Raw genomic sequence first — 55111 nt, forward strand, 5'->3', positions numbered from 1 at the left:
TTTTTTTTTTTGTTTTTTTGTCTTTACTAAACCTATTTTTTTCTTTCTATGTCAAACACACCCCACAACCGGACGCCCGGCCGTCAGGAAACCGGCAACAAAAAGGGGCGCCTCCGCCCACTGGAGACGCCCCAACCAGACAAAGCCCTACGGAGCTACTCGCTCCACCTGCCACCCGTCCCGCCCGAGCCGGAACCGCAGCCGGTCGTGCATCCGATCCCGCCGCCCCTGCCAGAACTCGACCTCCTCAGGCCGAATCCGCCACCCACCCCAGTGCGGCGGCACGGGGATCTTCTCGGTGTCCGCGAACTGCCGCTCGATCTTGTGCAGCGCGGAATCCAAAGTAGACCGCCCGGTCACCACGCGGGACTGCGGCGAGGCCCAGGCCCCGATCTGCGAGCCGCGCGGCCGCGAGTTCCAGTACTCGGCGGTCTCCACGGGGCCGACCTTCTCGACGGTCCCGCGCACGTGCGCCTGGCGCTGCATCGCGAACCACGGGAAGGTGGCCGACGCGTACCGCGTGGCCATCAGGTCGTGCGACTTGTTGGACGTGTAGTTGGTGAAGAAGACCAGGCCTCGCTGGTCCAGCCCCTTGGCCAGCACCGTGCGTGAGGACGGGCGGCCCTTGGTGTCGGTGGTCGCGAGCACCATGGCGTTGGGCTCGGGCAGGCCGGCACGGGTCGCTTCGTCCAGCCACAGCTGGAGCTGTTCGTGCCAGGTGGCGGAAAGCTCCGACTCGCTCAGCGAGCCCTGCTCGTACGACACGCGCATCGCGGGCAGTGCGATGTTCGTGGTCTCCGTCATCGGCGAACCTCCAAGCAGCGGCAGAACTCGTGGTCCCTGGACCCGCGACCATACGCACGGCGAACGAATGGCGAAACCGCCTGCGTGGTGATGACCACCACCTGAACGGTGACTGTCCGTACAAAGAACTGTTCTGGATCGAGACCGTGATCGAGTCAGATGGCGTCGAGCACACGTGTGACCGTCACCACGTCATCACCCAGTGCGGTAGCGATGGATCCGCCTGCTGCCAACGGGACGACGTTCCACCACTCACCGCCATCCGACGGGCGGTCCTTCGCGTCCAACATCAACGATGTGCCCACGACCCGTTTTCCGGCCAGTCCGGCGGCAGACGAGTCGACCGCCGGCGAGCCGACCACGAGCTGTTGGTGCAACAACGGCTTGCCGCAACGGGTTGCGCGCGTCGTCGTCGACAACACTCCGGGCGTCTCGCCTGCCCGGCCGAGCACGAGGACCTCGCGCAACGACAACTCTGCGTGACCGTCCAATTCGGCCTCCACCACTGCGGTGTGAAAGGCACGCCGAGTCACCACCGTCGGCTCCGGCAGGTACCGGACTGAGCCCTCCACCGAAAACCGCACAGCAGAAGAAGACGGCAAACCGGTCGGGCCGGGCAGCATCAGGGTCGCGGCCACCCCGCGCAGGTCGAGTGAGGCGCCAGGACCGACTTCGACGGTCAGCTCGAGCGAGTCGCCACCGAGCGGGGACGTCACGGAGCTCACGAGGTGCACCAGGGCCACCGGGCCCACGCGCCGCGCCGGCACCAGTGTCAGGGGCGACTGCGAGCGCAGGACCCGCACGACGCTGTTGCCGTGCGAGTCCAGCGTCACGACCAACCGCGCGGAAGCCTTCACAGCTGCGCCAGCACCCACTTGGCGACCTCGGGCGCCTCCGGCGTCTCCACCAGCGACTGCGCGATGACCGGCAGCTCCCCGCGCATCCGGTGCGCGTCGGAGATCATCACGTCCATGTCGGCGCCGACGAACGGCGCCAGGTCGATCTTGTTGATCACCAGCAGGTCCGCGGTCGTCACGCCGGGGCCTCCCTTGCGCGGCACCTTGTCGCCGCCGGCCACGTCCACGACGAAGATCTGCTTGTCGACGAGGCCGCGGGAGAACACCGCGGTCAGGTTGTCGCCGCCGCTTTCGATGATCACCAGGTCCAGGTCCGGGAACTTGTGCTCCAGGCGCTCGACGGCGTCCAGGTTGGCGGTGATGTCGTCGCGGATCGCGGTGTGCGGGCAGCAACCGGTCTGCACGGCCTCGATGCGCGCCGGGTCGAGCACGCCCGCTCGCCGCAGGAAGTCCGCGTCCTCGGTCGTGTAGATGTCGTTGGTGACCACCCCCAACGACAGCTGCGACCCCAGCGCGCGGCACAAGGCGGCGGTCAGGGCGGTCTTGCCGCTGCCCACCGGGCCGCCGATGCCGATGCGCGGCGCGGTGCCGTGGTGGTGATCGTGCGGGTCTGGCCCGTGGTTAGCTCCCAAAGAGACGCACCCCTTCGCGACGAACATGTGCCTCGGCCAGGAGATCCAAGGCAGGTGAACCGAGTGCGGGCAGCTCGGCGCACGCCCGCGTGGCGACTTCCTCGACACCGAGCGAAGCCACGATCGCGTTGACCCCGAAGGGGTCCAGTCCCAGCAACCGCACAGCGGCCGACGCCGGCCCGCTCACGGCAAGATAAGCGCAGGTCAAAGCCGCTTCGTACGGCTCGCCGACCAGCACGCCGACCACCAGCGGCTGATGTGGAGACGGCGGCAGCGAGACCAGCCGCGCGGACGGCCACGCCCGCCGGGCCGCCCGCAGCATGCCTCGTCCCTGCGCCCGCGACGCCTCGCGCTGAGCGGGCGACGGCGTCCGCGCGTCCAGTTCCGCGTCCAGCACGGCCAGATCCTCACCGCGCGCCGCCGCGGCCGCGAAACCCGCCGCCAGCAACCCGGCGGTGAGCAAACGCCCGTGCAGGAACGACTCCAGCGTCGGCTCGTCCCGCACCAACCCGCGCGCGGCCGCCTCTTCCAGGCCGCCGGAGTGCACGTGGCCGCCGCCGGGGAAGCGGGAGTCGGCGAGGATCAGCGCGGTCAGCATCAGAACAGGAAGTACCGTTGCGCCATCGGCAGTTCCGCCACCGGCGACGGCTCCACCGGCGAACCGTCGACGTGCACGGCGAAGCTGTCCGGGTCGACCCGCACGTCCGGCATCGCGTCGTTCAGCACCATGTCGGCCTTCGTCACCGACCGCGTGGACGACACCGGCAGCACGCGCCGCGCGTACCGATCGGCGATCCCGGCCTCGATCGCCTCGGGCGCGACGAAGAACACCGACGAAGCCGCACCGGCCGTCGCACCGAACATCGGCCGCGCCCACACCGGCTGCGGTGTCGGGATCGAGGCGTTGGCGTCACCCATCGCGCCCCACGCGATGAACCCGCCCTTCAGCACCACCGACGGCCGCACGCCGAAGAACTTGGGTTCCCACAACACCAGATCGGCGAGCTTGCCGACTTCGACCGAACCGACCTCGGACGCGATGCCGTGCGCGATCGCGGGGTTGATCGTGTACTTCGCGACGTACCGCCGCGCCCGCAGGTTCGAGTCCATCGACCTCCGCGACTGCATCACGTGCGCGGTCTGCCAGGTCCGGATGATCACCTCGCCGACGCGGCCCATCGCCTGCGAGTCCGACGAGATCATCGAGATCGCACCCAGGTCGTGCAGCAGGTCCTCGGCGGCGATCGTGGTCGGCCGGATCCGCGACTCCGCGAACGCCAGGTCCTCCGGCACCGACGGGTTGAGGTGGTGGCACACCATCAGCATGTCGAGGTGCTCTTCGAGCGTGTTGACGGTGTGCGGGCGCGTCGGGTTCGTCGACGACGGCAGCACGTTCGGCAGCGAGACCACGCGGATGATGTCCGGCGCGTGCCCGCCGCCCGCGCCCTCCGAGTGGTAGGCGTTGATCGACCGGCCCGCGATTGCGTCCACAGTGGACTCCAGGAACCCGGCCTCGTTCAACGTGTCCGTGTGGATCGCGACCTGGACCCCGGACTCGTCCGCCACCCGCAGGCACGCGTCGATCGCGGCGGGCGTGGTGCCCCAGTCCTCGTGCAGCTTGAACCCGCCGGCGCCGCCGACGAGCTGCTCGCGCAGGCCCTCTTCCGAGACCGTGTTCCCCTTGCCCAGCAACAGCACGTTGATCGGCATGTGGTCCATCGACGTGAGCATCCGGTCGAGGTACCAGGACCCCGGCGTGACCGTGGTGGCCTTCGTGCCCTCCGCCGGGCCGGTGCCACCGCCGACCAGCGTCGTGAGGCCGGACGCCAGCGCCTCGTCGACGATCTGCGGGCAGATGAAGTGCACGTGGCAGTCGATGCCGCCCGCGGTGAGGATCTTCCCGTTGCCGGACAGGATCTCCGTCGACGGCCCGATCACCAGCGCGGGGTGGACGCCGTCCATCGTGTCCGGGTTGCCCGCCTTGCCGATCGCGACGATCCGCCCGTCCCGCACGCCGACGTCGGCCTTGACCACACCCCAGTGGTCGAGGATCACCGCGCCGGTGATGACCAGGTCGGGCGCGCCCTCGGCACGGGTAGCGATCCCCTGCCCCATCGACTCGCGGATCACCTTGCCGCCGCCGAAGATCACCTCGTCACCGGAGCCGGCACCGCGCGAGCGGTCCTCGGTCACCTCGATGAACAGGTCGGTGTCGGCGAGCCGGATCCGGTCGCCCACGGTCGGCCCGAGCAGTTCGGCGTAGCGCTCGCGGTCGATCATCGCTGCAACCCCCGGACAATCCTCAAGCCTGCCAACGGAACCAGCGTGACCTCGCGCTCGACGCCGGGCTCGAACCGCACCGCCGTGCCCGCCGGGATGTCCAGCCGGTAGCCGAACGCGGCTTCCCGGTCGAACTCCAGGCCCGTGTTGACCGACGCGAAGTGGAAGTGCGACCCGACCTGCACGGGCCGGTCGCCGACGTTCACCACGGTCATGGTGATGCGCGGCCGGCCGGGGTTCAGCTCGACGGGTTCGGAGCCGACGACGACCTCACCCGGCGCCGGACCGGCGGACGGTGCGATCGGGTGGTGCACGGTGACGAGCTTGGTGCCGTCCGGGAACGTGCCCTCGACCTGCACCGAGTCGATCATCTCCGGCACCCCGCGCATGACCTGCTCGGGAGCCAGCACGGTGCGTCCGCTCTCCATCAGCTCGCTGACCGTGCGGCCGTCCCGCGCGCCCTCCAGCACGTGGTCGGTGATCAGCGCGACGGCCTCGGGGTAGTTCAGCAGCACCCCGCGTTCCAGCCGGCGGCGGGCCACGTCGGCGGCGACGTGCACGAGGAGCTTGTCGCGTTCATGCGGCGTCAGATGCACCCGATCGTTCTATCACGCGAAAGCCAGATCTCGCAGAGCGGAAACACCGCCGAAACACTTGTGCACGCGGGGAGCTTTCGTTCGCTGTGAGCACACGCGGGGTCCCCGCGTGCGGGTAGAGCGAACGGAAGCTCCCCGCGTGTCCACCGAACGGATGACAGCTGGGGTCGGCGGTGCGGTCGTCCCGCGGGGAGGGGGTCGGAAAGCAGGATTTAGGACATGAACGCGATTCGGGTGAGGGGCCTGACGAAGGCCTACAAGGGCCACCAGGCGGTGGCAGGGGTGGACCTCGACGTCGCACGGGGTGAGGTCTTCGCGGTCCTCGGGCCGAACGGTGCGGGCAAGACCACGACCGTCGAGATCCTGGAGGCGCACCGCAACCGCGACGGCGGTGAGGTGAGCGTGCTCGGCGTCGACCCGGCCAAGGCGGACCGGGCGTGGCGCGCCCGGCTCGGCATCGTGCTGCAGAGCGCGAACGACGCCGCGAACCTCACGGTCAACGAGGCAGTGCGGCACTACGCCAAGTACTACGCCGACCCGCGCGACCCCGACGAGGTGATCGAGCTGGTCGGGCTCGCGGACAAGGCGAAGTCCCGCGCCGGCACGCTCTCCGGCGGTCAGCGGCGCAGGCTCGACGTGGCGCTCGGCATCATCGGCCGCCCCGAGCTCGTGTTCCTCGACGAACCGACCACGGGCTTCGACCCCGAGGCGCGCCGCCAGTTCTGGGGCCTGATCAAGAACCTGGCCGCGGAAGGCACCACGATCCTGCTGACCACGCACTACCTGGACGAGGCCGAGGCGCTCGCCGACCGCGTGGCCGTGCTCGCGGGCGGCCGGATCGTCGCCGAGGGCACGCCGCAGAACCTGGGCGGCCGCGCCCACGCCGAAGCCACCGTCCGCTGGTCCGACGACCGCGGCCGGCGCGAGATCCGCACGCACGAACCCACCAAGGTGATCGCCGAGCTCGCCCGGCACGGCGAACTCGCCGAGCTCACCGTCACCCGCCCGTCGCTGGAAGACGTCTACCTGGAGCTGATCGCATGACCACCGTGACGGCCAGAACGGCTGCACTTCCCGGAACCCTTCGGATCGGTCTCGCGAGGGGTGCGACCGAGCTGCGGGAGTTCTTCCGGCAGAAGGAAAGCCTCATCTTCACGGTGTCACTGCCCGGCATCCTGATGCTCCTGCTCGGCACCGTGTACGTGAAGAGCCCCGCACAGGGCCAGATGTTCGCGGCCAGCATGATCGGCGCGGGCATCATCTCGACGTCGTTCGTCGGTCTCGGCGTCAGCGTCGTGGCCGACCGCGAGGACGGCACGCTCAAGCGCCTGCGCGGCACTCCGATGCCGTTGACGTCCTACTTCCTCGGCAAGGTCGTCCTGGTCTTCGTGTCGAGCCTGTTCGAGGCGGCCCTGCTGCTCGTCGTGGCAATGGTCCGGTTCGACATCGAGCTGCCCGCGACGGCGGACAAGTGGCTGACGTTCGCGTGGGTGTTCCTGCTGGGCGTGGTCTCGTGTTCGCTGCTCGGCGTGGCCATCAGCGCGATCTCCAGCTCGACCCGAAGCGCGTCCGGTGTGCTGAACCTGCCGTACATCGTGCTGCAGTTCCTGTCCGGGGTCTTCATCATGCAGTCGGCGCTGCCGGACTCGCTGCGCACGGTGGGATCGCTCTTCCCGCTCAAGTGGGTGTGTCAGGGTTTCCGTTCGGTGTTCGCACCGGACGACGGCTACGCGGTCATGGAGGCGGCGGGATCATGGGAGCTCGGCAGGATCGCCCTGGTGCTCGCTGCGTGGACGATCGCGGGGCTGATCCTCGTGACGCGCACCTTCCGCTGGACCACAAAAACCAGCTGATCACCTGGTACGTGCTCTTCGCGGTCACCCAGGCCGCCGCACTGGTGATCGTCCTGATCGAAGGCCCCCCGCTGCCCGACCGTCTGTCGGCAGCGGGGCTGCTGGTGCTCAACATGATCTGGTTCTGGACCTACGGCAGACACCTGATCGAGGAGGACCGGGAGGACTGGCGCGGCTTCGTCCACGCCGCCGGGTCGCTGGTGTTGTTCGCCGGAGCGGTGTGGCTCAGCGGCTCGGCGACGTTCGCGTTGTTCGCCCTGGTGTCCCAGGTCTACCTGATGCTGCCGCTGTGGTGGGCGCTCGTCCCGGTGGTGCTGCTCGTGATGACGCCGGAGATCCTCTCCTCCGTGTTCGGGCTGAGGCCGACGCTGCCGCTCGTGGCGGCGTTGCTGATCATCGGGTTCTCCCAGGGGTTCGCGTGGGCGATCACCAGGATCACCCACCAGAACAAACAACGCGGCGTGCTGCTGGACCGGATCGAGGCGCTGACCATCGAGGCCGAGCGGGCCAGGTGGTCGGCCGAGATCCACGACACGCTCGCGCAGGGCTTCACGTCGATCATCACGCTGCTGCAGGGCGCGGAGCCGAACGTGGAGCTGGCGCTGCGGACCGCGCGGGAGAACCTCCGCGAGGCACGGGCACTGGTCGCCTCGAACGCGCCGTCGCCTTTGGACGGTTCCACGCTGGAGGACGCGTTGCGACGGCTGGTGTCCGGGGTTTCGCTGCCGTCGTCGTTCCGGGTGATCGGTGACGCCGTGCCGTTGGCGACCTCCGTCGAGGTGGTGCTGCTGCGCACCGTGCAGGAGGCGTTGACCAACGTGGCGAGGCACTCCGGGGCGTCCCGGGTCGACGTCGTGATGAGGTTCGACGAGGACGGCGTCTCGCTGGAGGTCCGCGACGACGGCCGCGGGTTCGGTGACGCGCCGGAGGGCTTCGGCCTGCGCGGCATGCGGGCCCGGCTGGAACAGGTGGGTGGGACGCTCTCGCTGTCGAGCGACGAGGGGGCGTCGGTGCTGGTGGAGGTACCGCTGTGATCAGGATTCTGCTGGTGGACGACCACCCGGTGGTGCGTCAGGGGTTGAAGGGCATGCTCGTGGCCGACGACCTCGAAGTCGTCGGTGAGGCGGGATCCGGGCAGGAGGCCGTCTCGCAGGCCGCCGCCTTGAAGCCGGACGTCGTGCTGATGGACCTGCGAATGCCCGAAATGGACGGTGTCGCGGCAACCGCGAAGATCGCCGGAACCGGGCCGCGCGTGCTGGTGCTCACCACCTACGAGACCGATTCGGACATCCTGCGCGCGGTCGAGGCCGGCGCGTCCGGGTACCTGCTGAAGGACTCCACCACCGAGGACCTGATCGCGGCGATCCGCGCGGCCTCGCGCGGGGAGACCGTGCTGGCGCCGTCGATGGTCGCGAAGGTCGTCGGGCAGGTGCGCACGCCACCGCTGTCCGCGCGGGAGGCCGAGGTGTTGCGGCTGGTCGCGAAGGGTCTGTCGAACGTCGAGATCGGGCGGACGCTGTTCATCTCGGAGGCGACCGTGAAGACTCACCTGCTGAGGGTGTTCAACAAGCTCGGCGTGTCGGACCGCACCGCCGCGGTCACGACGGCGCTGGATCGAGGCATGCTGCAGTGACGTGGTGACGTGACCCACGACACCCGGCTGTCACCCTGCGGCTACCCGCCTGCAACACTGTGAACTCCGGCAACGGCGCCGGTCAGGTCCCGTTCAGCTCGTTCACCGCCCCGGAGGCGTGACCACATGACCCAGACCGCCGATCCGACCTCGTTGGTGCTGCCCGCCGAGCTCAAGCCGTCCGACGGCCGCTTCGGCTGCGGGCCGTCCAAGGTGCGCCCCGAGGCCGTCGCAGCTCTCGCGTCCGAGGGTGCGGCCCTGCTCGGCACCTCGCACCGGCAGAAGCCCGTCAAGAACCTCGTCGGCCGGGTCCGCTCCGGGCTGCGCGAACTGTTCCAGCTCCCGGACGGCTACGAGGTCGTGCTGGGCAACGGCGGCACGACGGCGTTCTGGGACGCGGCCTCCTTCGGCCTGGTCCGCGAGACCGCCCAGCACTTCACCAACGGTGAGTTCTCCTCCAAGTTCGCGAAGGTCACGCAGACCGCGCCGTTCCTGAAGGACTCGCTGGTCACCAAGGCCGAGCCGGGCACGGCGCCCGAGCTCTTCTACGCCGAGGGCGCCGACCTGGTCGGCTGGGCGCAGAACGAGACCTCGACCGGTGTGGCGATGCCCGTCGCGCGGCCCGAGGGTTCCGGTGACGCGCTGATCGCGATCGACGCGACGTCCGGTGCCGGTGGTCTGCCGGTGAAGGCCGAGGACTTCGACGTCTACTACTTCGCGCCGCAGAAGTCGTTCGCGAGCGACGGCGGCCTGTGGCTCGCGCTGATGTCGCCCGCCGCGCTGGCCCGCGTCGAGGAGCTCAAGGACCGCTGGGTGCCGGAGTTCCTGTCGCTGCCTACCGCGCTCGACAACTCCACCAAGGACCAGACGTACAACACGCCGTCGGTCGCCACGCTGTTCCTGCTGGCGCACCAGATCGACTGGATCAACGGCAACGGCGGCCTCGACTGGGCGGTGAGCCGCACCGAGGACTCCAGCACCCGCCTGTACAGCTGGGCCGAGAAGACCGCGTACACCACGCCGTACGTCGAGAACCCCGAGCACCGCTCGCAGGTCGTCGGCACGATCGACTTCAACGACGACGTGGACGCGGCGACCGTGGCGAAGGTGTTGCGCGCCAACGGGATCGTGGACGTCGAGCCGTACCGCAAGCTCGGCAAGAACCAGCTGCGGGTCGCGATGTTCCCGGCCATCGAGCCGGACGACGTCACGATCCTCACGCAGGCGATCGACTGGGTCGTCGGCCAGCTCTGACGCAGCGCACCTGGGGTGCACCGAACGAGTTCTCGATGCACCCCAGGGCTTTCAGGCGAGTGCTTCCGTGGGCGACTGCCGGGCCGCCCGCACCGCTGGATAAACGCCGGCGATGGCGCCGATGACCACGGCCGCGCCCACTCCCCCGAGCAGGGCGGGCCAGGGCAGTGCCGCCGGCCACTTCTGGCTGATCGAATATCCGGCCGTGACCGCCACTCCGACGATCACGCCGACCAGCCCGCCGAGGCCGGACAGCAACACCGACTCGGTGAGGAACTGCCACCTGATCTGCCGCCGGGTCGCCCCGAGCGCCCGCCGCAGACCGATCTCCCTCCGGCGTTCCAGCACCGAGATCACCATCGTGTTCGCCACGCCGACGCCTCCCACCAACAACGCGACCCCGCCCAGTCCCAGGAACAACGCGTTGTAGGAGCTCTCCACCAGCTGCTGCGCCGCCAGCGCCTCCGACGGCCTGGACACCTTGACCTCGTTGGACTTCTGCGGGTTCAACGTCGGTCCGAGCAGCTTGCGGACGTTCTCGACCTGGTCCTCGGACGTGCGCACGTAGACCGTGTTCGCGTTGCCCTCGAACCCGAACGCCTCCTTCGCCGCCTCCCAGCCGATCAGCGCGGACCTGTCGATCTCCGGTGACAGCGGCAGCGGGCCGAGGATGCCGACCACGGTGAACCACTGACCGTCGATCCACAGCTGCGCGCCGGGCTTGCTGACGCCCAAACGTGAGGCCGCGGTGCCCCCGAGCACCACCGACTTCTCGCCCGGCGAGAGCCACCTGCCCTCGCGGACCTCGGCGTTCAACGCCTTCAGGAGGTCCTGCTCGGCGGCCTGCACCTGCAGCCCGAGCGTGTCGCTCGACGGCACGAGGTCGTTCTTGCGGACGTTCGCGGAGATCTTGCCGGTGGCGCTGGCCGCCGACACCGCGCCGATCCGCTTGGCCATCGGCACCGCCGTCTCCGGCAGCTTCGCGTCCTGGCCGAAGAAGTCCTGGCCGGGCGCGGCGGTCAGGAGGTTCGTGCCCAGTTTGGACATCTTCTCCTGCAACGCCGCCGCGCTGGAGGCCGGGATGCCGACCACGGCGACGACCGCGGCGATGCCGATCGCGATGCCCAGCGCGGAGAGCACCGCGCGGACCGGGCGGGTCCGCATGCCGAAGAACCCGAGGCGCAGCAGGTCGATCACATGATCACCCCGTCGCGAACCTCGACGCGGCGCGGTGCCCACGCCGCGATGTCCCGGTCGTGCGTGATCAGCACGACCGTGGTGCCGTCGGCGTTGAGGCTCTCCAGCAGCTCCAGCACCCCCGCGCCGTTCTGCGTGTCGAGGTTCCCGGTGGGCTCGTCGGCCAGCAGGATGCCGGGCGTGTTCACCACGGCCCGCGCGATCGCGACCCGCTGGCGTTCACCGCCGGAGAGCTCGTGCGGCTTGTGCAGCGAGCGGTGCAGCAGGCCGACTCTGTCCAGAGCGGACATCGCCATCGCCCGCCGCTTCGAGCGCGGCACGCCGGCGTAGACGAGCCCGGAGGCCACGTTCTCGATCGCGGACAGTCCCTCGGTCAGGAAGAACTGCTGGAACACGAACCCGATCGTGCGTGCCCGCAGCGCCGACAAGGCGTTGTCCGACAAGGACGACACGTCGTTGCCGTCGATCTCGACGCGGCCCGTGGTCGGCTTGTCGAGCGTGCCCATCAGGTGCAGCAGGGTCGACTTCCCCGAGCCGGACGGGCCCACGATCGCAAGCATCTCGCCGCCCTCGACGGTCAGGGAGACCTCGCGCAACGCCTGCACGCCACCGGGATACGTGCGGCTCGCGCGGTCGACGGTGATCACTCGGTGGTCACCACCTTCATGCCCTCGCGCAGGCCTTCGCCCTGCACCTCGACCTGCCCCTTGGCGAAGATCCCGACGGTGACCTCCACCGTCCTGCCGTCCTCGGTGACCACGCCGTAGCCACCCCCGGTCAGCGCGAGCAGCGCGCCGACCGGGACCGCCAGCACGTTCTCCTTCTTCGAGACCGTGAAGAGCGCGGTGACGTTGGCGCTGTCGAGGCCCTCGGCGGCTTTGGCGTCGTCGACGGAGATCGTCAGGATGATCTTCGGTTTCTGGCCCTGGTTCGGGTCGCCCGCGGTGCGGGTGATGCCGGTGATCGTGCCGGTCGCGGGCTTGCCGCCGGGGATCGACAGCTCGACCTTCTCGCCCTGCTTGGCGAGCCGCTGCTTGGCCTGGTCGAGCTCGACGGTGACCGCGCGTTCGGTGCCGGTGACCTTCATCAGGTCGCCGCCCGCGGGTGCGCCGAGCTGGCCGGTCACCGACGAGACGCGGATCGCGCCCGGCTGCACGACCACGTCGCCCTGGCCGAGTTTCCCGGTCTGTTCCAGGCCGTTCGCCTTCTGCCACTTCTTCAGCGCGGAGGCGGTGTACGAGGTGAACTTCTCGTCGGGGGTGCCGAAGTCGTTGTACCCCAGGGCGGCGAGGTTCTCCTCGACTTCCTTGACGTCGGGGCCGTTCGACATGCCCGCTTCCAGATCGCGGTAGAGCGGCATCGCGCCGTAGAACAGCGGCACAGGCTTGGCGTCCGCCCAGAACACCGGTTTGCCCTGCTCGATGACGGCACCCTGGTTCGGCAGGCCGGTGACGGTGCCGCTTTTCCGCGACGCCAGGCCTCGTTCCGCGCCGTAGCCGAGCTGGCCGGTCACCGACTGCTGGTCGGCCAGGTTCGTCTTCTTCACCTGAGCTGTCTTCGCCGGGGCGTTCTGCAACGGCGCGGCGTTGGCCTGGTCGGCCGCGATCCTGGTGAGCACCACGACCGAACCGGTGCCGAGCACGACCGCCGCGACCAGTGCGGCGATGAGGACCTTCCTGTTCACCCTGCGTTTCATCCCGCCTGCCTCGCCACGCCGAACCCCTCGAGGCCGCAGTCCTTCATGTCCTGCTTGACCTTGTCGTCGTCCAGGTTCGGCAGTTCCAGGGTCTCGGCCGAACCGCCGCCCTCGAACTTCGGGTCGGGCCAGTTGTAACCCTTGTCCCGCATGCACTTCGCCTGCTGGCGCATCTTGTCCTGCTCATCGGGCGACGGTGGCTTGTACTCACCGCCGTTCTCCATGTACTGCTTGCAGGCCTCGTGCGCGGCCTTCACCTTGTCCATGTCCGCGGGACCGGTGTCGGCGTTGCCGTCGCCCGGCGACGCCTCGATGACGAGGCCGCCGTTGCTGCCCTCCTTCGGGTCCGGCATGTTGATGCCGTGCTCCCGCATGCACTGGGCGAGCTTGATCGGGTCGCCCTTGTTGTCCTTCTTGGCGTCGTTCGGCTGTTCCTTGGCCCCGCAGGCGGTGAGCGCCATGAGCAAGGCCAGCAGCACTGCGATGGTGGATTTCACGGCAACAGGTCTACGGAGCCGCCCATTCGCGGGCGTTAAGCGAAAGCCTTTATCCGGCGCTTATCGGCAACGCGCGGAAAATGGGCGTCATGCGCGTGCTGGTGGTCGAGGACGAACAGCTGCTCGCGGACACGGTCGCCGAGGGACTGCGCAGGTTCTCGATGGCGGTCGACGTCTGCTACGACGGTGAAGCGGCGTTGGAACGGGTGGGGGTGCACGCGTACGACGTCGTTGTGCTGGACCGCGACCTGCCGCTCGTCCACGGTGACGAGGTGTGCAAGGCGGTGCACGCGACCGGTGGCGAGGCACGGGTGCTGATGCTGACGGCGGCGGCCGAGGTGGACGACCGGGTGGCCGGGCTCGGGCTCGGGGCCGACGACTACCTGACCAAGCCGTTCGCGTTCGCCGAGCTGGTGGCGCGCGTGCAGGCGCTGGGCCGCCGGGCTCGTCCCGCGCTGCCACCGGTGCTCGAACGGGCAGGGGTGACGCTGGACCTGCCGCGGCACCAGGCGTCGCGCAACGGCAGGTTCCTGCCGCTCTCGCCGAAGGAGTTCGCCGTGCTGGAGGTGCTGATGCGGGCGGAGGGCAACGTCGTGAGCCCCGAGGAGCTGCTGGAGAAGGCCTGGGACGAGCACGCCGACCCGTTCACCAACGCCGTGCGGGTGGCGGTGATGACGCTGCGCCGCAAGCTGGGCACCCCTCAGGTCATCGAGACGGTGCCCGGTGCCGGCTACCGGTTCGGCCCGTGAAGCTGAGGACCAGGCTGACGGCCTGGTACGCCGGGGTGTTCCTGATCGCGGGCGTCGCGCTGATCGGGCTCAACTACTTCCTGCTCGCCGAGTGGTTCCAGCCGGCCGTCGGCGGGGTCGCCGTGGCGCGCCAGGCGTTGCCCTACCCGACGAGCGAGATGCTGACGGTCACCGAGCTGCCCGCGGACACGATGGTGGTCACCGGCGAGCAGGTCCAGTCGGACGTGCTGAGCAGGCTGCTGTGGCAGTCGGCCATCGCGCTCGTGATCGCGGCGGTCCTCGCCGTCTGGCTCGGCTGGGTCGTGGCCGGACGGGTGCTGGCGCCGCTGCACGAGATCACCACGACCGCGCACCGGCTGGAGGCGACCCGGCTCGACCAGCGGATCGAGCTGGAGGGGCCGCCGGACGAGCTGAAGGAGCTCGCGGACACGTTCGACGGCATGCTCGACCGGCTCGCGTCGTCGTTCGACAGCCAGAAGCGGTTCGTCGCGAACGCCTCGCACGAGCTGCGCACGCCTCTCGCGGTGCAACGAACGTTGATCGAGGTGGCGTTGGCCGCGCCGGACGCGACGGACGACATGCGCCGTCTCGGAGCGCATCTGCTCGACACGAACGAGCGAAGCGAGAAGCTCATCGACGGGTTGTTGCTGCTAGCACGCAGTGATCGCGGTCTCGCCAGCCGAGAGCTGGTGTGGCTGGACGAGGTGATCGACGACGAGGTCGAGTCGTGCGGCTCGTTGGCGGCGGAGAAGGAAGTCACCTTCGACGTGTCGACTCGGCCGTACCTGGTCGAGGGCGATCCCGTGCTGCTGGCGCAGCTCGTCGGCAACCTGCTGCGCAACGCCCTGCTCTACAACGAACCCGGCGGAACCGTGTCGGTCCGTCTCGATCGGGAGCTCGTGGTCTCCAACACAGGACCGGCGGTGCCGGCGGAGGCCGTGCCGGGCCTGTTCGAACCGTTCCGGCGGCTGCGCGACCGCACCGGGACCGCGGGTTCTGGCCTGGGTCTGTCGATCGTGCAGTCCGTCGCGAGGGCTCATCAGGGGTCGGCGAAGGCTCGTCCGAACGGGGGAGGCGGCCTGGTGGTCCAGGTGAACCTTCCGGAAACCGGCGTGCGACAGCCCTCGTGAACTGGCAAGATCACGTAGAGATATCGGCGAGTCTCCCACTCCTGGCTGGCTCGTTGTCCTAACGTTGTCTGCTGGCGAGGTGCGAATTCAGGGAGGCCACGATGCGAGCGCTGCGAGTCATCGGGCTCGACGAGGACGGCAAGTCCGTCATCCTCGAGGACCCCGAAAACCGCGGCGAGCGCTTCACGCTCCCCGCCGACGAGCGCCTTCGGGCGGCACTGCGCGGTGATCTGGCCCGCCTCGGCCAGATGCAGATCGAGTCGGGCGAGGCCCAGATGCGGCCGCGCGAGATCCAGGCCCGCATCCGCGCCGGCGAGTCGATCGAGCAGGTCGCGGCCGCCGCGGGCATGCCGACGCACCGCATCGAGCGCTTCGCCTACCCGGTCCTGCTGGAGCGTTCGCGCACGGCCGAGCTGGCCCAGCGCGCGCACCCGGTCCGCGAGGACGGCCCGGACGTGCAGACGCTCGGCGAGGTCGTCGCGCACTCGTTCGGGCTGCGCGGGCACGACCTCTCCGACACCTCGTGGGACTCGTGGCGCGGTGACGACGGCCGTTGGATCGTGCAGCTGCACTGGAAGACGGGCCGTTCGGACAACCGGGCGCACTGGGCGTTCCACCCCGGTGCGCAGGGCGGCACGGTGACGGCGCTGGACGACGCCGCGGTCGACCTGATGGACCCGAACCCGAACCGGACTCTGCGCACGGTGCGGCCGGTGACGCAGCTGGCGCGGCAGGCCCTGGAGGCGACTCCGGTGCTGCCCGCACCCGTTGCCGAGGAGCCCGTTCCCGTGCCGGCCCAGGCACCGCCTCCGGCCCCCGCTCCCGTGGTGGCCGAGAAGCCGGTTCAGGAGAAGCTGCCCGAACCGGAGCCCGCTCCGGCCCCTGCGCCACCGCCGGTGACGAAGGAGCAGGAGCCCGCCGCGGAGAAGCCGGTGCGCAAGGACCCTCCGCCCAAGCGGGGGAAGAAGAACCACCCCATCGTCCCTTCGTGGGAGGACGTTTTACTGGGCGTGCGGTCGAACCGCTGATTGACGCCCAGTGGGACGCCGTGTCGCGCTGGCTGCCGGAGTGGGTGCACTCCTCGGGCTGGCCTGGTGGGGAGTGTTCGAGCTCATCGCCTCGGGTGCGGTCTGCTCGTTCGAGAACTGGGGCTGTCTCGGCGCCGCCGTGAAGACCATGCCGGTCTTCACGGCGGTCGCCGCGTTTCTGGGGTGGTTCGCCCTGCGTTCGGCGGGTGTGTCGCGGGCAGGCTGGGTGGCCGTGCCCGCGACGTTGATGTCCGTCGTCGCGATGATCTTCTTCGCGCTCGGTCTGCCTTGTCTCGCCTTCCCCGTCTTCGCGGCTTTGTACGCGTTGATCGCCGTGCTCACGCGGTGAAGGTGATGTGGAGAGTTCGTGCAGATCGGCTTCTTCCGCGCGGTGATCAGGTAGTTCTTGGCGCATGTTGTCGCGCACTGTGGTGGGGGCGTGCGCCGGAGCCCTCGCCGCCACCGGATGGGCACTGACCCTCGACGCACTCCCGCGGTACTACTACCTCAAGCCAGGCCGCATCGGATGCGGCCGGTCGTCGGTGCTGCTCTACCCGCTGACCTTCTCGTTCTGGATGCTCGCCGCCGTGCTGGTCACCGCGTGCGCCGCCTACGCGGTGGCCGCAATGGCCGTGGGCCGGCCACGAGCGTGCTGAAGCATGCTCTGCTCGGACTGGTGGCGGGCGTGATCGCCGGGGTCGGGCTGCGACTGACGTGGCGACCGCTGCTACCGGCCGAGTGCGCGACCGCAGACAGTTCGGAGTGCGCGCTGACGATCATCTGGACGCTGCCGATGTTCCTGGTCGTCTGGACGACCGCGGCGGGGCTCGTCCTGCACTGGATGCTGCGAAGGCGGCCGGAGGTGGTGGACGTGGTCAAGGTCAGCGGCGCGCTGTGGGCACTGCTGGCCCTGGCGGCCTGGAACACCGGGGTGCTCGCGCAGGTGGAGGTCGTTCTCCCGGTCGTAACCTTCCCTGTCGCCACCCTCTTGCCGGGCCCCCTCCGCGAGACGAGGCAGACGTGACCTACGAGGCGTTTCCGAAGTGCAAGGTGAAGGGCGAACCGTGCTTCAGCATGGGGTTCGACTTCGACCTGACCACGCCGCTGCACGCCATCGGCTGGGCACTGGTCGCGAGCCTGCTCGTGTACGTGGTGTTCAAGCTGCTCAGGCGAACCGACGCCTGGCCGGCGATGGGACTCGGCTGCCTGTTCTGGGTGCTGTTGTGGATCGTGACCTTCGCGGCCGCGGCGCACACCGGCACCTTCGCCCCGATCTGGGTACCGATCCTCGCCTACGGCATGGCCGCCGCGCTGGTGGGAACCCGTTCAGGCACTTCTACTCATGGCAAGGCCACCGACGAAGAGCCATGATCTCCTCCCATGAGGGCGGCGACGGCGGCATTGGTGGGCGCGTTGTGCGGGGCCGGGTGGTTCTGGTCGTTGGAGCCGTCCAGCGAGCTCGTGTGCCACTTCGACGGGTCGGACAGCGGTCTGGTGTGCATCTTTCCGCTGTTCCTGCTGGTCATGCCGGTGCTGGTGATCGTGTGGGCGGTCGTGGGGTGGGGGCTGCTGCGGCTCGTGCGGTACTCCCCAGCCTGGCCGACCGCCGGCGGCGGGACGACGGGTGCGGCGCTGCTGCTGCTCATCAGCATGTTCATCCTGAAGTTCGTGCGGCTCCAGCTGCCCGAGGACAGCGGGACCTTCGTGGTCGCGCTGGCGGCCGCGGGCGGGTACGCCCTGGCCGCCGAGGTGACCGCTCGTTACGGTGGGCGGCGTGACCGAGCAGAGCACCGCGGGCAGGACGGGTAGGACAGGACGCCGGCTGCTGTTCCGGGTCATCTTGTCGATGGCCGTCGGGGCTGGGCTGGTGCTCGGGTGGACGTGGGCGTACGAGTCGGGCTTCCTGAAGTCGTGGCTCGACAGCACGTCGATGTCGACGTTCCTGCTGCTCGTGCTGATCGGGCTGCCGCTCGCGCTGGTGTCGTCGCTGGTGGTGGCCGGGCCGGTGCTGTGGGTCCTCGGGGTGCGGCCGGTGTGGCCGATCATCCTGCTCGGGCCGGTCGTGCTGGGGCTCGGGCTCTACTTCAAGGTGCACGAGCCCGTCCTCGGGTGGTTCTCGAACCGGCACCACGCCGAGGCGTTGCTCGCCGCCGTCTCCTACGGACTGGTCGGCCTCGTCACGTTCAGGAGGTGACCGGCACCTCGTCCAGCAGGTGCAGGTCCCAGCCCTCGCGTTCGCACCAGTCCTCGGCCTCCTCGCGGGAGACGTACATCGCGTGCCGGGGACGTGGACCGGCCAGGTGGTCCCAGCCGTCGGGGGCCAGCACGTAGTTCGCACCGTCACGCGAGGCGATGAGCCGTCCGTGTGGAAACGCCATCGTCTGCTCGGTTCGCAGAAACCGCGTCATGGTGGTCATCGTGCCCTTGACCTCGACCTAAGTCGAGACAGCAGGCTCCGGTGGGGAGAAAAACCGGATGCTGACCACCGGTTGTTCTTCGTACTTTGGAGACGACCTGGAGGGGGCTCATCGCGTGAGCGATCAACGCAACTCGACAATCCGCACCTTGCGAAGGCTGTGGCCGTACGTGCGGCCGCACCGCGCACGGATGGCTGTCGTGCTCTCGGCGACGCTGCTCGCGATGTTGTGCGGACTCGGCATCCCGCTGGTGACCCAGCGCATCGTCGACGGCCCGATTCAGCAGAAGCAGACCGCGGCGCTGCCGTGGCTCGTCCTCGGCGTCCTGGTGCTCGGCATCGGCGAGGCCACGCTCTTCTACCTCCGCCGCAAGGTGGTCGCGCGACCGGCGGCCGAGGTCGAGGCCCGCATGCGGTTCGACCTCTACCAGCGCCTCCAGCGGCTGCCCGTGGCGTTCCACGACCGGTGGCAGTCCGGTCAGCTGCTGTCGCGCGGCACCAACGACCTCACGACCGTGCGGCGGTTCGTCGCGTTCGGCATGGTCTTCCTGGTGGTGAACAGCCTGGTCGTGCTGATCGGGCTGGGCATCATCGCGACGCTCTCGCCGTGGCTGCTCATCGTGTCGTTGTGCGGTGCGATGCCGTTGATCGTCATCTCGTACCTCTTCGAGGCGAAGTTCAAGGTCGTGGCGCGCAAGGCCCAGGACCAGGAGGGCGACCTCACCACGATCGTCGAGGAGTCGGTGCTCGGCATCCGGGTGCTCAAGGCGTTCGGGCGCGGGCCGGAGCTCACGAACCGGTTCCTGGCGCAGGCACGTGAGCTGCGGGCGACCGAGCTCAACAAGGTCTCGATCCTGGCCGCGCTGTGGTCGGTGCTGATCGTGCTGCCCGAGCTCTCGATCGCGGGCATGCTCGGCGTCGGCGCGATCGGCATCATCAACGGCTCGATCACGGTCGGCACGCTGGTCGCGGCCGTCGCGGTGAGCGCGTACCTGCGCTGGCCGATCGACTCCATCGGCTGGCTGCTGGCGGAGACGAACCAGACCGCCGCCGCGCTGGAACGCTACTGGGAGGTCATCGACTCCCCCGTGACGATCACCAGCCCCGCCTCGCCCGCGCCGCTGCCCACGCCGCTGCGCGGGCACGTTCGTTTCGAGGGTGTGCGGTTCGCGTTCGAGGACGGCCGCGAGGTGCTGTCCGGCATCGACCTCGACCTGCGACCCGGCGAGACCGTGGCGCTGGTCGGCGCGACCGGCTCCGGCAAGACGACGCTCACCGCGCTGGTGCCGCGACTGGCCGACGTGACGGCCGGCCGGATCACCATCGACGGCGTCGACGTGCGGGACCTCTCGCTGGAGGACCTGCGGACGGTGGTCGGCACGGCGTTCGAGGAACCCGTGCTGTTCTCCGCGTCGGTCACCGAGAACGTCGGTCTGGGCGTGCCGGACGTCACCGAGGAGGCGGTGCGCGAGGCGTTGCGGGTCGCCAAGGCCGAGGAGTTCGTGGACGCGCTGCCGTGGGGTCTCGCGACCCGCATCGGCGAGCAGGGCCTGTCGCTGTCCGGTGGTCAGCGGCAACGCCTGGCGCTGGCCCGCGCGGTCGTCGGCAAGCCGGCGGTGCTGGTGCTGGACGACCCGCTGTCCGCGCTGGACGTGCACACCGAGGCCGAGGTGGAAGCCGCCCTGCGCAGGGTGCTGCGCGGCGTGACGGCGCTGGTGGTGGCGCACCGGTCGTCCACGGTGCAGCTCGCCGACCGCGTCGCGATGCTGGTCGACGGCAAGATCGCCGCGATCGGTTCGCACCGGATGTTGTTGGAGACCAACGAGGAGTACCGGCGTCTGCTGTCCAGTTCGGACGCCGACGAGATCGTCGAAGAGGAGGTGGCGTCGTGAGCGACCAGACTGTGGTGCAACACCAGGTCCAGCCGGAGGAGGAGTGGCGCGGCGTCGCCGCCGAGGAGATCAACGAGATCTCGTACTCGACCGGACTGCGCCTGCAGGCCAGGTCCCGCAAGCTCCTGGGTTCGTTGCTGCGGCCACACATCGGCCGTGCGTCGCTCGCGATCGGGGCGGTGTTCGGCGGCAACCTCGCGAACCTCGCGCTGCCGCTGCTGATCGCCGCCGCGATCGACAAGGGCATCCCGGCGGCGATGCGCGGTGACGCGTCGGTGCTGGCGTGGTGCGTGGCCGGCTACGCGGGCTGCGCGGGCGTGACGACGTTCCTGCGCTGGGCGTTCCTGCGGATCTCCGGCCGCGTGGGCCAGGACCTGCTGCTGGACCTGCGCGGGCGGATCTTCCGGCACGCGCAGCGCCTGTCCGTCGGCTTCCACGAGTCCTACACGTCCGGCAAGGTCATCTCGCGCCTGACCAGCGACGTCGACGCGCTGCAGAACCTCATCGAGGAGGGGCTGGACAGCCTGTTCAACGCGGCGCTGTCGGTGGCGGGCATCGCGATCATCCTGCTGTGGCTGGACCCGCCGCTGGCGACCGTCGTGGTGGCGGGCTTCGTGCCGTTGTTCTTCATCTGGCGCTGGTTCCGCCGCCGCTCGGTGGAGGCCTACCGGGGCACCCGCGGCGCCATCGCCAAGATCATCGTCCAGTTCGTGGAGTCCATGAACGGCATCCGCGCGGTGCAGGCGTTCCGCCGCCAGCCCCGCAACGAGACGATCATGAATGCCTTCAACGGCCAGTTCCGCGACGCGAACGTGGACGCGCTGGGCGTCATGGCCACGTTCGTCGCCACGATCCGCATGATCGGCAACGTGTCACTGGCCGTCGTGCTGGCGTGGGGCGCCTACCGGGTCGCGGACGGCACGCTCGCGCTGGGCGTGCTGACCGCGTTCACCGTGTACCTGCGCCGGTTCTACGACCCGTTCGACGAGCTGGCGATGTTCGCGAACTCCTACTCCTCCGCCACGGCCGCCCTGGAGAAGATCTCCGGCGTCCTGGAGGAGGAACCGTCGGTCCCGGAACCGTCCTCGCCGGTGGCGCTGCCGCACGCGCGTGGTGCGATCCGCTTCGCCGACGTGGAGTTCCAGTACCCGAACACGTCACGCCAGGTGCTGCCGCGCTTCACGCTCGACGTGCCGGCGGGCCAGACCGTGGCTCTGGTCGGCGCGACCGGTGCCGGCAAGACCACGCTGGCCAAGCTGGTGTCCCGGTTCTACGACCCGTCGGCGGGCTCGGTGCTGCTGGACGGGGTGGACCTGCGGTCGGTCGCGGACACCGACCTGCGCCGGGCCGTGGTGATGGTGACCCAGGAGAACTTCCTGTTCTCCGGCTCGGTGGCCGACAACATCGCCCTGGGCCGTCCGTCGGCCACGCGCGCCGAGATCGAGTCCGCGGCCGCCGAGGTGGGTGCGCACGAGTTCATCGCGGCACTCCCGGACGGCTACGACACGGACGTCCGCAAGCGGGGCGGTAGGTTGTCGGCGGGCCAGCGCCAGATGGTGGCGTTCGCGCGGGCCTTCCTCGCCGACCCCGCCGTGCTGGTGCTGGACGAGGCCACGTCGTCGCTGGACGTGCCCACCGAACGCGCAGTGCAGGCCGCCCTGGAGACGGTGCTGGCCGACCGCACGGCGTTCATCATCGCCCACCGCCTGTCCACGGTCCTGATCGCGGACCGCGTACTGGTCCTGGATGGTGGCATTGTGGTGGAAGACGGCTCCCCCGAGGAGCTGATCGGTGAGCGCGGGCGGTTCGCCGCCCTGCACACGGCCTGGCGCGACTCGCTCGCCTAGGCCTGTGGTCGCGTTCGCGCCAATGGGGATCTGGCGCGAACGCGACCTCACGCCGCCGGCCGGATGCCCGGCTGGAACCTGAACGAGATCCGCTCGAGCAGCGTGTGGCGCTTCGTGTTCTGGAACGCCGCGATCTTCCACGCCCCGTTCTGCCGCACCAGCGTGAACGTCTGCACCTTCGCGCCCTTGCCGGGCTTCTTCCCCACGTCGCCGCGCGTCGTCAGCACCGCCGTGTCCTCGCCGTAGAACCGCACGTCGACGTCTCCCTCGATGGTCATCTTCGTGTCCTTGAGGAAGGTGTCGAACAGGACCTGGTGTGAACGCCCGATGTCACTGCCCGTGCGGTAGATGGTGCCGAACCAGGCCACGTAGGTGGCGTCGTCGGTGAAGCACTCGCCGTACGCGGCGCCGTCGCCCCGGTTCCACGCCTCGACGAGCTGTGCGAACAACGCGCGGACGCCTGCTTCGTCACTCATGGTTCCCCCTTGCTAAATTCTCTTCGTCGGAGAAGTCTCTTCCTTCAGGAAGTCTCTTCGTTGGGGAAGAGATTAGGAGAGGGGTGGGTGGATGTCAACAGACGCGAGTGAGGTCTACCGGCGTTACGTCGGCGCGATGGTGCTGCACGGCCTGCACGCCGCGCGGTCGTGCGGCCTGGGCGGCACGGACCTGTACGCGCTGAACCTGCTCGACCTCAACGGCCCGATGACCCCCGGCGAGCTGTCCGCGCAGACAGGACTGACCACCGGCCCGACGACGCGCCTGATCGACCGTCTGGAGGCCGCGGGCTTCGTGCGGCGGACACCGTCTCCCGACGACCGGCGCAAGGTGATCGTCGAGCCGTGCGGGGAGCCGATCCAGCTCGCCGAGGCCCTGGCCCCCGCCAGGGAGAAGCTCGGCGCTCTCTTCGCCGGGTACAGCGAGGAGGAGCGGCGGACGCTGTTCGACTACTTCGCACGGGCAACGGAGGCACTACGGCCCTGACGATGTCCGATAGGTTCTCCGACGAGGCTCCGGAAGACCGTAGGAGGGTTCGTGGAGTTGCGAGTCCGGGACGGCCGGGCCGTCCTCGCCGGCAACGACGAGTCCGGTGAGCGCGAGGTCGACCCGCACAGCCTGCCCCTCGGCGCCGAACTGGCCGAGGCGCTGCACGAGTGGGCCAAGGTCGCCGACGCGGTCGTGCGCACGGAGACGCCCGCCGACGGGGTCGCCGGCGCACTGGTGGCACGACGCGGCAAGCAGCTCGCGGGCAGGATCGCGGCGGTCATGAACGCCACGGTCAGCTACACCGACCCGGTGAGCGGTGAGCTGGTCAGCGTCGAGGCACCGGACGAGCCCGCGAAAGCCCCCGTCCAGACCGCCGAGCCGGCCGAGGAGCCGACCCCGTGGGGAACGGGGCTGACGGTCAGCTTCATCACCGCGGCCATCGTCACGGTGACCGTGGTGTCGCTGTCCCTCGGCCTCGGCGAGACCAGCCGCTGGCTCGCGCTCGTGGCGAACGTGCTGGTGGTCGGCGGTCTCGCCCCCAGCGTGTGGCTGGGACGCCGGGTGCCGGTGTGGCGGTGGGTCGCCTACGGCGTGGTCACCGGCGTGCTGGTCGCCTGGCTCGTCCTGATCCTCACGCTCCTCTAGAACTCCACCGCGCCGGCGCTGCCGAGTGCTCGATGAAGGGCGCCTTACTGCACCTCAGGTGGAGGAAGGCGCCCTTCATCGACGTCGGACGCGTGCGGGGCTCGCTCAGAGCAGGGCGTAGAACGCCACCGCGCCGGCGGTGGCGACGTTCAGCGAGTCCACGCCGGACGACATGGGGATCCGCACCGCCACGTCCGCGGCGGCGATGGCCTCCTCGGTGAGCCCCGGCCCCTCGGAGCCCAGCAGCACCGCCACGCGCCGCCCGCGCAGCCCCGCGTCCGCGAGGTGCGGCGCGGAAGCGCGCGGCGTCAGAGCGGCAACTGTGAACCCCTTGTGCCGCAACAGGTTCAGCGCCGCGGGCCACTGATCCGTGGTAGCGAACGGCACGCGCAGCACGTGCCCCATCGACACCCGCACGCTGCGCCGGTACAGCGGATCGCTGCAGCCGGGGCCCAGCACGACGCCGTCCACGCCCAGCGCCGCGGCGTTGCGGAAGATCGAGCCCAAGTTCTCGTGGTCACCCACGCCCTCCAGAACGGCCAGGCGCTGCGAGCGGTCGGCCAGGTCCTCCAGCTCCCGGGCGGGGGCGCGGTCGGCGGCGGCCAGCACACCCCGGTTCAGGTGGAACCCGACGACCGACGCCATCACCTCCGCTGAGGTCACGTAGGCGGGAACGTCCAGGTCAGAGAGGTCGAGCGCCTCGATCCGCCGCCGCACCCCGAGCAGCCCGCGCACCGGGTACGGCGAAGCCAGCAGACGTTCGACCACCACGACACCCTCGGCGATGACGAGGCCGCGTCCTCCCGGCCGGTCGGGCCTGCGATCAGCCGTCGAGAGGTCCCGGAAGTCGTCCAGCCGGGGGTCCGCCGGGTCGTTGATCTCGATCACCTTCGCCACGCCGGAAGTTTCGCATCCGGCCCGGGGTGGAACAGGCGAGGTAGTCCGGAGGGCGGAACCGCACACGCCCGACCAGCGGATGATCGCTGGTTGTTATCTCGACGTGACAGAGAGCACCGATTTGGGCGATGTAAAGGAGGTTTCCGCTGTGTCACGTTTGGCGTTCCGCCTGGCCCGCGCCCACCGGCGCCGAGCGAAGGGGTAGCGGCATGGGAAGCGAAGTGTCCAGCCGCACGTTCACCAGAGACGATCGCCAGCGTTACCGCTCGAAGATGCAGCGCAGCCTGGACGCATTGGCGACGATGCTCGCAGAAGACACATTTTCCTTTCCCCGTCGGCAGATGGGGCTCGAGATCGAGCTGAACCTCGTCGACGACGCCATGCGCCCGGCGATGGCGAACTCGGAGGTGCTCGAGAAGATCGACGATCCCTCCTACACGCTCGAACTGGGACAGCAGAACCTGGAGATCAACGTCCCGCCGCGTGAGCTGGCCGGGGGTGAGATGCTTGGCCTGGAAGAGGAACTGCGCACGTCACTCGACAGCGCGGACGCCAAGGCCAACGACGTCGGCGCCAACCTGGCCATGATCGGCGTGCTGCCCACGTTGCGGGAACGGCACTTCGACCGCAAGTGGCTCTCCGAGAGCCCGCGGTACGCGCTCCTCAACGACACCATCTTCGCCGCGCGCGGCGAGGAGATGGTGCTGCACATGGAAGGCCCGGCGATGCCGGGCAGAGGGCCGGAGAAGCTCCTGACCTACGCGGAGTCGATCCTGCCCGAAGCCGCCTGCACGTCGGTGCAGCTGCACCTGCAGGTCGAGCCGACGCACTTCGCCGCGCACTGGAACGCCGCCCAGTGCCTGGCCGGGGTGCAGGTGGCGATCGCCGCGAACTCGGCCTTCCTGCTGGGCAAGGCGCTCTGGCACGAGACCCGCATCCCGTTGTTCCAGCAGGCCACCGACACCCGCCCGGACGAGCTGAAGAACCAGGGCGTCCGCCCGCGCGTGTGGTTCGGTGAACGGTGGATCACGTCGATCTTCGACCTGTTCGAGGAGAACGTGCGCTACTTCCCCAGCCTGCTGCCCGAAACCGACGACGAGGACCCGTTGGAGACCCTCGAAGCCGGTGGCGCGCCTCGTCTTTCCGAGCTGCGCCTGCACAACGGCACGATCTGGCGCTGGAACCGCCCGGTCTACGACGTGGTCGACGGCGTGCCGCACCTGCGCGTGGAGAACCGCGTCCTGCCCGCGGGCCCCACGGTGCTCGACACGATGGCCAACGCCGCCTTCTTCTACGGCACCCAGCGCGCCCTCGCCGCCCAGGAACGTCCACTGTGGACGCAGATGTCGTTCCAGGCGGCCGAGGAGAACCTCTACACCGGCGCCAGGCACGGCATGAACGCCCAGCTGTACTGGCCGGGCATCGGCTGGATCCCGCCGGACGAGCTCGTGCTGCGCCGCCTCCTGCCGATGGCGCACGAGGGCCTGCGCGACTGCGGCGTCTCCGACGAGGCGCGTGAACGCTACCTCGGCGTGATCGAACAACGCTGCCTCGCGCGCCGCACCGGCTCGTCGTGGCAGCGGGAAACCGTTGCGCTGCTTGAGGAACGCGGCATGTCGAGGGACGCGGCGCTGTCCGGGATGCTCAAGCGGTACATGGAGCTGATGCACGGCGGCGAGCCGGTGCACACGTGGCACGTCGGGTGAGCCTCACGCGGGCAGCTCCTTCAGGAACTCAAGCAGATCAGCCTGGGCAGGCCGGCGTCGACGACGCCGGTCTGCTCCACGTACACCGTGACCGCGAACTCGGGCGTGTAGCCGACCATCCACGGGAAGGCGTCCGGCACGCACGCCGTCCCGTCGCAACCGGGCTTCTCCTTCAGCGAAGCGGTGATCCGGTCCACCCTGTCCGTGGCGTACACGGGTTTGGCGGTGTCGGCGGCCTCGTACAGCAACGAACCGTCCGCCGCGGTCACCGAGGTGACGAAGTGCGGCTCGCGCTGAACACCTCTCGCGGCCAGGGTTGCGTACGCGGCGCTCACGTCGAGCGGCGTCGCTCGTTCCTCGATCGCGTTCGGCGCAACCGCGGCGAACGGCTCGGCGAGGACCGCGGGCAGTTCCTTCCGCACGCCACCTGCCAGATCGTCGACCGAGCTCAGACCGGGGAAGTACACCCGCACCCGACCCGAGCCCGGATCGATCGCCGTCACCGACGCGTCGAGCTCGCGCGGCCGGCCCGTGATCGGCGCCGACGTGTCGATCACCCGGAGCGGGGGGATCAGCCGGCCGACCACCGCGGCGGCGAAGGTCTGCGCCCGCGCGTCGATCGTCGTGCGGACCACGCCGCCGGTCGCCTTGAGCGAGTCGAACGACAGCGCCGCCGGGCCCAGCTCCGCGAACACCCGCTGCACGATCGGCGGCCGCTTCCAGGCATCCGTGCTGCGCCACATCGTGGAGCCGTCCGCGTACTGGAGCACGACATCCTTCGGTGCCAAGGGTTTCGGAACCGGAGCAGCCGGCCGTTGCCACACCACGTATCCGACGACCAGAGCAACCAGAGCGACCAGGACCAGCACGGGGGCCACACGCCGCGTCACGGCGTCAGCTTCTCCTGCATCGCCCGCCACATCTCGTTGGGCAGCCCGGAACCCACGACCGCCCTCCCGTCCTTGTCGACCGCGGGCGCGGCGGCCCGATCGCCGCCCACGAACACGGCCACCGAAGCACGAGGCGTGTAGCCGACCGTCCACGCGTGCGCGACCTGCTCCCGGTCGGACACGCCGGCCCGCCACTCGCCGTTCAGGCACGCGGCGTCCGCTCCGCACGCGCCGCCGTCGCGCAGCGCACCGGTGACCTGGTTCGCGATGTCCTTGCTGCGCGCCGGGTCCTGGTCGAACGCGGGCTTGGCGGGATCCACCGCCCGGTACACCAGGTTGCCGCCGGCGTTGGTGACACGGGTGATGAAGTGCGCCTTGTGCTGCGTGCCTTCCGCGGCGAACGTGGCGTAGGCCGCCGCGAGGTCGAGCGGTCGCATGCGCGCCTCGCTCGCTCCGAGCGACACACCCGCGTTCGGGAGGCCGTCGCCGTCGCCGACGAGGAGCTTGGTCTTCGTGCCGTCGAGGTCCACCGACTCCGGCACACCGGCCTGGTGCGCGGCGGTGACGACCGGCCTGATCCCGGTGTCGTTGGCCACCAGGTCGTACATCACGACGTTGCCCGACTTCCGCAGCGCCTCGCGCACTGTGCAGCGCTCGCCGCAGCCTGCTTCGTCGCTGATCGACACCTGGCCGAAGACGCGCGGCGAACGGCCGTCGTAGGTGCTGTCGAGCGTCTTGCCGCTCTGCAGTGCGGCGACGACGTTGAACGGGAAGAACGCCTGTCCCGGCTCCTTCAGTACGCCGCCCGCGTAGTCGGCGGCGGGATCGGTGCCCGGCGCGTAGGCCGTCACGGCGCCGGTGTTCGGGTCCACGGCGGTGATCGAGTACCGCAACGACGCGGGCTGACCGGCCGACGCCGTGCGGATCACCTCCAGCGCACCGGACTGGGCCTTCGGGTCGATCGTCGTCACGACGGTCGCGCCGCCGACCTCGCGGAGCTGGCCGACCGTCATGCTCGCGCTCGTGGCGAGCTCCTTGGTGACCTGCTTGACCAGCGGCGTCTCCGGTTCGCCCGAGCGCCAGAGCGGTGAGCCGTCCGCGTACTGCAGCACCACGTCACCGGGAGGGGGCAATGGCGCGGCCACCGTGTCCGACCGTTGCCACACCACCACCGCGAGAACCGCGGCAACCAGAACCAGCGCGCCCAGAACGGGCAGCAAACGCTTCATCAAAATCCCCCATGAAGAAACTACCGGGGATCAATGTAGCGATGGCGCCCAGGCGGCCGGTCGGGCTCAGCGGCGGCGGCCCGCCTTCAACGGCGCGACGTCCGCACCGTCGTGGGAGATCCGGCACTCGTCGGGCGTGACGGCCTCGACCGCCAGCGTCAGCTCACCCTTCACACCCGTGTAGATCGACTCGCCGCGCGAGGCCAGCGACGCGTGCACGCGGTTGGAGTCGGTGAAGTCGCGCTCGTCCTTCACGCGCTTCTTGCCGGTCTCCTCCGGCCGCGTCGCGCTGCGGAGGTTGACCTCCAGCCAGGCCGCCACCTCGGCGGGCGAGGTGAGCACTTCTTCGGGGGTGCGCTCAAGCCGGACCTGCCGAGGGGAAGCGTGGTCGAGCGATGTGTGCTCCACATAGGCGTGCCAGTGGGTGTTGCGCATCGACCAGGTCTGTTCGACCGGCCAGTCCTCCTCGGTGCTCATGGCCCATATCTTCCACCCTTGACGGGAGTGGACGTGAGGAGGTCGCGCACGTTGAGCTCACGATCCACCCGCACGGCCGATGCGAGCCGCCGATCGTGGGTGACCAGCAACAACGTTCCGCCGTACGACTCCAGCGCCTGCTCCAGCTGTTCGATCGCCGGCAGATCCAAGTGGTTCGTGGGTTCGTCGAGCACCAAACAGGTCGTGCCGCGGGCTTGCAGCAGCGCCAAGCCCGCGCGGGTGCGTTCCCCCGGCGACAGCTCCCGTGCCGGCCGCAGCACGCTGTCCGCGCCCAGCCGGAACTTCGCGAGCAACGTGCGCACCTCCACGTCCGGCAGGCCCGTCGCATCGGCGACGATCCGCAGCGCCGAGGCGTCGGAGGCGAACTCCGCCCGCAGCTGGTCGACCTCGCCGACCACCACGCCCGGTCCGATCGAGCGGTCACCGGACACCAGCGGGACGCGGCCGAGCAGCGCACCGAGCAACGTCGACTTGCCGCTGCCGTTCGGACCGGTGATCCGCCACCGCTCGCCCGCGCCGATGGTGAGGTCGACCGGTCCGAGCGTCACGTCGCCGCGGCTGACCACCGCCTGCCGCAACGTGAGCGCCACCGAGCTGCCCCGCCCCGCCGACGGCAGGGTGAGCCGCAGCTGCCACGCCTCGCGCGGTTCCTCCACCTCCTCCAGCCGTGCCAGCTGACGGTCCACAACGGACGCTTTCGCCGTCAGGTTCTCCGCGGCGCGCACCCGGCCCGCGCGGAGGTTCTTGTCCGGCTCGTCGTTGCGCGCCTTGGCGCTCGTCGCCCGGCGCACGCCCTTGCGCGACCACTCCTTGACCTGCCGGCTGCGCTGCACCAGAGAGTCGCGCTTCTCCGCGTACGCCTCGTACTCCTCCTGGGCGCGGCGGTCCGCGTTCGCCTTCTCCTCGACGTAGGCGTCCCAGCCTCCGCCGAACACCGCCAGCCGGTGCGTGAACTCGTCGAGCTCCGCGATCGCGGTCGTGGTGCGCGCCAGGAACTCCCGGTCGTGGCTCACCAGCACGATCGCGCCCGGATACCCCCGCACGTGGGACTCCAGCAGGTCGAGCCCGGCCGCGTCGAGGTCGTTCGTCGGCTCGTCGAGCAGCAGCACGTCGGCACGGGTCAGCAGCACCGCGGCCAGCCGGAGCCGTGCCTGCTGGCCGCCGGACAGCTCGTCCGGCGCGCGGCCGTCGAGCAGGTCCGCCGGGAGCCCGAGGCGTTCGCAGACCGCGTCCGCGCGTTCGCCGAAGTCATCGGCACCGATGGCGGTCCAGTGGTCGAGTGCCTCCGGGTAGTCCTCACCGCGGCCTTCACCGAGCGCTTCCGCCGCTCGTTGCAACCACTCCTCGGCCTGCGCGACGCCGGTGCGGCGCGCGAGATGGTCCCGGAGCGACTCACCGGCGACGTGGAGGGTCTCCTGCGTCAGGTGCGCGACCGTCCCGGTGCTTGAGACGGAGCCGGTCTCCGGTCGCAGCTCACCGGCGAGCAGCCGGAGCAACGTCGACTTGCCGGCGCCGTTGGGAGCGCTCAGACCGACGCGGTCACCAGGTGAAACATCGAGATCGACCTCCGAGATCACGGTCCTCGGACCGAACGACAGCGAAATGTTCCTGGCTGTCAGCACGGACACGCTTTCGACGGTACGTCCGGCCGCAACTGGTTTACTCGACCTTGTTGCTAGTAAGTTGCAACTACCAATCAAGTGCAATTGGGGAGATGTCATGGCCCAGTACGTGCTGCCGGATCTCGACTACGACTACGGCGACCTGGAGCCCGCGATCATCGGCGAGATCAACGAGCTGCACCACGGCAAGCACCACGCGGCGTACGTGAAGGGCGCCAACGACACGTTGGAGCAGATCGAGGAAGCCCGCGACAAGGAGAACTTCGGCGGCATCGTCGGCCTGGAGACCACGCTCGCGTTCCACCTGGCCGGCCACGCGCTGCACCAGGTGTGGTGGAAGAACCTCAGCCCGAACGGCGGCGACAAGCCGGTCGGCGAGCTCGCGGCGGCCATCGACGAGCACTTCGGGTCGTTCGACAAGTTCCGCGCCCAGCTCAACGCGGCCGCGTCGTCGATCCAGGGCTCGGGCTGGGGCATCCTCGCGTGGGAGCCGGTCGGCCAGAAGCTGATCACGCAGCAGCTCAAGGACCACCACTCGAACCTGTCGATCGCGACCACGCCGCTGCTCGCGTTCGACATCTGGGAGCACGCGTACTACCTGCAGTACCGCAACCTGAAGGCCGACTACATCTCGGCGCTGTGGAACGTCGTCAACTGGGAGGACGTGTCCGCGCGCTTCGAGGCCGCCCGGGCGGGCCGGCACGGCCTGCGACTCTGACTTCGGCGGTGGGTGCTCCGACAAAGCTTCCCGCGCGCTGAACACGACGAGGCCCCCGCTCTGCCCAGAGCGGGGGCCTCGTCCGTTCCCGAACTGACTGCCGCTCCCACCACGAAGCGACGAGACTTAGGTTAGCCTAACTTCGCCTTGTTGGGAAGTCACCCGATCAGTCCACTCGCGACGGCCGGCTAGACGTCTTCGAGACCCTGCTGCGCAGTTCGTGATCCTCGCCTCGCGGCCCGGCGTTGCCAGTAGAACACTCCGTACCCGATGATCCCGAGCAGACCGCCGGACAAGGTCGTCCAGAGCAGGGTGCTGTTGGCGCGGTCCACCACGAGCACGACCAGAAACCCGAGGAACCACAGCGCGGTACCACCCACCACGACCGGCACGGGATCGGCCAGCCGGTGCGGCAACGACGGCGGATGTGGGGCGGAGTCGCGTTCGGACACATCGTTAGGAGACCAGATGCTGGACGGGTTCTTCAAGATTTCCGAGCGCGGGTCGACCGTGGCGCGGGAACTGCGCGGCGGCGTCGTCACGTTCTTCACGATGGCCTACATCGTGGTGCTCAACCCGCTGATCATCGGCAGCTTCGCGCCGACGGGACCGGGCGCGCACCCGGACGTGCTCGGCAACATCCTCCCGGTCGGCCAGGTCGCGGCGGTGACGGCGCTGGTGGCCGGGGTGATGACCATCCTCTTCGGACTGATCGCCAACTACCCGTTCGCGCTGGCCACCGGGCTCGGCATCAACTCGTTCGTGGCGGTCTCGGTCGCGGCCAAGGTGTCCTGGCCGGAGGCGATGGGCCTCATCCTGGTCAGTGGCCTGATCATCCTCCTGCTGGTCCTCACGGGCGTGCGGACCGCGGTGTTCAGGGCGGTCCCGAACGAGCTCAAGGCCGCGATCGCGGTCGGCATCGGCCTGTTCATCACCTTCATCGGCCTGGTCGACGCCGGGTTCGTCCGCCGGTTGCCGGACGCCGCGAACACCACGGTGCCGGTCGGGCTGGGCATCAACGGGTCGATCGCGAGCTGGCCGACGCTGGTGTTCGTGGTCGGACTCGTGGTCACCGGTGTGCTGTTCGCGCGCAAGGTCAAGGGCGCGATCCTCATCGGCATCATCAGCACGGCGATCTTCGCGATCATCCTCGAAGCCATCGTCAAGGCCGGTCCGTCCGCGGGCGTCAACGCCAAGGGCTGGAACCTCGGCTACCCCGCGCTGCCCGACCAGGTCTTCGGCGTGCCGGACCTGTCGCTGCTGGGTCAGGTGTCGTTCGGCGCCTGGACCCGGCTCCCGGCGCTGGCCGCGGCCCTCATGGTCTTCACGCTGGTGCTCACCGACTTCTTCGACGCGGTCGGCACGATGACCGGCCTCGGCAAGGAAGGCGACCTCCTCGACAAGGACGGCCAGCTGCCCAACGTCGGCAAGGCGCTGCTCGTCGAGGGCCTCGGTGCCGTGGCCGGTGGTGCCGCGTCCAGCTCGTCGAACACCGTCTACATCGAGTCGGCGTCCGGCATCGCGGAGGGCGCGCGGACGGGCCTCGCGAACGTCGTGACCGGCGTGCTGTTCCTGCTGGCGATGTTCTTCACGCCGCTCTACAAGGTCGTGCCGATCGAGGCGGCCGCCCCCGCGTTGGTGATCGTCGGCGCGCTGATGATGATGCAGGTCCGCCAGATCGACTTCAGCGACTTCACCATCGCCCTGCCCGCGTTCCTGACGATCGTGGTCATGCCGTTCACCTACTCGATCGCGAACGGCATCGGCGCGGGCTTCATCAGCTACGTGCTGCTGAGGGTCCTGACCGGCCGGGCGCGCGGCACCCACCCGTTGATGTGGGCCGTGGCGGCGGCGTTCGTCGTCTACTTCGCGATGGCCCCGATCCAGAGCCTGCTCGGCTGACCTTTCGGCAGGAAACTATTTCGTGAGGTATGCTAACTACGTGGCGACCGAACAGCACGGACTGGCGAGCAAGCTCAGGCTTGCCGTGGTCCGCCTCAACCGTCGCCTGCGGGCGCAGCGCACCAACTCGTCGGTGTCGCTGACGCAGGTGTCCGCGCTCTCGACGCTGCACAAGTGCGGACCGCTGACGCCAGGCGAGCTGGCGGCCAAGGAAGGCGTGCAGCCGCCGTCGATGACGCGCGTGATCGCCGCCCTGGAGGAGTTCGGCTTCGCCACGCGGAGCCCGCACCCCACCGACGGCCGTCAAGCCATCGTCGAGCTGACCGGCGAAGGCTTGTCGTACCTGGAAGACGAGATCACCGCGCGCGAGGCGTGGCTGGACAAGCGGCTGGCGGAGCTGGAGCCCGAGGAACGGGCCCTGCTCTCCCAGGCCGCCGAGATCATCGACAGGATGGCGGGGCAGTAACGACGTGGCCGGTTACGCGGGTGGTGGAGCAGACACTTCGCCACCTCGTCGTACCGGAATGTTCGGATCCTTAGCCATCTACAACTATCGCCTCTACGCCAGCGGCCAGATCATCTCGCTGGTGGGCGTGTGGATGCAGCGCGTGGCTCAGGACTGGCTGGTCCTGGAGCTCACCAACGGCTCCTCCCTCGCCCTCGGCGTCGCGGCCTCCCTGCAGTTCCTCCCCGTGCTGCTGCTCTCCATGTGGGGCGGCGTGCTGGCCGACCGCAGCGACAAGCGCAAACTCCTGCTGTGGCTCGAATCCGCGCTGGGCATCTGCGCCCTGGCGCTGGGCCTGCTGGACGTCACCGGCGTCGTGCAGCTCTGGCACGTCTTCGTGCTCTGCTTCCTGCTCGGCTGCTTCTCCGCCGTGGAAACCCCGGTCCGCCAGTCCTTCGTGGTCGAGATGGTCGGCCGCGAGTCGTTGACCAACGCCGTGGCGATCAACTCCATGATGTTCAACCTGGCGCGCATCGTCGGCCCGGCCATCGCAGGCGTGACCGTCGTGGCCATCGGCACCGGCTGGGTCTTCCTGGCCAACGCCATCAGCTTCGTGGGCGTGGTGCTGGGCATCTGGCTGATGCGCACCTCGCAACTGCAGCGCTCCGAACCCGTGCCGCGCGAAAAGGGCCAGCTGCTCTCCGGCCTGAAGTACGTGCGGCACCGCCCCGACCTGCTGACCGTGATGCTGCTGGTCTTCTTCATCGCCACCTTCGGCATGAACTTCTACATGACCCTCGCGATCCTGGCCCGCAACGTCTTCGGCGGCGACGCCGACGCCTACGGCCTTCTCTCCACCCTCATCGCGGTGGGCACCTTCGCGGGCGCGGCCTGGGCGGCCCGCCGCAAAACCCCGCGCCTGTCCGTCTTCATCGGCGCCGGTGTGGTCTTCGGTCTGCTGGAGATCGTCTCCGGGATGATGCCGACGATGCTCCTGAGCGGTCTCATGATGATCCCGGTGGGCATCGCGATGATGACGTTCAACACCACCGCCAACGCCACCATCCAACTGGCCGTGGAACCCGAGATGCGCGGCCGCGTGATGGGCATCTACATGCTCGTGTTCCTGGGCGGCAACCCCGTCGGCGGCCCGCTGATGGGGTGGCTGGGCGAGATCAACGGCCGCGCGCCGATCATCGTCGGCGGCATCGTGTCCGTGCTGGTGACCGCGACCGCGTGGATCATCCTGGTGCGGCGCGGCGACATCGCGAAGCCGCGCCTGCGCAGGCAGACCGAGCTCAGCCCAGCAGAGTTGCAGCCGTCGGATCGGTGATCAGCGCGGCGAACGCGTGCCGGTCCTCCCACCGCTGCGTCACCCAGGCCAGCGCACGCGCGAGGCCCTCAGGCGTGTCCGCGGCGTGCGGCACCCCGTCGGCCATCCACCACTCGACCCGCTGCCCGTCGACCACGAGCTCGTCGTGCACCACGACCACCCCGTCCGGCAGCGCGACCTCCAGCAGCTCGCAAGCCATCCGGACCGCCCCGAGGTCATGCCACCGCACGACCTCGCCAACGTGATCGGGCGACCCGTCGAACTCCTCGGAGGCGAGCGCCAGGTCCAACAGGTCGGCGAGCTCCTCGGACCCGTCAGCGAGCAACACCCGCGAAGCCGGTACCACCCCGAGCAACCAGGGATGGTCGAGCACTACGACGTCATCGGCGACGACGACCTCGCCGGACAGCACCCGAACCCGTTCAGGCGGAGCGAAGTCGCCCTCCGGCAAAGCCGCGTACGCCCGCAGCACCACGGCATCCGCGATGGCCCGGTCCGCATCCCCCAACCGCTCCAGCACGAACTCGGCATCGTCGTCGTCCCAGATCTCCAGCGTCGACCGAACCCCGGCGGCCCGCAACACGTGTTCCGGCAGCTCCAGCTCCGGGACGACGTCGAACAGCCCGTCCAGCAACGAAGCGTCGGCCAGCCGGTACTCCCGCGGCGCCTTCCCGGCCAGGGTCGCGTGCCGGGCGATCCACCAGCCGGTGTACCCGTCCGGCTCGGTGACCGCCCGCCACGTGACCGGATCAGCGGCCAGCAACCGCAACGCGGCCGGCCAGTCGGCGACGAGATCCAGGTCCCGGACCGCCACCACGCGCGCAGGCTCGTCCGGCACGGACGACCACCACGCGGACTCGTCCGGCAGGTCGTGATCAGGCCCGGACGGCTCGTCGTCGATCACCAGCGAGAACCCGTCGACCACCCCGACCGCCACGAGCGCGGCACGCGGGTACGCCTCGGCGATCTCCTTGGACAGCAACGGAAAAGCGTCTGCCTCGACCACACCCACGAGCGGCGAGTCGGGCAGCAGGAGCTCATCGGCCCGGTGCCACTCACCAGCTGCGTCGGGCAGCGCCAACGCCCCCAGCCAGGGCTCCTCACCGGCACGCACCGCGGCCCGGTCGACCAACCGCAGCACGGTCTCGATCAGATCGTCGGTCTCGAGCCCGGCCTCGGCGTCCTCCACCGACCGCGCCACGCTCTCGCGCAACGAAGGATCGGCGAGCAGCTCCGCAGCGCCCGCCTCGACCGCGCCGAGCCGGACCAGCAACGGGTGCACCGCGTCCGGGTGCACCACCCGCAGCCCCGGCAACGGCTCGTCGGCGATCAACGTCGTCCGCGGCCCGGTCACCGTGCGACCGTCGGCCAACGGGACCGGCAACGACTGCAGGGCCTCCCGCACGTCCGGATCGACCTCGGCCAACGGCTCGAAAGCCGCGTAGACGTCCCGCCACCAGCCGGGATCACCGGAAACACCGGCGAGCGCGGCCACCACCTCGGCCGTCGACACGCGCGGAACTTCCAGCGCCGCCAACGCCTTCGCGTGCACCGGCGCGGACAGCTCGGCGTCCAGCAGTCCGGGCAGCGCGTCCTCGACCAGCTCGACGAGCTCCTCGGAACCCACGTCCAGCACCCGAGCCCGGGAAGGCGCGATCCACTCGCCGGAAGCCAGCGGCAGCCAAGCGGCAGCACGCAGCGAACGGATCACCGCCGACCGCAATCGATCGTCCACTTCGGACAGCGGGAAGCCCGGCAGCGGCACCAGCGCGGTCCGCTCGACCGCAGGCAGCCGTTCCACGAGCGCGGGGTACAGAGCGGCGGCGGCGTCCAGCACCGACCACGAGGCCGCACCGGGCAGGATCCGCCGGCGTGACGGCTCGACCGGCAGGGTGGCGATCAACCGCGCGGGCAGCGACAGGCGCTCGTCGGTCGGCGTGGGCGCGTGCAGCACGTCCTCGCCGAGCGGGGAGTCCAGCGGGTACGCCCAGGTGACCGTCCACTCGGGACGGTGCTCGACGCCCTGGACGAGCTCGGCCGGCAGCTCACCGGTCGCCTGCTCGACCAGCCAGCGGGTCGAGCCGATGGTGACCACGCCGTCGGCGGTGACGAAGCGTTCCCACGACTGGGAACCGACCTCGATGCGACGCAGGCCGGGCAGCGCCAGCAGCAGGTCCGGCACCTCGGCGGCCAGGTCGTCCAGCGAGAGGTCGACCTTCAGCGGCAGCCGCACCTCGGTCGTGAAGCCCTCGGGAACGGACTCGGCGCAGGGCCAGACCAGCCGGAGCACCGGCACGTCACCGCCGCGCTCGGACGCCAGCTCCGGCACCTCGGCCCGCGTCCGCTCGGCGGAGAACTCCACGCCACCGGACACGGACACCACCCGCGGTGCGTCCGTAACCGCCAGCACGGCCGCGAACCCGACACCGAACTGCCCGACGCCGGACTCCTTGGCCGACGCACGAAGAGAAGCCAGAGCAGCGACGCCCGCGGCGGTCAGCGGCGCACCCGTGTTCGCGGCACGCAGCTCACCGCCCACGAGAGTGATCCGCAACACACCCGGCTCGGCACCTGCCGCGTCAGCCGCGTTCTGGGCGAGCTCGATCAGCAACCGGTCCCGGTAGCCACCGAGACGCAGGTCTTCCTCGGCGTTCGCGTCTTCGCGGAAGCGGGTGGGCGAACCACGCCACGCGGCGAGAACCGAGGTGCGCAGGGCCTCGGTTCCGAACGGGTCGGTCACTCCGTGACGTCCAGCTGCGCGTCGTCGTACACGAGGTCGGCGACCGGCACGATCGAGCCCATCTCCACCTCGGCCTGGGAGTGCGCGCCGCAGCCGTACTCGACGTGCACGACGTGGCCGTCGGCGGGCGAGATCTCGTTCGCGCAGACGCCGAACGCGGCACCGAACGCGCCGGCCACGCGGGTGTAGAAGCCGCACGTGCCGCAGTGCGCGGGAGCGCTGCGGGCCATGTCGGAGCGGGGGCCGAAGTCGGAGGACACCCAGCGTTCCGCGGCGTCGAGGCGGCCCTCGCGGGACAGCACGCGCTGACGGCCGAGGCCGATCTCCAGCGCGACCTCCTCGATCGCCGGGTCGTCGGACTGCACGTAGGCCTCGACCAGGCGCGGGTCGTTCTCGCGGGGCGGCAGCAGGTCGCCGACACCGAGGTCGCCGGCGCGGACCCGTTCGCTCCACGGCACCCACTCGGGCGCGACCAGGGCGTCCTGACCGGGCAGCAGCACGACCTCGCTGACCGACACCGGCGTGCCCTCGCCCGCGTAGGCGACGGTCACGGCCCAGTTCCAGCCGCGGTAGCCCGCGTGCTCGGCCTCGAACAGGTGCGTCACCGAGTACTCGTCCTCGCGCTGCACCCCGACGTGAGCGCCGACGCGTTCCAACCCGGCTTCCTCCTGCGCGGCGGCGCGGGCGAGGTCAACGGCGTCGGCGAGCAGTTGCGTGGCGTTCACGTGGTGAATTGTGCCGCAGGTCTTCGCCGGGACGAAAACTCGTGCCACCCTCCGTGGGGTGCGCTCACCCGTCTGGCTGGTCCTCGCGGTCGTTCTGGCCGCCTGCTCGACGCAGCAACAAGCAAAACCGCAGGTAGAAGTTCTGCAGAAGATTCCGCACGACACCTCGGCGTTCACCCAGGGGTTGGAACTGGTCGACGGCGTCCTCTACGAGGGCACCGGCCTGGAGGGCCAGTCGACCATGCGCACGCTCGACCCCTCGACCGGCGAGGTGCGGCAGAAAGTCGATCTTCCTGAGAACTTCTTCGGCGAAGGCATCACGGTCGTCGGCGACACCATCTGGCAGATCACGTGGCGCAACGGCGTCGCGATCGAACGCGACCGCAGGACGCTGAACGAGGTCCGCCGCGTCCAGTACCAGGGCGAGGGCTGGGGCATCTGCGACGACGGCAAGCGGCTGATCATGAGCGACGGCAGCGCGAAGCTGACGTTCCGCGACCCGAAGTCGTTCTCCGCGACGGGAAGTGTGCAGGTCACCCGTGGCGGCAAGCCGCTGACCCAGCTCAACGAGCTGGAGTGCGTCGGCGGCAAGGTGTGGGCGAACGTGTGGAAGACCGACGAGATCGTCCGCATCGACCCGGCCGGCGGTCAGGTGACCAACACCTACGACCTGTCCTCGCTCAAGCCTTCCGACCCGAACGCGGACGTGCTCAACGGCATCGCGCACGTCCCCGGTACCGCCGAGTTCCTGGTCACAGGCAAGAACTGGCCGACCATCTTCCGAGTGAGGTTCAACGGAATGGGGCAGGATTGAGGGTGTGACGGGCAACCGCGGGTGGAGTGACCAGCCGACTCCGAAGCGCTACCCGTGGCAGGACGACGAGTACCAGCCGCGGCCGCGCCGCGGACCGGCGTCCGAGCACGGTTTCCAGCCCCCGCCGAAACGCCCTCAGCAGACCCGCCCGCTGCCCGGCCAGGACCAGCAGACCACCCCGACGCCCAAGCCGCCGAAGAAGCTCACGGTCACGCGCGTCGCCTGGTTCCGCAGCAAGCAGCTCTCCCAGCAGGCCGTCGCCGCGTTCCGGCGCGCGGCCCACGCCGACGGCGCCAAGAAGTCCGGCATGTCGTCGGTCACCTACGCGGTGATGATGAACTACGCCGCCGATGCCGCGATGGCCGTGGCGCTCGCGAACACGCTCTTCTTCAGTGCCGCGTCCGCGGAGTCCAAGACCAAGGTCGCGCTGTACCTGCTGATCACGGTCGCGCCGTTCGCGCTGGTCGCGCCGGTGATCGGGCCGTTGCTGGACCGGATCCAGCGCGGCCGGAGGCTGGCCCTGGCCGCGTCCTGCGTGCTGCGGATCGTGCTGTCGATCGTGATGGCGCTGAACTTCGACAACTGGCTGCTGTACCCGGCGGCGCTGGGCAGCATGGTCCTGTCGAAGTCCTTCACCGTCCTCAAGTCCGCGATCACGCCACGCGTGTTGCCGCCGGACATCACGCTGTCCAAGACCAACGCGCGCATGACCGTTTTCGGTCTCGCCGCAGGTGCGGTGTTCGGGGCGTTCGCGGCCGGGTTCGCGAAGATCTTCGGCTCGCCGGGCGCGCTGTGGTTCACCGCGGTGCTGTGCCTGGCGAACGCGTGGCTGTGCATGAAGATCCCGGCGTGGGTCGAGGTCACCGAGGGCGAGGTACCGGCGACACTGCGCTCGAGGCCCGCCCGGCAACGCATGTCCCGGCACATCGTGGTCGCGTTGTGGGGCAACGGTTCCATCCGCATGCTGACCGGGTTCCTGACGTTGTTCGCCGCCTTCGTGGTCCGCGCGCAGACCGAGGGCGAACCGGTGCAGCAGCTGCTCCTGCTCGGGGTGATCGCGAGCGCGGCCGGTGCGGGCAGCTTCCTGGGCAACGCGATCGGCGCGCGCCAGCACTTCGGCAAACCCGACGAGGTGGTCCTCGCCTGCGTCGGCACGTCGCTGGTGGCCACGATCGTCGCCGCCGCGTTGCCCGGTCTCGTCACCGCCGCGGTCGTCGCCCTGCTGGGCGCCACCGCGTCGTCGCTGGCCAAGATCAGCCTGGACGCGGTGATCCAGGACGACCTGCCGGAGGAGTCGCGCGCGTCGGCGTTCGGGCGCTCGGAGACGATCCTGCAGCTCGCGTGGGTCTTCGGTGGCGCGCTGGGCGTGCTGCTGCCCGCGACGTTCTGGATCGGCTTCCTGGTGCTGGCCGTGCTGCTCGCGCTGGGCCTCGCCCAGACGTGGACCTACCGCAACGGCACCTCGCTGCAACGGCTGTTGCACAGGCTCGTCCGCAGGCCTGCCCACGCCACCCCGTAGGCTGCCTGACGTGCGTCGACTTGCTTCTGTAATGGCCGCCAGCGCCCTCGTGCTGACCGGCTGCGGCCTGCCGCAGCACGATCCCGAGGTCACGTTCCACGCGAACGGCAAGACCATCCGCATCGAACCGACGATCTACTGCAACGCCGTCGGCGACAACTGCGCCGAGAAGAACGCGCCCGGCACGCTGAAGGTGCCGCCGGGCAAGGTCGTGCAGATCTCGGTGGACGGTCAGCTCGCCGACGGCCTCTGGGAGGTCGTGTGCGTGTACGAGAACGCCGCCAAGGTGCAGGAGGGCTGCTCCTCGCCGTTGCTCGGCAAGGGCGACAACTTCTCCTACACCCTCGCCGTGCCGAACCAGAACGACCAGCTGCTGCGCATCGAGGTGCACGAGGCGGCCGGCGCGGTGCTGGCGTCCGGCCAGCCGCTGATGCGCGGTTCCTGGGTCGTCGACGTCGCTCGCTGAAAGCACGCGGGGAGCTTTCGTGCTCTCCTGGCGTACGCAAGGGCCCCGCGTGCGGTCAAGCAGCTGAGCAGGTAGCCGGAAGTCGTGTTCGCATCTCGCCGTCTGGTGAGGTGGATGAAGGGCGCCTTCCTCCACCTGGCGTGGATGAAGGCGCCCTTCATCCACGTAACTGCCCAGCAGGCGGGCAGGGCGGCTAGCGTTTGCCGAAGGCTTCCCACCACTCGCTGGGGACGATCCGCAGAGCGCTGTCCATCAGGGCCTTGCCGGTGTCGGTGACCACCGACGCCTGCATGGTCTGGATGAACCGCTCCATCTTCGTGATCCCCGCGGCCTGGTACTCCCGCGCCTGCAGCAGCAGTTCGAGCTTGTCGGCGTCACGGGAGCAGCGCGCTTCCGGCGTGTGGTCGATGTCCTTGGCGGCCTCGTGCTCGGCGACCAGCGCCTCGATGTGCGCGGCCAGCGGTGCGGGCAGGTGCCGCACCTGGTCGCGGGCCACTTCCTCCGGCCGCACCCGCACGTCGACGTAGAGCTTGCCGACGTACGGGATGTCGCCGATCCGCGTCTCCGGCACGTCGTGGAACAGGCCCAGCGTCGCCGACCGGTCCGGGTTCGCGCCCTCCTGGACGGCGATCGCGTACGCCAGCACACCCACCCGGAACGAGTGGGCGGCCACCGACTCGGGGTGCTGCACCCCGGCGAAGAGCCACCCCGCTCTGGGCAGGCGTTTGAGCTGGCCGACTTCGTACAGGAACTCGACGATCCGGTCCGCTTCAGACATGCGGCCGATCTTTTTACGGATCGAGGTCCCGCGCCACCGCCCGGACGACCTCGGCGATGAGCTTCATGTTCTTCTTGTCGGACGGGTAGCGGCCCCGGCGCAGGTCGGGCTGCACCTTGTTCTCGAGGAGCTTGATCATGTCCTCGATCAGGCCGTGCAGCTCCTCCGCGGGACGGCGGCGCGCCTCGGCGACGGACGGCGCGGGGTCGACCAGGCGCACGGACAGCGCCTGCGGGCCGCGACGGCCCTCCGCCATGCCGAACTCGATGCGCTGGCCGGCCTTCAAACCGGTGACACCCGGAGGCAACGCGGATTTGCGGACGTAGACGTCCTCGCCACCGTCCTGGGTGACGAACCCGAAGCCCTTCTCCGTGTCGTACCACTTGACCTTGCCGGTCGGCACTGCGCTCACCATTCCCTTGCTTGAAGCACAACGAACGCGCCCCAGGCGTACCCAGGACGCGTCTCACCAGAGTAGCCAGAAGACCTTGCCGAGGGCACCTCCGTTAGCGCGACTACCCTGCTCCCATGACCGCTTCGAAGATGTTGCCGCTGGCTGTCGGCCTGTTCGCCGTGGGCGTGCTGGCGATCGTCGCGGTCTTCGTGCTCTTCGCCACCGGCCACGGCGACCTGCCGGTGTGGCTGAACGTCGCCGCGACCTACCTGCCGGCGATCGGCCTGGCGCTCGGGATCGTCGCGGTGATCAGGAAGTCACGCCGGAAGAAGTCCTGAGCCAGTCCGGGAACTCCCGCAGGTCGTCCAGCACGACCGCGGCGCCCGCTCCCTCCAGCTCAGCCCGCGAACACGGCCCGGTCACCACACCGACGCCCAGCGCTCCGGCAGCCGCGGCACCCCGCATGTCGCCCACGTGGTCACCGACGTAGATCGCGGCCTCGTGCAGCTTGAGCGACTCGGCCTTGCCGGTCGACCACAGCTCGCCGTAGAGGTGGTCGACCTCCCAGCCCAGCGCTTCGAGGTGCAGCGCCGCGTTCTTGCGGTACTTGCCGGTCACGACCATCGTCCGGCCGCCCAGCTCGCGTACGCACTGCAACGCCGCGGCCGCTCCCGGCAGCGCGACCGTCGCCGGGATCACGACGTCCGGGTACAGCGCGCGGAAGAGCGTGACGAGGTCCGGGATCTCCTCCTCCGGCACGCCCATCTCGCGGTAGATCATGTCGAGGGGCGGGCCGAGGTTCGACGCGAAGTGGTCGCCGTCGAGGTCGTACCCGGTGCGGGCACCCACCTCGTACATCACCGCCGCCATGCCCGGTCGCGGGTCGATGAGGGTCATGTCCAGGTCGAAGCCAACGGTGAACGGCACAGAACCCAACTCTACGTCTATACAAAATCCATATCTGTGTAAAGCTGATCGAGTGAGTGACATCACCGAGCTCTTGCTGGACGCGGCCGCCGACCTCCTCGCGGCCCGCGGGTTCCACGGGTTGCGCATGATCGAGGTCGCCAGTCGCGCGGGGGTGAGCAGGCAGACCGTCTACAACGAGTTCGGTAACAAGGAAGGGCTCGTCCAGGCCGTCGCGGCGTGGCGGACCGAGGAGTACCTCTCCGGGATCGTCACCCGGCTGCGGCAGGACCCGGACCCGTGGGAGGCGATGCGGTCGGCGTTCCGCTTCACCTTCGAGCAGACCGAGAAGGACCGCCTGGTCTCCGCCGTGCTGACCGGGCAGGACGCCGAGGACCTGTTGCCGTTCCTGACGATCCGCGGACATCCCGTGCTGTTCCACGCGACCGAGGTCGTCGAGCGGCACCTCAGCGAGCACTTCCCCGGCAGGCACGTGCGGCTCACCGCGGAGACGACCGTGCGGCTCGCGCTGAGCCACCTGCTGATGCCGAGCGGCGACCTCGACAGCGCGATCGACGCCGTCGTGACAGTGGCTCGTGCCACGCTGGAGACGTGCTGACCGCAGCGCTGATCTACCTGACGGTGTAGTCGACGCCCAGCTGGTGCAGGGCCTCTTCCAGCGTGCGCATGACTTCCAGGGTGTTCTGCCAGGTGATCGCCGGGCTTTCGGTGAGCCCGGCCGCGATGCACTCCTCGACCGCGCGGATCTGGTGCGTGTAGCCCTCGTCCTCGATGGTGTGCTCGACGCCGTTGATGACCGCCCTGGTGGCGTTGAACATCGGGTCGGCGATGTCGATGCGCCCCTCGGTGCCGAGGATCTCCGCCTCGGAGCCGAGGTTCGCGACGAGCGAGCAGCTCAGCAACGCGTGGACGCCACCGGGGTAGCCGAGCAGCAGCCCGGCATCGGTGTCCACATCGGACGGTGCCTTGCCGCCCCACGCGCGGATCTCCAGCGGAACCCCGAGGAGCATGTGCGCGAAGGCCACGGGGTAGACGCCGAGGTCGAGCAGCGCACCGCCGCCCGCCTCCTTCGCCCACAGCCGGTCGTTCGCGTCGAAGGGGTGCGCGAAGCCGAACGTCGCGCGGACGGACCGGACCTCGCCGATCTCGCCGTTGCGCACGGCCTCGTGGACCTTGCGGATCAACGGGTTGAACCGCGTCCACATGGCTTCCATGAGGAAGAGGTTCTTCTTGGACCGGGCCTTTTCGATCATCTCCTCGGCCTGCGCGACCGTCAGCGCGAAGGCCTTCTCGCACAGCACGTGCTTGCCGGCCTCCAGCGCGGCGAGCGCGACCTCGTGGTGCTGGCCGTGCGGGGTGGCGACGTAGACGACCTCGACGTCCGGATCGGCGAGGAGCTCGTGGTAGTCGCCGTACGCGCGCTCGATGCCGAACCGCTCGGCAAACGCTTGCGCCCTCGTGACGTCCCGCGACGACACCGCGAGGACCTGCACGCCCTCGACCTTCAGCATGTCGGCGGTCACGGTCTGCGCGATTCCGCCGGTTGCGATCACACCCCACTTCATGACGTGAGCTTAGATTGGAGGTATGCGCCTCATCCTGAACGTGATCTGGCTGGTGCTCGCCGGGTTCTGGATGGCCGTCGGCTACGCGGTCGCCGGCCTCATCTGCTGCATCCTGATCATCACGATCCCGTGGGGCATCGCGTCGTTCCGCATCGCGAACTACGCGCTGTGGCCGTTCGGCCGCGAGGTCGTCGACAAGCCCGGCGCGGGCACCGGGTCGTTGCTGGGCAACATCATCTGGATCATCGTCGCCGGCCTGTGGCTCGCCATCGGCCACATCATGACCGGCATCGCCCTGTGCGTCACGATCATCGGCATCCCGCTCGGCCTCGCCAACTTCAAGCTGGTGAAGGTCTCGCTGGTGCCGCTGGGCAAGGAGATCGTCGAGGTGCCATGAGGGTCTTCCGCTCCTCGTCGGGGCGAGGAGCGGAAGACCTCTCATCGGGCACTCACCGTCAGGCCTCCTCGCCCAACAGCTCGTGCAGGCACAGGATGTTGCCCTCGGTGTCGGTGAACCACGCCGCGCGTTCGGTGCCCATCACCGCGATGTGGTTGACGGTCTTGAAGTCGGGCAGGTCGTAGTCCTCGAAGTGCACGCCCCTGTCCTCGAGCTCGCGGATCTCGTCCTCGAGGTTCGGCACCTCGAAGCTGAGGACCGTGTGCGCGGTCTGGGCGCCCTTCTCCGCAGGCATCAGCCCCAACGCGTCGCCCTGGCCGAGCGCGAAGATCCGCGTGCCGTCCGAGGCGGTGGTGATGGGCTTGAGACCGAGCTTGTCCGCGTAGAAGTGCCCGGCCCGCTCGGGGTCTTCGACGGGCAGCATCGTCGTGGTCCTGGTGGCGGTGAGCATGCGCGCCTCCTTCGACGGAATCCCACGATGCTGCGCGCGTCACACCGCGTTCGCAAGAGGCCTTTCACCCCTTCGTGACCTGCGAGGATTCCTGATTCGCGGCACGATTTCGCTCCGTGAACACCCCACGCCTCGTCGTGCTCACCGTCGCCTTCGGACTGTCCGGCTGCTCGCCCGCGGCCACCCCGGTCGAGCCGTACGCACCGGTGTCGACCACACCCGCCGACACGCCCGCGTGCCGGCTGTTCGACCCCGCCCAGCTCACCGCGCACCGGTTCAAGAACGGTTACGCCAGCGGTTCGAGCTGCTTCTGGGGCGCCGACGACGTGGGGCCGATGATGGTCAGCCTCCGCGCGGGCGTCACCCCTGAGCAGTACCTCGCGAAGCCGGACGGGTTGAAGACGTCACCGATCACGATCGGGCGGCACTCCGGGCTGCGCGCCGAGAACGCCACCGGTGCCGGCACGTGCAGCGTGGTGCTGACGCACCCCGACGGTGTCGCGGCCACCTCGATGCTCACCGCGGCCGGTGGCAGGGCATGTGAGATCGCGGAGGACGTCATGAAGGTGGTCGAGCCGAAACTGCCGTCCTAGGCGTGCTTCGCGCTGTCGTCGAGGTTCAGCAGCTCCACGGCCCTGGCCCGCATCTCCACCTTGCGGATCTTCCCGGTGACGGTCATCGGGAACTCGTCCACCACGTGCACGTACCGCGGGATCTTGTAGTGGGCCAGCTTGCCGGTGCAGAACTCGCGGACGGCCTCGGCGGTCAGCGGTGCGGCGCCCTCGCGCAGGCGGACCCACGCCATGAGCTCCTCGCCGTACCTGGTGTCGGGCACGCCGATCACCTGGGCGTCGAGCACGTCCGGGTGCGTGTAGAGGAACTCCTCGATCTCGCGCGGGTAGATGTTCTCGCCGCCGCGGATGACCATGTCCTTGATGCGCCCGGTGATGTTCACGTAGTCGTCGTCGTCCATCACCGCGAGGTCGCCGGTGTGCATCCAGCCCGCCCGGTCCACCGCCTCCGCCGTCTTCTCGGGCTCGTTCCAGTAGCCGAGCATGACGGAGTAGCCCCGCGTGCACAGCTCCCCCGGCACCCCGCGCGGCACCGTGAGGCCCGTTTCCGGGTCGACGATCTTGACCTCCAGGTGGGGGCCGACCCGGCCGACCGTGCCGACGCGGCGGTCGAGCGAGTCGTCGACGCGCGTTTGCGTTGACACCGGGGAGGTTTCGGTCATGCCGTAGCAGATCGAGACCTCGCGCATGCCCATGCGGTCGACGACCTGCTTCATCACCTCGACCGGGCACGGCGAGCCCGCCATGATGCCGGTGCGCAACGACGACAGGTCGTAGCCGTCGACGAGGTCGAGCATGGCGATGAACATCGTCGGCACGCCGTACAACGACGTGCAGCGCTCTTCCTGAACTGCGGCAAGGGTTTTCGCTGGGTCGAACGCCGGTGCCGGGATCACCACGCACGCGCCGTGGCTGGTGGCGGCGAGGTTGCCCATCACCATGCCGAAGCAGTGGTAGAACGGCGGCACCACGCAGATGCGGTCGCGCTCGGTGTAGTTGATCAGCTCGCCGACGAAGTAGCCGTTGTTGAGGATGTTGTGGTGCGACAGCGTGGCGCCCTTGGGGAAACCCGTGGTGCCGGACGTGTACTGGATGTTGATCGGGTCGTCTCGGTCCAGCTCGACGTCCGGGATCTCGTCACCGGTCCACTGTGGATCGTCGACGAACACGACGTTCCTCAGCTCGGGGCACCGGGGGCGGACCTCGGCGATCATCGCCTCGTAGTCGGAGGTCTTGAACGTCCGCGCGGACACCAGCGTGTGGATGCCCGCCTGGTTCAGCACGTACTCCAGCTCGTGCACCCGGTAGGCGGGGTTGACGTTGACCAGGATCGCGCCGATCCGGGCCGTCGCGTACTGCACGAAGACCCACTCCGCGCAGTTCGGCGCCCAGATGCCGACCCGGTCGCCCTTGCGCACGCCCAACGTCGTCAGCCCGGCTGCGGCTTTGTCGACCTCACGTGCCAGCTCCGCGTACGTCCACCGGCGATCTGCGGCCTTGTCGACAAGTGCCTCGCGGTCGCCGAAGCGCGCGACGGTCGCGGCGAAGTTCGCGTGGATCGTGTCGCCCAGCAGCGGGGCGGCGGACGTGCCCGAGGAGTAGCTGGCGGTCATCCACCAGACGGTAGTCAGGCTTGCGCGTATGGCAAGGGGACGACCAGGCACGGGCCGCCGCTGTAGAGGCCCGCGTCGATCGCCAGGACCTTGTCGTCGGCGTACACGAGCGGCCCGTCGATCTGCTCCGGCGGCACCCCGAGCTGGTCGGCGATGACGCTGTGGCCGTGCACGATCTTGCTGCCGCCGAGGGTCGTGAGCAGCTCGTCCGCGATTTCCGGTCCCTGCGGACCGCGGAACGCGTAGCGGGTGGTCATCTTGCGCCAGCACTCCCACCAGTCGGCGAGGTCCTCGCCCTTGAGCACCTGGCGGACGGCCTCGTTGACCTCCTCGATCGAGGACCCCCATTCGAGGTAGGCCGCCGTGTCGGAGTGCATCAGCAGGTGGTCGTCGCGCAGCTTCAGCACCGGTCTGGACGTCAGCCACTCGACGTGGGCGTCGGTCAGCCGGTCCTGGTCGCTGCGCAGCCCGCCGTTGAGCAGCCAGCTGCGCGCGAACGACCGCGGCCCGACGCTGTCCGGCACCTGCTCGTCGCCGAACCGGTGCATGCCGAGCAGCAGCACCTCGTGGTTGCCGATCAACGAGTTGACCACGCCCCCGACGGCGGCCGCCTCCTCACCGAGGCGTATGACCAGATCGATCACACCGACGCCGTCGGGACCGCGGTCCACGAAGTCGCCGAGGAACCACAGCTCGGACTCGCCGCCCGTCCAGTGCCCCTCCTCGTCGCACAGTTCGGCGACGTGCAGGGCTCTGGTCAGTTCGGCGAGGTGCCCGTGCACGTCGCCAACGACGTACATCGAGCGTCGATCCGTGTCCACGTCCGCGACGATAAGCGATTACCACTCGCGAGTCAGTGGCCAGTCCAGTCGCCGAACGGGTCCTGGGAGTGACCGACCAGCTCGGCGATCGACTTCAGCACGCGCGTCGGCCGGTACGGGTACATCTCGGCGTGCTCGGAGGTGAAGATCCCGGAGAGCACGAGGATCGTGGACAGGCCGGCCTCCAGGCCCGAGCGCACGTCGGTGTCCATCCGGTCGCCGATCATGAGAGCGTTCTCGGAGTGCGAGCCGAGTGCGCGCAGCGCCGACCGCATCATCAACGGGTTCGGCTTGCCCACGTAGTAGGGCTCGCGGCCGGTGGCGCGTTCGATCAACGCCGCCACGGCGCCGGTCGCGGGCAGCGAGCCCTCGCGGGACGGGCCGGTCGCGTCCGGGTTGGTCGCGATGAACTTCGCGCCCTCCTCGACCAGGCGGATGGCCTTGGTGATCGCGGTGAAGCTGTAGGTGCGGGTCTCGCCGAGCACCACGTAGTCCGGGTCGCGGTCGGTCAGCACGTAGCCGATCTCGTGCAGCGCGGTGGTCAGGCCGGCCTCGCCGATCACGAACGCCGAGCCGTTGGGGCGCTGCGAGTCGAGGAACCTGGCGGTGGCCAGCGCGGACGTCCAGATGGACTTCTCCGGGATGTCGAGGCCCGTGCGCTGCAACCGCGCGCGCAGGTCCCGTGGCGTGTAGATGGAGTTGTTGGTGAGCACGAGGAACGGGGTGTCGGCGGCGCGCAGCTCCGCGACGAACTCGTCAGCGCCGGGGATCAGGTGCTCTTCGTGAACCAGAACACCGTCCATGTCCATCAAGTAGTGCCACATGGCCTAAGTATCGATCACGCGCTTGCGGAACGTCTCGATCTGGAGCTGGAGATAACGCTCGATCACCTGCAGCTCGTCGGCGTCGAAGTGGCCGAGCACCTCGACCAGGCTCTGCCGCGCCGCCTCGAACAGGTGCCCGAACTTCGCCAGGTCGGCCACCGTGACCTCGACCAACACCTTGCGGCGGTCGTGCGGGTCACGGACACGGCGGACGAATCCGGCACGCTCCAGGCGGTCGATCACGCCCGTGACGGCACCGGTGGACAGGCCGGACAGCTCGGCGATTCGACCGGCCGTGACGGGGCCACCTGCCCGCATGACGAGATCGAGGCACTTCTCGTCGGTCGCGGACAGACCCATCTGCTCGGCGACCTTCGTGTGGAACATGACGGTGAGCGCGCTCTGCTCCCGCATGTACCAGGTGAACCTCTCCAGCGCCTCAGGTTCCATGTCGAACATCTTAGCTTCTAAGACAATTCCTTGTGACAGTGCTCCAAACGGGCGGAACGTGAGAAACCTCGTTGTTGGAGGCATCCACAAGAGGATGTTGATTACCCTGGTAGAGGTGACAGCAGTGGACCTGGGACTACCCGTCGTGCGTGGTACGCCGGACGCGTCCGCGCGCCCCGACACCCCGCTGCTGGTCGACAGGTTCGGCCGGGTCGCGACAGACCTCCGCGTCTCCCTGACCGACCGCTGCAACCTGCGCTGCACGTACTGCATGCCGGCCGAGGGCCTCGACTGGCTGCAGAAGGACGAGCTGCTGACCGACGCCGAGCTGATCAGGTTGATGCGGATCGCGGTCGTCGACCTGGGCGTCACGGACATCCGGTTCACCGGCGGCGAGCCGTTGCTGCGGCGCGGTCTGGAGCACGTCATCGCCGCGACGGCCGAGCTGGAGCCCCGCCCGCGCATGTCGATGACGACGAACGGCATCGGGCTGGCGCGCAGGGCGAAAGCTCTGAAGGACGCCGGCCTGAACCGGATCAACGTCTCGCTCGACACCCTCGACCCGGACCGCTTCGCCACGCTGACCAGGCGCGACCGCATCACGGACGTGCTGGACGGGTTGGACGCCGCACGCGAGGCGGGCCTGGAACCGGTGAAGGTCAACTCCGTGCTGCTGCGCGGCGTCAACGAGGACGAGGCCGTCCCGCTGCTGCGGTTCTGCGTCGAGAACGGCTACCAGCTGCGGTTCATCGAGCAGATGCCGCTCGACCCGCAGCACGGCTGGACGCGCACGAACATGGTCACGGCCGACGAGATCCTCACGATGCTCTCGACCGCCTACACGCTCACGCCGTCGGAAGCCCCGCGCGGTGGGGCACCGGCCGAGCGCTGGCTGGTCGACGGCGGTCCCGCGACCGTCGGCGTGATCGCGTCGGTGACCAGGCCGTTCTGCGCCGCCTGCGACCGCACCCGGCTCACCTCGGACGGCCAGATCCGCAACTGCCTGTTCAGCCGGACCGAGACCGACCTGCGTCGGCTGCTGCGCGACGGCTCCCCCGACGCCGCGGTCGCCGACGCCTGGCGCGCCACGATGTGGGCGAAGGCGGCCGGTCACGGCATCAACGACGCGGGCTTCCACCAGCCCGACCGCCCCATGAGCGCAATCGGAGGGTGACGTGACGGCCGTGAAGATCAGGTACTTCGCGGGGGCGCGAGCCGCGGCCGGGGTCGCCGACGAGGACCTGCTGCTCGACTCCCCCGAGCCCACCGTGGCGCTCGTGGTGAGCACGATCGGCGAACGGCACGGCGACAAGCTCGGCAAGGTGCTCGCCGCGTCCAGCTTCCTGCTGGACGGCGTCGCGGTGCGCGACACGTCGACACGGGTGCCCGCGGGCGCTCAGCTGGACGTGCTGCCGCCGTTCGCGGGCGGCTGAGCGGCCAGGAACGCCTCCGCCCGGGCGACGACGGCATTCTGCTCGCGCGCCCGAGCCAGCTCCAGCGCCTCCCCGGCCGCGGTCACGTCGCCGGCCACCTCGGCCAGGACCAGCAACGCCTGCGACTCCAACAGCAGGTCGTCACTGGCACGCACGTCCCGCACCAGTTCCTCGGCCAGCGCCCGGTCATGCCTGGCGAGCTCCAGCTGTGCCCTGCGCCGGCCGAACGGGTAGTCGACGCCGTCCGCCAGCTCGATCGCCTTCTGCGGGTTCCCCAGCAAGATCAGCGCCAGGATCTCGGCGTGGGCGTCCTCGACCTTCCGCGCCGCCTCGATGCTCGCCAGCGCCAAGGTCCGCGCCTGCTCCTGGTCACCGGTCTTCATCGCCACTTCGGCGAGGTTGAGCAGCACCATCGGCGTCGAGAACGGTGCCGCCATCGTCCCCTGGTAGACGTCCAGCGCGGCCTTGAGGTGCCGCCGCGACTCGTCGAACTCCCCGAGCTCCAGGTGGGCGACACCGAGGCCCTCGGAGGCGGCAGCGATCTTGAGCACGAGTCCGTGTTCCTCCGCCAGCCGCCTGGTCTCCTCGAACAGCCCGATCGCCCTGCGCAGCTCACCGCGGATGCCCAGCATCGAGCCCAGATTGGTCAGCACGGTCACGTGCAGGTCCAGGTAGTCGCTGGACATCCGCCGCGCCTCTTCGAGGTCCGCCACCGCACCGGCGAGATCACCGAGGTGCCACCTCACCATGCCCGTGTTGTTGAGCAACGTGGCCCGCATGTGATCAGTCGTGGCCAGCTCGGCCGCAACGCCGTAGGTCTTCAGCGCCTCGGCGTGCTCGCCCCGGATCTGCTGGAGCTGACCGAGCCCGTTGAGCATCGCCGCCTCGCGGACCACGTCACCCGCCGCACGCGCCGACGCCAGGCCGGCGGCCAGCACCGCGGCCATCTCCGACCGGTAGCCGTGCGAGGTGAGGTAGGGGCGCAACAGGTCAGCGAGCTGGCTCGCGAACGGATGCGGCGCGACCTGCACCGCCGCCACGAGCACCGAACGCTTCGCGTCGAGCCACGCACGCGCCTCGTCCGCGGTCTCGAACGAACGCCCCTCGACGTCGACCGGCAGGGGATCCAGCCGTTTCATCGTCGGATAGACGAGCTCGGCGGCCACGCGCGCGGTGGCCAGGTAGAAGGACAGCAACCGGCGCAGGGCGGGTGCCCCTTCCCCACCCGCCTGTTCGGAGGCGAAGAGCCGGATCAGGTCGTGCAGCTGGAACCGTTCACCGGTCTTCTGCACGAGCCCGGCGCGGGCCAGCACGTCCAGCAGCCTCGCACTGTCCTCTGTGGACACGTTCCCGATGACGGCGGCCGACCGCACGCCGAAGTCGGTTCCGGGGTGGACGCTCAGCAGGCCGAACAGCCGGCGCGCGTCGTCCGGCAAAGCCTTGCAGGACAACGAGAACGCCGCCCGAACGGCCGCGTCGCCCTCGATCTCCAACGCGTCGAGCCTGCCGTCACCCCGCAGCTCGGCCAGGTAGTCGGGCAGATGGCGGTCGGTGAGGTGCGCGCCCGCGATCCGCAGCGCCAGGGGCAGGTGCGCGCACAGCCTGATCAGCTCGGCGCGGTCGTCCGGTGACCCGCCGATCTTCAACCGGTCGAGCAGCGCGCCTGCTTCCTCCTCGGCCAGCACGTCCAGCCTGACCTGGCCGGCCAGGTCGTTGCGGCTGGTCACGATCGCCGAGCAGCCCTCGACGCCCGGCACCAGCGGGCTCAGTTCGGTGGCGTTGTCCAGCACCACCAGCACGCGGCGGCCGCGCAGCTTCGACCGGTAGAGCTCGAACTGCTCGTCGAGGTCGAGCGGCACCCGCTCCGGCGGCACGCCGAGTGCGCGCAGGAACCGGCCGAGCGCCTGGTCGACGGTGACCGGCGGGCTCGTCGCGAACCCGCGCAGGTCGACGTGCAGCTGACCGTCCGGGAACCGGTCGCGGACGCGGTGCGCGAGCTTGATCGCGAGCGCGGTCTTGCCGACGCCGGGCGGGCCGGTGATCACGACGACCGGTGCGTCCGCCGAGGACAACGCGGCGAGCTCCGCCTCCCTGCCGACGAAGTCCGGCAGGTCGGCCGGCAGCTGGGACGGACCGGGCGCACGTACCAGGAGCCGGTAGGCGGTCGCGTCCGTGACGATCTCGTCCTCGGTGGACCGCCGCAGGCGGCGCATCAGCGAGCGGAGGGCTGGAAGTGGTTTGGCCGGCGGGTCGTCGCCCCAGACCGCCTGGACGAGATCGGTGAACAGCACGGGCTCGCCCGCGCGGGCGGCCAGCGCCCGGTGCAACGCGGCCAGCCGCGTTTCCCCAGTCATGACGAGGGATCGTAGAACCGGCTCAGCCGTTCGCGGGCGGCCCGGCCAGCCTCCGTTCCCAGCCCCTCCGCCCGGTCTCCCGGGCCAGCTCCAGTCCGCGCAGCCGGCACCGCTCGGCTTCCGCCTCGTCGCCCACGGCTCGGTGCACCTCGGCGAGCTCGGCCAGCGCGGGCACCAGCCGCACCCGCAGCTGTCCGCGCTCCGCGGCCGTCACGGCCTCGACGGCGCGCTCGAACGCGTCGGTGAGGTGCCCGAGCGCACGCTGGGCCGCGGCGAGGCCGGTCAGCGCGTCGACCTCGCCCCGCAGGAAACCGACCTTGCGGCTGAGCATGAGCCCCTGCTGGTGGTGCTCCACCGCTTCTTCGGCCCTGCCCTGCGCGCACGCCACGAGGCCGAGCGTGTTGTGCGCGTCCGCCTCGGACTTCGGGTCATCGCTCCCGACCGCCAGTTGCAGCGATCGAAGCGCGTGGTCGGCCGCGTCGGCGTACCGGCCGCGTTCCAGCTCCACCAACCCCCGCGTGTCGAGCATGCGGGTGATGAACACGGGTCCCAGCGTCGGGTCGGCGAGCCGCACCTCGAGCGCGTCCAGCTGCTCGGCGGCCCGTTCGGCGTCGCCGGTGAGGAGGTGGCCGTCGGCGAGATGCCCGATGGCGAACGCCTCCCCCACCGGGATGCCCTGCTCGGCCGAGAGCCGCGCGACGTCCCGCGCGTACGACATGGCGACGTCGAGGGGCCCGAGATCCATGTGGATGCCGCTGAGGTTGAACAGCGCGGGCGGGATCTCGCCGAGGATCCGCACCGACTCGCGCAGGGCGTCGGCGGCCGCGGTGAGCCTGCCGTACTCCCAGTTCACGATGCCGAGGTTGATCAGCAGCGCGCCCAGCGCCTGGTCGTCACCGAGCTCGCGGGCCAGCTCCACGCCCTGTTCGAACTCGGCCAGCGCCTCGGCGAACTGACCGCCGCGCCAGTGCGCGAGGCCGAGCGAGCCGCGCATGGCGGCCTCTGCGGTGCGGTCCCGGTGCAGGCGTGCGGCACGCA

The 55111-nt window shown here is 69.6% G+C and carries 63 protein-coding genes (1 of these 63 cut by a window edge); 32 read left to right on the forward strand and 31 right to left on the reverse strand.

Going from position 1 to position 55111, the window contains the following annotated elements:
- Positions 1–147: 147 nt before the first annotated feature.
- The 6 genes from pdxH to ABZV40_RS29600 all read right to left on the reverse strand — a co-directional run bounded on the left by pdxH (position 148) and on the right by ABZV40_RS29600 (position 5169).
- Positions 148–804 carry a pyridoxamine 5'-phosphate oxidase gene (gene pdxH / locus ABZV40_RS29575; protein ID WP_355448557.1) on the reverse strand — a complete coding sequence of 219 codons (657 nt, stop codon included), beginning with the start codon at positions 802–804 and terminating at the stop codon, positions 148–150.
- 155 nt (positions 805–959) lie between these two features.
- A complete protein-coding gene (locus tag ABZV40_RS29580) occupies positions 960–1661 on the reverse strand; it encodes an urease accessory protein UreD (RefSeq protein WP_355448560.1) in 702 nt (233 codons plus the stop codon).
- Positions 1658–2293, reverse strand: coding sequence for an urease accessory protein UreG (gene ureG, locus ABZV40_RS29585; protein WP_355448563.1), 636 nt, complete (start codon positions 2291–2293; stop codon positions 1658–1660). The genes ABZV40_RS29580 and ureG overlap by 4 nt, the downstream gene beginning before the upstream one ends.
- A complete protein-coding gene (locus ABZV40_RS29590; protein WP_355448822.1) occupies positions 2283–2894 on the reverse strand; it encodes an urease accessory UreF family protein in 612 nt (203 codons plus the stop codon). The genes ureG and ABZV40_RS29590 overlap by 11 nt, the downstream gene beginning before the upstream one ends.
- Complete coding sequence (locus ABZV40_RS29595; protein WP_355448566.1) at positions 2891–4573, reverse strand: urease subunit alpha; 1683 nt, start codon at positions 4571–4573, stop codon at positions 2891–2893. The genes ABZV40_RS29590 and ABZV40_RS29595 overlap by 4 nt, the downstream gene beginning before the upstream one ends.
- On the reverse strand, positions 4570–5169 hold the full coding sequence (locus ABZV40_RS29600; RefSeq protein ID WP_355448569.1) for an urease subunit gamma: 600 nt from the start codon (positions 5167–5169) through the stop codon (positions 4570–4572). Before ABZV40_RS29600 ends, ABZV40_RS29595 begins: the two co-directional genes overlap by 4 nt.
- A 228-nt stretch (positions 5170–5397) precedes the next feature.
- Between ABZV40_RS29600 and ABZV40_RS29605 the strand changes: the two genes are divergently transcribed.
- From ABZV40_RS29605 to serC, 5 genes are all read left to right on the forward strand, one after another.
- Positions 5398–6213, forward strand: coding sequence for an ABC transporter ATP-binding protein (locus ABZV40_RS29605; RefSeq protein WP_355448825.1), 816 nt, complete (start codon positions 5398–5400; stop codon positions 6211–6213).
- Positions 6210–7022 (forward strand): ABC transporter permease, encoded by an 813-nt coding sequence (locus ABZV40_RS29610; protein WP_355448572.1) that lies wholly within the window; start codon positions 6210–6212, stop codon positions 7020–7022. Before ABZV40_RS29605 ends, ABZV40_RS29610 begins: the two co-directional genes overlap by 4 nt.
- Complete coding sequence (locus ABZV40_RS29615) at positions 6959–8056, forward strand: sensor histidine kinase (protein WP_355448574.1); 1098 nt, start codon at positions 6959–6961, stop codon at positions 8054–8056. The genes ABZV40_RS29610 and ABZV40_RS29615 overlap by 64 nt, the downstream gene beginning before the upstream one ends.
- Positions 8053–8655, forward strand: a complete 603-nt coding sequence (locus tag ABZV40_RS29620; protein ID WP_355448577.1) for a response regulator transcription factor — start codon at positions 8053–8055, stop codon at positions 8653–8655. Before ABZV40_RS29615 ends, ABZV40_RS29620 begins: the two co-directional genes overlap by 4 nt.
- A gap of 126 nt (positions 8656–8781) precedes the next feature.
- Entirely contained in the window at positions 8782–9909 is a 1128-nt protein-coding gene (gene serC, locus ABZV40_RS29625; protein ID WP_355448579.1) for a phosphoserine transaminase, read from the forward strand.
- 51 nt (positions 9910–9960) lie between these two features.
- Here serC and ABZV40_RS29630 read toward each other — a convergent pair whose 3' ends face one another.
- From ABZV40_RS29630 to ABZV40_RS29645, 4 genes are read right to left on the reverse strand one after another with little or no spacing between them, the layout of a single operon-like run.
- Entirely contained in the window at positions 9961–11073 is a 1113-nt protein-coding gene (locus ABZV40_RS29630) for an ABC transporter permease (protein ID WP_355448828.1), read from the reverse strand.
- 29 nt (positions 11074–11102) lie between these two features.
- A complete protein-coding gene (locus ABZV40_RS29635; protein ID WP_355448580.1) occupies positions 11103–11753 on the reverse strand; it encodes an ABC transporter ATP-binding protein in 651 nt (216 codons plus the stop codon).
- Positions 11750–12802, reverse strand: a complete 1053-nt coding sequence (locus ABZV40_RS29640; RefSeq protein ID WP_355448583.1) for a peptidoglycan-binding domain-containing protein — start codon at positions 12800–12802, stop codon at positions 11750–11752. Before ABZV40_RS29640 ends, ABZV40_RS29635 begins: the two co-directional genes overlap by 4 nt.
- Positions 12799–13299, reverse strand: coding sequence for a hypothetical protein (locus ABZV40_RS29645; protein ID WP_355448586.1), 501 nt, complete (start codon positions 13297–13299; stop codon positions 12799–12801). Before ABZV40_RS29645 ends, ABZV40_RS29640 begins: the two co-directional genes overlap by 4 nt.
- Before the next feature lie 89 nt (positions 13300–13388).
- On the opposite strand from ABZV40_RS29645, the gene ABZV40_RS29650 reads away from it, so the two are divergent.
- The 9 genes from ABZV40_RS29650 (at position 13389) to ABZV40_RS29690 (ending at position 18400) form a co-directional block, all read left to right on the forward strand.
- The gene (locus ABZV40_RS29650) at positions 13389–14048 is read left to right on the forward strand and encodes a response regulator transcription factor (protein WP_355448589.1); all 660 of its coding nucleotides are present in this window, start codon (positions 13389–13391) and stop codon (positions 14046–14048) included.
- Positions 14045–15178, forward strand: a complete 1134-nt coding sequence (locus tag ABZV40_RS29655; protein WP_355448592.1) for an ATP-binding protein — start codon at positions 14045–14047, stop codon at positions 15176–15178. The genes ABZV40_RS29650 and ABZV40_RS29655 overlap by 4 nt, the downstream gene beginning before the upstream one ends.
- A gap of 101 nt (positions 15179–15279) precedes the next feature.
- The gene (gene sepH, locus ABZV40_RS29660; protein ID WP_355448594.1) at positions 15280–16206 is read left to right on the forward strand and encodes a septation protein SepH; all 927 of its coding nucleotides are present in this window, start codon (positions 15280–15282) and stop codon (positions 16204–16206) included.
- A gap of 10 nt (positions 16207–16216) precedes the next feature.
- Positions 16217–16555 carry a hypothetical protein gene (locus ABZV40_RS29665; protein WP_355448597.1) on the forward strand — a complete coding sequence of 113 codons (339 nt, stop codon included), beginning with the start codon at positions 16217–16219 and terminating at the stop codon, positions 16553–16555.
- Between the two features lie 64 nt (positions 16556–16619).
- Positions 16620–16862 (forward strand): hypothetical protein, encoded by a 243-nt coding sequence (locus tag ABZV40_RS29670; protein WP_355448600.1) that lies wholly within the window; start codon positions 16620–16622, stop codon positions 16860–16862.
- Positions 16856–17230, forward strand: coding sequence for a hypothetical protein (locus ABZV40_RS29675; protein WP_355448603.1), 375 nt, complete (start codon positions 16856–16858; stop codon positions 17228–17230). Before ABZV40_RS29670 ends, ABZV40_RS29675 begins: the two co-directional genes overlap by 7 nt.
- On the forward strand, positions 17227–17577 hold the full coding sequence (locus ABZV40_RS29680) for a hypothetical protein (protein WP_355448605.1): 351 nt from the start codon (positions 17227–17229) through the stop codon (positions 17575–17577). Before ABZV40_RS29675 ends, ABZV40_RS29680 begins: the two co-directional genes overlap by 4 nt.
- A gap of 9 nt (positions 17578–17586) precedes the next feature.
- Positions 17587–18015: a hypothetical protein gene (locus tag ABZV40_RS29685; protein ID WP_355448608.1), complete on the forward strand. Its 429-nt coding sequence runs from the start codon at positions 17587–17589 to the stop codon at positions 18013–18015.
- Positions 17981–18400: a hypothetical protein gene (locus ABZV40_RS29690; protein WP_355448611.1), complete on the forward strand. Its 420-nt coding sequence runs from the start codon at positions 17981–17983 to the stop codon at positions 18398–18400. Before ABZV40_RS29685 ends, ABZV40_RS29690 begins: the two co-directional genes overlap by 35 nt.
- On the opposite strand, the gene ABZV40_RS29695 is transcribed toward ABZV40_RS29690, so the two are convergent.
- Positions 18390–18614 (reverse strand): hypothetical protein, encoded by a 225-nt coding sequence (locus ABZV40_RS29695; protein WP_355448614.1) that lies wholly within the window; start codon positions 18612–18614, stop codon positions 18390–18392. The genes ABZV40_RS29690 and ABZV40_RS29695 overlap by 11 nt on opposite strands.
- A 157-nt stretch (positions 18615–18771) precedes the next feature.
- On the opposite strand from ABZV40_RS29695, the gene ABZV40_RS29700 reads away from it, so the two are divergent.
- Together ABZV40_RS29700 and ABZV40_RS29705 are read left to right on the forward strand one after the other, a co-directional pair.
- On the forward strand, positions 18772–20514 hold the full coding sequence (locus ABZV40_RS29700) for an ABC transporter ATP-binding protein (protein ID WP_355448617.1): 1743 nt from the start codon (positions 18772–18774) through the stop codon (positions 20512–20514).
- A complete protein-coding gene (locus tag ABZV40_RS29705; protein WP_355448620.1) occupies positions 20511–22361 on the forward strand; it encodes an ABC transporter ATP-binding protein in 1851 nt (616 codons plus the stop codon). The genes ABZV40_RS29700 and ABZV40_RS29705 overlap by 4 nt, the downstream gene beginning before the upstream one ends.
- 47 nt (positions 22362–22408) lie before the next feature.
- Here the strand turns inward: ABZV40_RS29705 and ABZV40_RS29710 are convergent, their stop codons facing one another.
- The gene (locus ABZV40_RS29710) at positions 22409–22837 is read right to left on the reverse strand and encodes an SgcJ/EcaC family oxidoreductase (protein ID WP_355448623.1); all 429 of its coding nucleotides are present in this window, start codon (positions 22835–22837) and stop codon (positions 22409–22411) included.
- Positions 22838–22928: 91 nt separating this feature from the next.
- Between ABZV40_RS29710 and ABZV40_RS29715 the strand changes: the two genes are divergently transcribed.
- Together ABZV40_RS29715 and ABZV40_RS29720 are read left to right on the forward strand one after the other, a co-directional pair.
- On the forward strand, positions 22929–23342 hold the full coding sequence (locus ABZV40_RS29715; protein WP_355448626.1) for a MarR family transcriptional regulator: 414 nt from the start codon (positions 22929–22931) through the stop codon (positions 23340–23342).
- Between the two features lie 51 nt (positions 23343–23393).
- Entirely contained in the window at positions 23394–23990 is a 597-nt protein-coding gene (locus ABZV40_RS29720; RefSeq protein ID WP_355448629.1) for a DUF2537 domain-containing protein, read from the forward strand.
- 105 nt (positions 23991–24095) lie between these two features.
- Here the strand turns inward: ABZV40_RS29720 and ABZV40_RS29725 are convergent, their stop codons facing one another.
- The gene (locus tag ABZV40_RS29725) at positions 24096–24887 is read right to left on the reverse strand and encodes an RNA methyltransferase (RefSeq protein WP_355448632.1); all 792 of its coding nucleotides are present in this window, start codon (positions 24885–24887) and stop codon (positions 24096–24098) included.
- A gap of 209 nt (positions 24888–25096) precedes the next feature.
- On the opposite strand from ABZV40_RS29725, the gene ABZV40_RS29730 reads away from it, so the two are divergent.
- Complete coding sequence (locus ABZV40_RS29730) at positions 25097–26593, forward strand: glutamate--cysteine ligase (protein ID WP_355448635.1); 1497 nt, start codon at positions 25097–25099, stop codon at positions 26591–26593.
- A 20-nt stretch (positions 26594–26613) separates the two neighbouring features.
- Here the strand turns inward: ABZV40_RS29730 and ABZV40_RS29735 are convergent, their stop codons facing one another.
- The 4 genes from ABZV40_RS29735 to ABZV40_RS29750 form a co-directional block, all read right to left on the reverse strand.
- A complete protein-coding gene (locus ABZV40_RS29735) occupies positions 26614–27483 on the reverse strand; it encodes a hypothetical protein (RefSeq protein ID WP_355448637.1) in 870 nt (289 codons plus the stop codon).
- A complete protein-coding gene (locus ABZV40_RS29740; RefSeq protein ID WP_355448639.1) occupies positions 27480–28712 on the reverse strand; it encodes a penicillin-binding transpeptidase domain-containing protein in 1233 nt (410 codons plus the stop codon). The genes ABZV40_RS29735 and ABZV40_RS29740 overlap by 4 nt, the downstream gene beginning before the upstream one ends.
- A 66-nt stretch (positions 28713–28778) precedes the next feature.
- Positions 28779–29189: a hypothetical protein gene (locus tag ABZV40_RS29745; protein WP_355448641.1), complete on the reverse strand. Its 411-nt coding sequence runs from the start codon at positions 29187–29189 to the stop codon at positions 28779–28781.
- Positions 29186–30838 (reverse strand): ABC-F family ATP-binding cassette domain-containing protein, encoded by a 1653-nt coding sequence (locus ABZV40_RS29750; protein ID WP_355448644.1) that lies wholly within the window; start codon positions 30836–30838, stop codon positions 29186–29188. The genes ABZV40_RS29745 and ABZV40_RS29750 overlap by 4 nt, the downstream gene beginning before the upstream one ends.
- 91 nt (positions 30839–30929) lie before the next feature.
- Between ABZV40_RS29750 and ABZV40_RS29755 the strand changes: the two genes are divergently transcribed.
- Positions 30930–31550, forward strand: coding sequence for a superoxide dismutase (locus tag ABZV40_RS29755; protein ID WP_355448647.1), 621 nt, complete (start codon positions 30930–30932; stop codon positions 31548–31550).
- Positions 31551–31738: 188 nt separating this feature from the next.
- On the opposite strand, the gene ABZV40_RS29760 is transcribed toward ABZV40_RS29755, so the two are convergent.
- Positions 31739–32002, reverse strand: coding sequence for a DUF2530 domain-containing protein (locus ABZV40_RS29760; RefSeq protein WP_355448650.1), 264 nt, complete (start codon positions 32000–32002; stop codon positions 31739–31741).
- A 16-nt stretch (positions 32003–32018) separates the two neighbouring features.
- Here ABZV40_RS29760 and ABZV40_RS29765 point away from each other — a divergent pair, with 16 nt between their 5' ends.
- Genes ABZV40_RS29765 through ABZV40_RS29775 form a run of 3 tightly spaced genes read left to right on the forward strand, consistent with a single transcriptional unit; the run spans position 32019 to position 35230 of the window.
- Positions 32019–33452: an NCS2 family permease gene (locus ABZV40_RS29765; RefSeq protein WP_355448653.1), complete on the forward strand. Its 1434-nt coding sequence runs from the start codon at positions 32019–32021 to the stop codon at positions 33450–33452.
- A 40-nt stretch (positions 33453–33492) separates the two neighbouring features.
- Positions 33493–33918 (forward strand): MarR family transcriptional regulator, encoded by a 426-nt coding sequence (locus ABZV40_RS29770; RefSeq protein WP_355448656.1) that lies wholly within the window; start codon positions 33493–33495, stop codon positions 33916–33918.
- Between the two features lie 58 nt (positions 33919–33976).
- On the forward strand, positions 33977–35230 hold the full coding sequence (locus tag ABZV40_RS29775) for an MFS transporter (protein WP_355448659.1): 1254 nt from the start codon (positions 33977–33979) through the stop codon (positions 35228–35230).
- Here ABZV40_RS29775 and ABZV40_RS29780 read toward each other — a convergent pair.
- A complete protein-coding gene (locus ABZV40_RS29780) occupies positions 35196–37970 on the reverse strand; it encodes a hypothetical protein (protein WP_355448661.1) in 2775 nt (924 codons plus the stop codon). The two genes, ABZV40_RS29775 and ABZV40_RS29780, sit on opposite strands and share 35 nt — an antisense overlap.
- Entirely contained in the window at positions 37967–38695 is a 729-nt protein-coding gene (locus tag ABZV40_RS29785; RefSeq protein WP_355448664.1) for a DUF3027 domain-containing protein, read from the reverse strand. The genes ABZV40_RS29780 and ABZV40_RS29785 overlap by 4 nt, the downstream gene beginning before the upstream one ends.
- Positions 38696–38753: 58 nt before the next feature.
- Here ABZV40_RS29785 and ABZV40_RS29790 point away from each other — a divergent pair, with 58 nt between their 5' ends.
- From ABZV40_RS29790 to ABZV40_RS29800, 3 genes are read left to right on the forward strand one after another with little or no spacing between them, the layout of a single operon-like run.
- Positions 38754–39509 carry a glutaminyl-peptide cyclotransferase gene (locus ABZV40_RS29790; RefSeq protein ID WP_355448667.1) on the forward strand — a complete coding sequence of 252 codons (756 nt, stop codon included), beginning with the start codon at positions 38754–38756 and terminating at the stop codon, positions 39507–39509.
- A 4-nt stretch (positions 39510–39513) separates the two neighbouring features.
- Positions 39514–41028, forward strand: coding sequence for an MFS transporter (locus ABZV40_RS29795; RefSeq protein ID WP_355448670.1), 1515 nt, complete (start codon positions 39514–39516; stop codon positions 41026–41028).
- Between the two features lie 31 nt (positions 41029–41059).
- Positions 41060–41494 (forward strand): DUF2771 family protein, encoded by a 435-nt coding sequence (locus ABZV40_RS29800; protein WP_355448673.1) that lies wholly within the window; start codon positions 41060–41062, stop codon positions 41492–41494.
- A gap of 193 nt (positions 41495–41687) precedes the next feature.
- On the opposite strand, the gene ABZV40_RS29805 is transcribed toward ABZV40_RS29800, so the two are convergent.
- On the reverse strand, positions 41688–42272 hold the full coding sequence (locus ABZV40_RS29805; RefSeq protein WP_355448676.1) for an HD family hydrolase: 585 nt from the start codon (positions 42270–42272) through the stop codon (positions 41688–41690).
- A gap of 13 nt (positions 42273–42285) precedes the next feature.
- Positions 42286–42675: a cold-shock protein gene (locus ABZV40_RS29810; RefSeq protein ID WP_090055465.1), complete on the reverse strand. Its 390-nt coding sequence runs from the start codon at positions 42673–42675 to the stop codon at positions 42286–42288.
- 125 nt (positions 42676–42800) lie between these two features.
- Between ABZV40_RS29810 and ABZV40_RS29815 the strand changes: the two genes are divergently transcribed.
- Positions 42801–43004, forward strand: a complete 204-nt coding sequence (locus ABZV40_RS29815) for a hypothetical protein (RefSeq protein ID WP_355448679.1) — start codon at positions 42801–42803, stop codon at positions 43002–43004.
- Here ABZV40_RS29815 and ABZV40_RS29820 read toward each other — a convergent pair.
- Positions 42976–43593, reverse strand: a complete 618-nt coding sequence (locus tag ABZV40_RS29820) for an HAD hydrolase-like protein (protein ID WP_355448682.1) — start codon at positions 43591–43593, stop codon at positions 42976–42978. The two genes, ABZV40_RS29815 and ABZV40_RS29820, sit on opposite strands and share 29 nt — an antisense overlap.
- Positions 43594–43645: 52 nt before the next feature.
- On the opposite strand from ABZV40_RS29820, the gene ABZV40_RS29825 reads away from it, so the two are divergent.
- On the forward strand, positions 43646–44191 hold the full coding sequence (locus tag ABZV40_RS29825; RefSeq protein WP_355448685.1) for a TetR family transcriptional regulator: 546 nt from the start codon (positions 43646–43648) through the stop codon (positions 44189–44191).
- Positions 44192–44204: 13 nt separating this feature from the next.
- Here ABZV40_RS29825 and ABZV40_RS29830 read toward each other — a convergent pair whose 3' ends face one another.
- Positions 44205–45158, reverse strand: coding sequence for a Gfo/Idh/MocA family oxidoreductase (locus ABZV40_RS29830; RefSeq protein WP_355448688.1), 954 nt, complete (start codon positions 45156–45158; stop codon positions 44205–44207).
- A gap of 22 nt (positions 45159–45180) precedes the next feature.
- On the opposite strand from ABZV40_RS29830, the gene ABZV40_RS29835 reads away from it, so the two are divergent.
- Complete coding sequence (locus ABZV40_RS29835) at positions 45181–45555, forward strand: YccF domain-containing protein (RefSeq protein ID WP_355448691.1); 375 nt, start codon at positions 45181–45183, stop codon at positions 45553–45555.
- A 58-nt stretch (positions 45556–45613) separates the two neighbouring features.
- On the opposite strand, the gene ABZV40_RS29840 is transcribed toward ABZV40_RS29835, so the two are convergent.
- The gene (locus ABZV40_RS29840) at positions 45614–46006 is read right to left on the reverse strand and encodes a VOC family protein (protein ID WP_355448694.1); all 393 of its coding nucleotides are present in this window, start codon (positions 46004–46006) and stop codon (positions 45614–45616) included.
- 116 nt (positions 46007–46122) lie between these two features.
- On the opposite strand from ABZV40_RS29840, the gene ABZV40_RS29845 reads away from it, so the two are divergent.
- On the forward strand, positions 46123–46599 hold the full coding sequence (locus ABZV40_RS29845; RefSeq protein ID WP_355448697.1) for a DUF3558 family protein: 477 nt from the start codon (positions 46123–46125) through the stop codon (positions 46597–46599).
- Here the strand turns inward: ABZV40_RS29845 and ABZV40_RS29850 are convergent.
- The 4 genes from ABZV40_RS29850 to ABZV40_RS29865 are packed head-to-tail and all read right to left on the reverse strand — an operon-like array spanning position 46596 to position 50286.
- The gene (locus ABZV40_RS29850; protein WP_355448700.1) at positions 46596–48191 is read right to left on the reverse strand and encodes an AMP-binding protein; all 1596 of its coding nucleotides are present in this window, start codon (positions 48189–48191) and stop codon (positions 46596–46598) included. The genes ABZV40_RS29845 and ABZV40_RS29850 overlap by 4 nt on opposite strands.
- Before the next feature lie 14 nt (positions 48192–48205).
- Positions 48206–48991 carry a metallophosphoesterase gene (locus ABZV40_RS29855; RefSeq protein ID WP_355448831.1) on the reverse strand — a complete coding sequence of 262 codons (786 nt, stop codon included), beginning with the start codon at positions 48989–48991 and terminating at the stop codon, positions 48206–48208.
- A 53-nt stretch (positions 48992–49044) separates the two neighbouring features.
- On the reverse strand, positions 49045–49836 hold the full coding sequence (locus ABZV40_RS29860) for an HAD-IIA family hydrolase (RefSeq protein ID WP_355448703.1): 792 nt from the start codon (positions 49834–49836) through the stop codon (positions 49045–49047).
- Positions 49837–49839: 3 nt separating this feature from the next.
- Complete coding sequence (locus tag ABZV40_RS29865) at positions 49840–50286, reverse strand: MarR family transcriptional regulator (RefSeq protein WP_355448707.1); 447 nt, start codon at positions 50284–50286, stop codon at positions 49840–49842.
- Between the two features lie 115 nt (positions 50287–50401).
- On the opposite strand from ABZV40_RS29865, the gene moaA reads away from it, so the two are divergent.
- Both moaA and ABZV40_RS29875 read left to right on the forward strand, forming a co-directional pair.
- On the forward strand, positions 50402–51460 hold the full coding sequence (gene moaA, locus ABZV40_RS29870; protein ID WP_355448710.1) for a GTP 3',8-cyclase MoaA: 1059 nt from the start codon (positions 50402–50404) through the stop codon (positions 51458–51460).
- A gap of 1 nt (position 51461) precedes the next feature.
- Positions 51462–51719, forward strand: a complete 258-nt coding sequence (locus tag ABZV40_RS29875; protein WP_355448713.1) for a MoaD/ThiS family protein — start codon at positions 51462–51464, stop codon at positions 51717–51719.
- On the opposite strand, the gene ABZV40_RS29880 is transcribed toward ABZV40_RS29875, so the two are convergent.
- Complete coding sequence (locus ABZV40_RS29880; RefSeq protein ID WP_355448716.1) at positions 51683–54073, reverse strand: tetratricopeptide repeat protein; 2391 nt, start codon at positions 54071–54073, stop codon at positions 51683–51685. The genes ABZV40_RS29875 and ABZV40_RS29880 overlap by 37 nt on opposite strands.
- Before the next feature lie 22 nt (positions 54074–54095).
- Positions 54096–55111, reverse strand: partial view of a tetratricopeptide repeat protein gene (locus ABZV40_RS29885; protein WP_355448719.1) — the end only. 1411 nt of this gene lie beyond the right edge of the window; the window shows 1016 of its 2427 coding nt (coding positions 1412–2427); the start codon falls outside the window, past its right edge; it ends in the stop codon at positions 54096–54098.

The sequence above is a fragment of the Lentzea sp. NPDC004782 genome, assembly GCF_040609115.1.
Classification (GTDB): Bacteria; Actinomycetota; Actinomycetes; order Mycobacteriales; family Pseudonocardiaceae; genus Lentzea.

What these genes read in the sequence shown, in the direction of transcription:
- ABZV40_RS29880 (WP_355448716.1), bottom strand. Translation starts at nt 54,073, where the DNA reads ATGACTGGGGAAACGCGGCTGGCCGCGTTGCACCGGGCGCTGGCCGCC.
- ABZV40_RS29640 (WP_355448583.1), bottom strand. Translation starts at nt 12,802, where the DNA reads ATGAAACGCAGGGTGAACAGGAAGGTCCTCATCGCCGCACTGGTCGCG.
- ABZV40_RS29865 (WP_355448707.1), bottom strand. Translation starts at nt 50,286, where the DNA reads ATGGAACCTGAGGCGCTGGAGAGGTTCACCTGGTACATGCGGGAGCAG.
- ABZV40_RS29835 (WP_355448691.1), top strand. Translation starts at nt 45,181, where the DNA reads ATGCGCCTCATCCTGAACGTGATCTGGCTGGTGCTCGCCGGGTTCTGG.
- ABZV40_RS29595 (WP_355448566.1), bottom strand. Translation starts at nt 4,573, where the DNA reads ATGATCGACCGCGAGCGCTACGCCGAACTGCTCGGGCCGACCGTGGGC.
- sepH (WP_355448594.1), top strand. Translation starts at nt 15,280, where the DNA reads ATGCGAGCGCTGCGAGTCATCGGGCTCGACGAGGACGGCAAGTCCGTC.
- ABZV40_RS29710 (WP_355448623.1), bottom strand. Translation starts at nt 22,837, where the DNA reads ATGAGTGACGAAGCAGGCGTCCGCGCGTTGTTCGCACAGCTCGTCGAG.
- ABZV40_RS29815 (WP_355448679.1), top strand. Translation starts at nt 42,801, where the DNA reads ATGACCGCTTCGAAGATGTTGCCGCTGGCTGTCGGCCTGTTCGCCGTG.
- ABZV40_RS29630 (WP_355448828.1), bottom strand. Translation starts at nt 11,073, where the DNA reads ATGCGGACCCGCCCGGTCCGCGCGGTGCTCTCCGCGCTGGGCATCGCG.
- pdxH (WP_355448557.1), bottom strand. Translation starts at nt 804, where the DNA reads ATGACGGAGACCACGAACATCGCACTGCCCGCGATGCGCGTGTCGTAC.
- ABZV40_RS29850 (WP_355448700.1), bottom strand. Translation starts at nt 48,191, where the DNA reads ATGACCGCCAGCTACTCCTCGGGCACGTCCGCCGCCCCGCTGCTGGGC.
- ABZV40_RS29740 (WP_355448639.1), bottom strand. Translation starts at nt 28,712, where the DNA reads ATGAAGCGTTTGCTGCCCGTTCTGGGCGCGCTGGTTCTGGTTGCCGCG.
- ABZV40_RS29695 (WP_355448614.1), bottom strand. Translation starts at nt 18,614, where the DNA reads ATGACGCGGTTTCTGCGAACCGAGCAGACGATGGCGTTTCCACACGGA.
- ABZV40_RS29650 (WP_355448589.1), top strand. Translation starts at nt 13,389, where the DNA reads ATGCGCGTGCTGGTGGTCGAGGACGAACAGCTGCTCGCGGACACGGTC.
- ABZV40_RS29670 (WP_355448600.1), top strand. Translation starts at nt 16,620, where the DNA reads ATGTTGTCGCGCACTGTGGTGGGGGCGTGCGCCGGAGCCCTCGCCGCC.
- ABZV40_RS29830 (WP_355448688.1), bottom strand. Translation starts at nt 45,158, where the DNA reads ATGAAGTGGGGTGTGATCGCAACCGGCGGAATCGCGCAGACCGTGACC.
- serC (WP_355448579.1), top strand. Translation starts at nt 8,782, where the DNA reads ATGACCCAGACCGCCGATCCGACCTCGTTGGTGCTGCCCGCCGAGCTC.
- ABZV40_RS29855 (WP_355448831.1), bottom strand. Translation starts at nt 48,991, where the DNA reads ATGTACGTCGTTGGCGACGTGCACGGGCACCTCGCCGAACTGACCAGA.
- ABZV40_RS29840 (WP_355448694.1), bottom strand. Translation starts at nt 46,006, where the DNA reads ATGCTCACCGCCACCAGGACCACGACGATGCTGCCCGTCGAAGACCCC.
- ABZV40_RS29685 (WP_355448608.1), top strand. Translation starts at nt 17,587, where the DNA reads ATGAGGGCGGCGACGGCGGCATTGGTGGGCGCGTTGTGCGGGGCCGGG.
- ABZV40_RS29765 (WP_355448653.1), top strand. Translation starts at nt 32,019, where the DNA reads ATGCTGGACGGGTTCTTCAAGATTTCCGAGCGCGGGTCGACCGTGGCG.
- ABZV40_RS29730 (WP_355448635.1), top strand. Translation starts at nt 25,097, where the DNA reads ATGGGAAGCGAAGTGTCCAGCCGCACGTTCACCAGAGACGATCGCCAG.
- ABZV40_RS29715 (WP_355448626.1), top strand. Translation starts at nt 22,929, where the DNA reads ATGTCAACAGACGCGAGTGAGGTCTACCGGCGTTACGTCGGCGCGATG.
- ABZV40_RS29800 (WP_355448673.1), top strand. Translation starts at nt 41,060, where the DNA reads ATGGCCGCCAGCGCCCTCGTGCTGACCGGCTGCGGCCTGCCGCAGCAC.
- ABZV40_RS29805 (WP_355448676.1), bottom strand. Translation starts at nt 42,272, where the DNA reads ATGTCTGAAGCGGACCGGATCGTCGAGTTCCTGTACGAAGTCGGCCAG.
- ABZV40_RS29610 (WP_355448572.1), top strand. Translation starts at nt 6,210, where the DNA reads ATGACCACCGTGACGGCCAGAACGGCTGCACTTCCCGGAACCCTTCGG.
- ABZV40_RS29745 (WP_355448641.1), bottom strand. Translation starts at nt 29,189, where the DNA reads ATGAGCACCGAGGAGGACTGGCCGGTCGAACAGACCTGGTCGATGCGC.
- ABZV40_RS29860 (WP_355448703.1), bottom strand. Translation starts at nt 49,836, where the DNA reads ATGTGGCACTACTTGATGGACATGGACGGTGTTCTGGTTCACGAAGAG.
- ABZV40_RS29755 (WP_355448647.1), top strand. Translation starts at nt 30,930, where the DNA reads ATGGCCCAGTACGTGCTGCCGGATCTCGACTACGACTACGGCGACCTG.
- ABZV40_RS29775 (WP_355448659.1), top strand. Translation starts at nt 33,977, where the DNA reads ATGTTCGGATCCTTAGCCATCTACAACTATCGCCTCTACGCCAGCGGC.